Here is a 51037-nt window from a genome sequence, read left to right as displayed (position 1 = left end):
GGCCGATCACCGAGATCTACACACGGGATGTCGTCGGCGGGGGCAGAGGTGTATAAGAGACAGAACCACCCCGAGCGGTCACGTCCCGTCGGCCGAACCCCGGCCAACTGACGCTTCGCGACCACTCGACGCCCCACACGCGGCACGTCCTGACCACTCACGCCGGCGCCGACAGAACCACCTGCCGCTCGCAGCCCCACCGCGCGACGGTTCCCGCGACCTCGGCGAGACGCACGCGGCGCGTCGTGCGACCCCGCGCCCACCAACAGCGCGGGAAGAGCCCTAGGACGCCTCGGCGTCGGCGCGCAACCGCATCCGCTGCCCGTCGATGTCGACGAGCTGCCGCTGGATCTCGGCGCGACGTTCGGCCTGCTCGTGCGGATCGGCGCGCTGCAGCTGTCCGAGCAACGAGGCCTTGCGGGCGAGCAGGTCGCGCTCGACCAGAGCCACGACGATGCTCCGGCAGTAGGCAGCCAGGTCCTCGGCGTTGCGCGCGGGGATCGGCGCGAGGGCGAGTTCGTGCGTCAGGGTGCGGAGGGGTGCCGGCACGTCGGCGAGCAGCCGGTCGAGCCAGTCCCCTGCGCCGATGACGTCGACGTTGGCGACCACGGCGTCCCGCACGGCGGCGAGCATCGGCGTCGAGAACGTGGCCGACGCGGCGAGCCCGAGCATCGGTGCCCCGACGGACGTGGGCTGCTGCACCATCGCCATCACGGCGTCGCGCTCCATGCGGCTGATCGGGTCGTTCGGCAGCGAACGGATCCCGGCGACGGGCTCGTCAGGGGTGTCCGCCCCGTCGGTGCCGGTTCCGGCACGGCCGTCGCGCCCCGAGCCCGCGGACCGGTCGTCCTGGGCAGCGGACCCCGCACGACGCCGGGCGGTCTCGACCGACCGACGGACCTCGGGGATCTCCATCCCCAGCCAGCCGGCGAGTTCGCGCACGTAGCCCTGCGTCAGTGAGCGGTCGCGGATACCGGCGAGCACGGGCGCAGCAGCGCGCAGGGCACCGACGCGCCCCTCGACGGTCTCGAGGTCGTGGCCGTCCAGGGTGCGGCGGATCATGAACTCGAACATCGGGCGCTTGTTCGTGACCAATCGGCGGATCGCGTCGTCACCGCGGGCGAGCCGGAGGTCGCACGGGTCGAGCCCACCGGGCGCCACGGCGACGTAGGTCTGCGCGGCGAAGCGCTGTTCTTCCGCGAAGGCACGCGAGGCTGCGCGCTGCCCGGCCTCGTCGGGGTCGAACGTGAACACGACCTCGCCGTTGGCGTTCGGGTCGGCGCCGGCCAGGTCACCGAGCATCGGGCGCAGCACCTTGATGTGGTCGACACCGAACGACGTGCCACAGGTGGCGACGGCGGTCGTGACGCCCGCGACGTGACACGCCATCACGTCGGTGTAGCCCTCGACGATGACGACCTGCTTCTGCTTCGAGATGTCGCGGCGTGCCAGGTCGAGCCCGTAGAGCACCTGGCTCTTGTGGTAGATCGGGGTCTCGGGCGTGTTGAGGTACTTGGGACCCTTGTCGTCCTCGAGCAGGCGGCGCGCCCCGAAGCCGATGGTCGCCCCGGTGACGTCGCGGATGGGCCACATCAGGCGCCCGCGGAACCGGTCGTACGGCGAGCGGTCCCCCTGGCTGACGAGGCCGGCGGACACGAGTTCCTCCATCGTGAAGCCGCGACCGCGCAGGTGGTCCTTGAGCATGTCGTAGGACTTCGGGGCGAACCCGACGCCGAAGTGCTGGGCGGCCGAGGGGTCGAACCCGCGCTCCCCCAGGAACCGGCGGGCGGGGTCGGCGGCAGCGGTGGTGAGCTGCCCCGTGAAGTACTCGAGCGCGGCTTCGTTCGCGGCGATCAGCCGGGCACGGGTGTTGTAGTCGGTGCGCGGCCCGTCGCCCTCTTCGTAGTGCAGGGTGAAGCCGATCTTCGCGGCCATGCGCTCGACGGCCTCGGCGAAGGTGGTGTGGTCCTGCGCCATGATGAAGCTGAAGACGTCGCCGTCCTCACCGCAGCCGAAGCAGTGGTAGCGGCCGACCTGGGGCCGGACGTGGAACGACGGGGAGCGTTCGTCGTGGAAGGGGCAGAGGCCCTTCATCGACCCGACGCCCGCGTGCTTCAGCGTGACGTAGTCGCCCACGACGTCGGCGATGTTGACACGCGAGCGGACCTCGTCGATGTCGTTCCGCGCGATCCTGCCAGCCACCCCTCGATCCTAGTTCGTGGGACCGACGTCGGCGGACCGGTCAGACGGCGATGTGGACCGGTTCACGGTCACCCACCACCAGACGTCGGTGCCACGCGAGTGCACCCTGGTCGGTCAGGCTCGCGACCTGGTCGACGACGGCGCGCAGTCGGCCGGCGTCGTCGCCCGCGGCGTGCCAGTCGGCGGCGAAGCCGGGCTCCAGGTCGGACGCCCCCGTCGCCGCCAGCGCGTCGAGCAGTTCGGTGAGCACGCGGCGCTGGTCCTCGTACACGGGCTGACGGTCGCCCTGGGTCATCACGAAGGCCGCGACGATGCCCTTGAGCACCGCGATCTCACCGATGATCTCGGGCGGGGTGACGACCGACGCGGCGAACCGCACGAGCGACCCCGAGGCGTAGGACTCACGGGTGGCCGTCGTGGCGGTGCGCGCGAAGCGTCCGATCAGCTGCGACGTCAGGTTCTTCAGGCGTGCGGCGTCACGGCGGGAGCCGTCGTACGCGGTCATCCAGAGCGGCAACTCGCGCAGGCGGTCGAACGCCTCGAGCAGCTCGTCGCGGCTCAGGTCGTCGCCGACCCAGGCGTGCATGGCGCTCACGATGTCGTTCTCGCCGACACGGTCACCCAGGGCCGCGACGTCGATGAACCCGGCGACGACGGCGTCCTCGAAGTCGTGCACCGAGTACGCGATGTCGTCGGCGAGGTCCATGACCTGCGCCTCGATGCAGCGCTGGCGACGCGGGGCGCCGGCGCGGAGCCACTCGAAGGCGTCGTGGTCGTCGTCGTAGAAGCCGAACTTGGTGCGCCCGGAGGACGACTCCGAGACCCCCTGCGCCGCCGGCCACGGGTACTTGCAGCTGGCGTCCAACGACGCGCGGGTCAGGTTGAGCCCGTACGGACGGTCGACATCGGAACCCGGCCGGACGCCGTAGACCTTCGGCTCGAGCCGCGTCAGCAGCCGGAGGGTCTGCGCGTTGCCTTCGAAGCCGCCGATCCCGGTGGCCCAGGCGTTCACGGCGGTCTCGCCGTTGTGCCCGAACGGCGGGTGCCCGATGTCGTGCGCCAGGCACGCGGTGTCGACCACGTCGGGGTCGAGCCCGAGCGAGTCGGCGAGCTCGCGGCCGACCTGCGCGACCTCGAGCGAGTGGGTCAGCCGGTTGCGGGCGAAGTCGAGCCCCGCCGTCGGGCTGAGCACCTGGGTCTTGGCGGCCAGACGCCGGAGGGCGCTGGAGTGGAGCAGTCGGGCGCGGTCACGGGCGAAGTCCGAGCGGCGGTTGCCGTGTTCTTCGGGGAGCCAGCGCTCCGCGTCGGCCGGGCCGTACGAGGCGGTGGCGCTCATCCGCCGCTGTGGTGCAGCTCGGCGGCGGCCAGGACCTTGCGGAACTCGGAGTCGACGTCGCGGCTCTCGAGCCAGCGGTCGGGCAGGGCGGTGCGCTTCGGGTGCCCGGCACGACCGCGCGGCCCCTCGGCGTCGGCACCCGGGTACGGCGCGTCGTGGTCGAGCTGGCCGAGGAAGTCGTCGATCTCCTGCAGGCTCGACGCCATCGCCAGGCCGGCCCGGACGTCGCTGCCGATCGGGTACCCCTTGAAGTACCAGGCCACGTGCTTGCGGATGTCGCGGCAGGCGTGCTCTTCGTCGCCGAAGAACTCGACGAGCAGCTCGGCGTGCCGGCGGAACCCGTCGGCGACCTCGCCCAGGGACGGCATGTACCGCAGCCCCTCGCCGCGGAACGCCGCAGCCAGGTCGCCGAACAGCCACGGGCGGCCGAGGCAGCCACGCCCGACGACCACGCCGTCGGCGCCGGTCTCGTCGATCATCCGGAGCGCGTCGGCGGCCGACCAGATGTCGCCGTTGCCGAGGATCGGGATGTCGGTGACGGTCTCCTTCAGCGTGGCGATCGCGGACCAGTCGGCGTGCCCGGAGTAGTGCTCGTTCGCGGTGCGGGCGTGCAGCGACACCGCGGCGACACCGGCGTCGCGCGCGATGCGTGCGGCGTCGAGGTAGGTCAGGTGGTCCTCGTCGATGCCCTTGCGCATCTTCACCGTGACGGGGACGTCGCCCGCGGCGCGCACGGTCTTGGTGACGAGCTCGCGGAACAGGTCGAGTTTCCAGGGCAGGGCCGCGCCGCCGCCCTTGCGGGTGACCTTGGGCACCGGGCACCCGAAGTTCAGGTCGATGTGGTCGGCACGGTCTTCGCCCACCAGGATCGACGCCGCTTCGGCCACGGTGTTCGGCTCGACGCCGTACAACTGGATCGACCGCGGGGTCTCGGACTCGTGGTGCTGGATGAGCTGCATCGACACGGGGGTCCGTTCGACCAGCGCACGCGAGGTGATCATCTCGCACACGTAGAGCCCGGCGCCGTACTCGCGGCACAGCCGGCGGTACGCCATGTTCGTGATCCCGGCCATCGGCGCGAGCACGACCGGCACATCGACCTCGATCGGGCCGATGCGCAGGGGGCCGCCGACTCGCGAGGCGGGTGCTTGTGTGATCGTCATACCTGTCCCATCTTCCCACGTCGGTGCGCGCCGGTAGCGTTCTCCACATGACGACCGACGCCAGCACCCGGTTCGACGCCGACGCCCAGGCCCGTGGCCTGCCGGTCGAAGTGGTCGAGCGCCCGGCCGCGAACTCCCTGCACGAGGCCGCCGGACTGCTCGGCATCGAGCCCGGCGACATCGTCAAGACCCTGGTGGTGAAGCGCCACGACGGCGGGTTCCTGCTCGCCCTGGTGCCCGGCGGCCGCAGCATCGCCTGGAAGAAGCTCCGCACGGTCGTCGGCGTCAACAAGCTCTCGATGCCCGACGCCACCACTGCGCTCGAAGCGTCCGGGTACGAGCGCGGCACCATCACGCCGATCGGTGCCACGGGCGACCTGCCGGTGTACGCCGACGAACGCATCGTCGGCCGCCGGGTCGCCCTGGGCGCCGGCCGGCACGGTGCGAGCGCCTTCGTCGACGCCGACGCGCTCATCGCCGCCTACGGCGCGACCGTCGCCGACATCACCGACGAGGAACCGCAGCGCGACTGAGGCAGCCGTCAGTCCGGCACCTCGGACCAGTCACCCTCGGCCCCGGCGAACGAGCCGGCGTCGATCAGGCAGGCATCGCCCTCGCAGACCGGCGCACCGCCGGGCGTGACGAGCGTCAGCAACGCGGGACGGGCCTCCAGACCGGGAACGCCGGAACCACCGAACGCGCCCGGCAGCCCCGTGAGCGCGTCCGGGACGGACGGCACCGACGTCACGGCCTGGAGGCGCACCGCGCCCTGGTCGCTGATGGTCATGTCCGTCATCGGGTCACCGCCACGTCCGCGCTCGCGTCGTCCGCAGCGCGCTCGGCCGCCGAGGCGACCTCCTCCGGCGTGGTCTCGCGGAGCGCGACCACCTGGCGGAGCACCTGCTCGAACGCCGTGGGGTCCTGGGCGCCGGAGACGCCGTACTTGCCGTCGATCACGAAGAAGGGCACGCCGTTGATCCCGTACGCCTGCGCCTGGGCCTGGTCGGCGCGGACCGCGGCGAGCTGGGCGTCGTCGCGCAGGGTGCTGAGGACCTCGTCGCGGTCGAGTCCGATCTCCGCCGCCAGGTCGGCGAGCGAGGACTCCTGTCCGACGTGTTCGCCGCGCTCGAAGTAGGCGGTGAACAGACGCTCGACCATCTCGAGCTGCTTGCCGTGCTGCTTGGCGAGGTGGATGACCTGGTGGGCCTTCACCGTGTTGGTGTGGTGCATGGCCTCGAAGTCGTAGTCGAGACCGACGCCAGCGGCGATGGCGGTGACCTGGTCGAGCATCTGCTGCGCCTGGTCGACGGGCATGCCCTTGTGGCCCGAGAGGAACTCGGCCTCGGTGCCCTCGAAGTCGACGGGGGTGTCCGGGCTGAGCTCGAAGGAGTGGTACTCGACCTCGACGGGGCGGCCCTCGCTCGAGGCGCCGAACGCGGCGACGCCGGCCTCGAACTTGCGCTTGCCGATGTAGCACCAGGGGCAGGCGATGTCCGACCAGACATCGACCTTCACGGAGTCGTTCATGCTGACCCCAACGCGATCGTGCGGCGCGCATTCCCGCCGCTGGCAGCAAAACACCGGTGTTCGCAGGTCGAACACCCTGCTGCGGGTGTGCAACACACGAACACCGGTGTCTTGCGGGGCCGCGGAACCCCTACGCGCCGAGCAACCGCTGCGCCAGGTACCCCTGCAGCTGGTCGAGCGAGACGCGCTCCTGGCCCATGGTGTCGCGCTCGCGCACCGTGACGGCCTTGTCCTCGAGCGTGTCGAAGTCGACCGTGATGCAGAACGGCGTGCCGATCTCGTCGTGGCGACGGTAGCGACGGCCGATGGCGCCGGCGTCGTCGAAGTCCACGTTCCAGTTCTTGCGCAGGTCGTCGGCCAGGCCGCGGGCGACGGGCGAGAGCTGCTCGTTGCGCGACAGCGGCAGGACGGCGGCCTTCACCGGGGCCAGGCGCGGGTCGAGGCGCAGGACCGTGCGCTTGTCGACGCCGCCCTTCGCGTTCGGGGCCTCGTCCTCGTGGTACGAGTCGAGCAGGAACGCCATGAGTGCACGGGTCAGCCCGAACGACGGCTCGATGACGTACGGCACGTACTTCTCGTTGGCGGCCTGGTCGAAGAATCGGAGGTCCTGGCCGGACGCCTCGATGTGGTTGTTCAGGTCGAAGTCGGTGCGGTTCGCGACGCCCATCAGCTCGCCCCACTCCGAGCCGGTGAAGCCGAAGCGGTACTCGATGTCGGCGGTGGCGTCGGAGTAGTGCGCCCGCTCGCCGTCCGGCACGTCGAAGCGGCGCAGGTTCTCCGGGTCGATGCCGAGGTCGGTGTAGAACGCGACCGAGTCGGCGATCCACTGCTCGTAGTGCTCCTCGGCCGAGGCCGGCGGCACGAAGTACTCGATCTCCATCTGCTCGAACTCGCGCGTGCGGAAGATGAAGTTGCCGGGCGTGATCTCGTTGCGGAACGCCTTGCCGACCTGACCGATGCCGAACGGGGGCTTCATGCGGCTGGTCGTGACGACCTGCGCGAAGTCGACGAAGATGCCCTGCGCCGTCTCGGGGCGCAGGAAGTTCAGGCCCTCTTCCGACTCGACCGGGCCGAGGTAGGTCTTGAGCATCCCGGAGAACTCGCGGGGCTCGGTCCACTCGCCGCGGGTGCCGCAGTTCGGGCAGGCGATCTCGGCCATGCCGCCCTCGGGGGCACGGCCCTTCTTCGCCTCGAACGCCTCGAGCAGGTGATCCTCGCGGAACCGGTGGTGGCAGTGCAGGCACTCCACCAGCGGGTCGGTGAAGGTCGCGACGTGTCCGGAGGCCTCCCACACCTTGCGGGGCAGGATCACCGCGGAGTCGAGGCCGACCATGTCCCCGCGGCCGCGGACGAACCGCTGCCACCACTGGCGCTTGATGTTCTCCTTGAGCTCCACACCGAGGGGCCCGTAGTCCCATGCGGAGCGGGAGCCTCCGTAGATCTCACCCGACTGGAAGACGAAGCCGCGGCGCTTGGCCAGGGCGATGACGCTGTCGAGACGGGAGGGCTGTGCCAAAGGGTGCTCCAGAGGTCGCCGAGCTGGGTGCTCGGTGCGGAAACGGTCCGGGCAAGACTACCGGCGATCCTGGCCCGGGAGGCCCGCCACGGGTCCGCCCTCCACGTTCACCTCGCCGACGTGCCCGGCCCCACCCCGCCGAGCGCGGCCACGACGTCGGTCACGTCGGACTCGTCGTTCCACAGGTGGAACGCGATGCGCAGTCGCCCGGCACGCCCCGAGGCGGTGACGCCCGCGGCGGTGAGGGCCCGGAGGGCCGCCCCGTCGGCGTCCGCGAACGTCACGATCGCCTGCCCGTCGCCCTGCCGGGGCGACCCGAGGGCGTCGCACAGCCGATCCGCGAGACCGGTGGCGTGCCTCCAGACCGCCCGCTGGTCGAGCGCGACCGCGTGTTCGAGCGCGGCCACGGCACCGGGCCACGCCTGCCAGGCCGGCGAGACGTCGAAGCGACGCGCGTCGTCGGCCAGGTGCATGGCGGGGCCGTAGCAGGAGGACCAGACGTCGTGGCCCGCGTACCAGCCTGCCTGCACCGGGCGGAGCCGGCCGAGGGCGGTGTCGGAGAGCGTCATGAAGGCGACGCCGCGCGGAGCGCAGAGCCACTTGTAGGTGTGCGTGAGCGTCACGTCGAACGCCGCGGCGTCGACGGGCAGCACGCCGGCGGCCTGCGTGAGGTCGCAGAGGGTCAGGGCGCCGACGCGACGGGCGGCGGCCACGACCGGGTCGGGGTCGGTGACCACGCCGGTCGCGGACTGCACCGCGGACCACGCGACCAGGGCGGTGTCGGGCCCGACGGACGCCGCGAGCCGCTCGAGCGGGACGCTCCGGACCCGGACGCCGCGGTGCGCCTGGGCGAGGAACGGGAAGACGACCGAGCTGAAGTCACCGTCGGGGACGACCACCTCGGCGCCGTCCGGCAGCGCGTCGGCGACGACCGCGGCCATCACCGAGGTCTGCGATCCCGTCGCCACGCGCTCCACCGGGACGCCGACCAGCGCGGCGAAGAGCGCACGTCCCTGCTCGACCAGCGCGCCGTACCGGGCGGGCGACGTCTCGGCCCGGGACCACGCGTCGAGGTCGGCGCGCTGGGCGGCGAGGGTGCCGCGGGTCGGCAGGCCCGCGGTGCACGCCGCCAGGTAGCCGCGGCCGGCGGGGAAGGAGTCCATGCGGACAGCGTCCTCGTTCCCGTCCCATCACACCAGAGCCGGTTCGTTGTGCCACCGATAACATCGGGTGATGGACGAGATCGATCCCCAGTTGCTCCGGGTCCTCCGCGCCGTGGCCGACGGCGGGTCGATCACCCGCGCTGCCGCCGCACTCGGGTCGAGCCAGCCGGCCGTCAGCCAGCTGCTGGCCCGGGCCGAACAGCGCCTCGGCCACGCGCTGGTCCTGCGGGGCGGACGGGGCGCGACCCTCACGCACGCGGGGCAAGTGCTCGCCGACCACGCCCTGCACGTCCAGGCCGCGCTGACCGCGGCGCGCGAGGACCTCGACGCCGTCGGTGGACTCAGCCGTGGCCGGGTGCGACTCGCCGGTTTCCCGAGCGCGTCCTCCGCCCTCGTGCCCGCGGTGCTCGCCCGGCTCGCCGCGACGGCGCCCGGCGTGACGACCTCGTACGTCGAGGTCGAGCCACCCGAGGCACTCGACCTGCTGCGCGGCGGCGAGGTCGACGTCGCCCTGACCTTCACCTACGTCGGTGACGAGGTCGGGACCACCCCGGACCCGGGCCTCGTGACCCGGGCACTCGGTCGCGACCCGCTCGCGCTGGTGACGCCGGTCGAGCCAGGAGGCGCTGCGCGACTCCGCCCCGCCGGCTCCACCGTCGTGGACCTCGCGTCCCACCACGACGCCCGGTGGATCGGGGGCTGCCCGCGTTGCCGTGGGCACCTGCTCGCGTCGTGCGCGAGCGCGGGGTTCACCCCGGACATCGTGCTGGAGACGGACAACGCGGCCGCCGTGGTGGGGCTCGTCGCCGCCGGGCTCGGGGTGGCGCTGCTCCCCCGGCTGGCACTCGCGACGACGGTCATCCCCGCCGGTGTCGCGATCGACCCCGTGGACGACGAGCTCGCCCGGCGTGTCGAGGTCGTCGTCGCGCGTGGTGCCGACCGTGTGCCGAGCGTCCGTGCGGCGCTCGACGCGGTGCGCTCCGCCGCCCACCTGCTCGAGGGGCCGCTGCCGGGTTGAGGGGCCGGGCTCGGGGGCTTGGGCTTGGGCTAGGCCGTCGGGGTGTCGACCGCGCCGCCGTAGCGTCGGTCGCGGCTGGCGTACTCCTCGATCGCACCCCACAGGTCGGTGCGACGGAAGTCCGGCCAGAGCCGGTCGAGGAACACCATCTCGGCGTAGGCGGACTGCCACAGCAGGAAGTTGCTGGTGCGCTGCTCCCCCGAGCTCCGGAGGAACAGGTCGACGTCGGGCATCTCGGGCACGTACAGCCGCTTGGCGAGTGCCTTCTCGGTGACCTGGCTCGCCTTCAGTCGTCCGGCGGCGACGTCCTCGGCCATGCCCCGCACGGCGTCGACGATCTCGTTCCGGCCGCCGTAGTTCACGCACATCGTCAGCGTGAGGACGTCGTTGCCCGCCGTCATCCGCTCGGCGGTCTCGAGCTCGTCGATGACGCTCCGCCACAGCCGCGGGCGCCGGCCGGCCCACCGCACCTTGACGCCCCACTGGTGCAGCTGGTCACGGCGACGGCGGATGACGTCGCGGTTGAAGCCCATCAGGAACCGGACCTCTTCCGGGGAGCGCTTCCAGTTCTCCGTCGAGAACGCGTACGCCGACACGTGCCGGACGCCGATCTGGATCGCCCCGGCGACGACGTCGAGCAGCGAGGCCTCACCCGCCTTGTGTCCCTCGATCCGCGTCAGGCCGCGGCCGTTCGCCCACCGGCCGTTGCCGTCCATGACGATGGCCACGTGCTCCGGCACGAACCGGGCCGGGATCGCCGGGGGCGTCTCGCCGGTCCAGTCGATCGGGCGGAACGGTTCGACGTCGTCGGGGCGGCGGGGGCTCATGCGGTGGGGGCTCCTTCGACAGCGGGATCAGGATCGGGGCTCGGGTACGGCGGGTGCCGGGGTCGAGGCCACCGCGCGCGCCGTCGCCTCGGGTCCGCCGTGGGTCTGCGGCACCGGCATCGGGTGTTCGGAGCGGTCGACGTGCGGCAGGGACCGGAGCGATCGTTCCAGGTGCCACTGGGCGTAGGCCGCGACCACGCCGGAGGCCCGAGAACGCGTCCGCTCGTCGGTGGCGTCGACCGTCGCCCAGTCACCGGCGAGCAGGGAGCCGAGCACCCCGAGCGTCGCCGGGTCGAGCCGCGGGGTCCCCGGTGGTGCCGCACGGTCGGCGACGACACCACCGAGCTGCACCACGAACGCCGAGTGCGGGCCGGGCTCCCCCGTCACCGCACAGTCGCTGAACGAGGGGGCCCACCCCGCGATGCTCATCGCGCGGAGCAGGTACGAGTCGAGGGTCGCGCTGGACTGGTGCTCACCGCGCGACAACGACCGGAGCGCCCCGACGAGCAACAGGTACTGCTGCAGCCCGGCGTCGGCCTCGCTCAGTCGGTCGGCGGTCTCGACCATGGCGCTGGCCGCGGTGTACGCGCCGTAGTCGGCGACGATCTGGGCCCCGTACGCGCCGAGGGACTCCGCCTGGGTGACGATGTCGAGCGAACGGCCCTCGTAGAACTGGGCGTCGACGACCATGAACGGCTCGAGGCGGCTGCCGAACTTCGACGCCGTCCGCCGCACGCCCTTGGCCACGGCGCGGATCTTGCCGTGCTGCCGCGAGAGCATCGTGACGATGCGGTCGGCTTCACCGAGCTTGTGGGTGCGCAACACGACGCACTCGTCCCGGTACAGCGGCATGCCCCCAGTATCCCCCGCCCCGCCGACAGCCGCGTGTGCTGCGGGCCGAGGCCCGGGGGTACCGAGTGGAATCGGGCGTACCTGGTCGGAAGAATCGACCAGGTACGCCCGATTCGACCTGCCATCGCGCGTGAAGGGGGAAAGACCGGGCACAGACGGGAGGCGCAGTGCGGGACGGACCCGCACCGCGCCTCCAGGCCTGGTTGCGTCTCAGGCCGAGACGAGCTCCGGCGCGCCGGCCGCGGCACCCGCACGCACCGCGCGGTTCACCGCGGACACGATCGCCTTGAGCGACGCCGTCGAGATGTCGGCGTCGATGCCGACGCCCCACAGGCGCACGCCGTCGACGTCGAGCTCGACGTAGGACGCGGCCTTCGCGTCACCGGAGGCGCTCATCGTGTGCTCCGAGTAGTCGTACAGCGTGACCTGGACGCCCTGCTCGGCGAGCACCTTCAGGAACGCGTCGATGGGACCGGTGCCGACGGCCTCGGCCGTGACCGCGCCCTCGTCGACCCGGAGTGCCACGGACAGCGAGGTCGTGCCCTCGAAGTCGCTCGACGTCGCCGTCTTGGTGAGCTCGTACCGGCCCCACTTCTCGTCGTCGATCGACGCGGGCAGGTACTCGTCCTGGAACACGTCCCAGATGCGCTGCGACGAGAACTCGCCACCCTCGGTGTCGGTGTGCCGCTGCACGACGCCGGAGAACTCGATCTGCAGCTTGCGGGGCAGGTCGAGGGCGTGGTCGGTCTTGAGCAGGTACGCCACACCGCCCTTGCCGGACTGCGAGTTGACGCGGATGACGGCCTCGTACGACCGGCCGATGTCCTTCGGGTCGACGGGCAGGTACGGCACCGCCCACTCGATCTCGTCGATGTCCTTGCCCGCGGCGGCGGCCTTGGCCTTCATCGCCTCGAAGCCCTTGTTGATGGCATCCTGGTGCGAGCCGCTGAACGCCGTGTACACGAGGTCGCCCGCCCACGGCTGGCGCTCGGGCACCGGCAGCTGGTTGCAGTACTCGACGGTGCGCTTCACCTGGTCGATGTCGGCGAACGAGATCTCCGGGTCGATGCCCTGCGTGAACAGGTTCATCCCGAGGGCGACCAGGTCCACGTTGCCGGTGCGCTCACCGTTGCCGAACAGGCAGCCCTCGATGCGGTCGGCGCCGGCCATGTAGCCGAGCTCGGCGGCCGCGACCGCGGTGCCGCGGTCGTTGTGCGGGTGCAGCGACAGGATGACGTCCTCGCGGTGGGCGAGGCGGCGGGACATCCACTCGATCGAGTCGGCGTAGACGTTCGGCGTGGCCATCTCGACGGTGGCGGGCAGGTTGATGATGACCTTGCGCTCGGGCGTCGGTTCGAAGACCTCGAGGACGGCGTTGCAGATCTCCAGTGCGACCTCGAGTTCGGTGCCCGTGTAGGACTCCGGCGAGTACTCGTAGTAGATCGTCGTGTCGTGCTGCAGCGTCGCCTCGGCGGCCTTGCAGAGCTTCGCGCCGGTGACCGCGATGTCCACCACGCCCTGCACGTCGGTGCGGAAGACGACCTCGCGCTGCACGATGCTCGTCGAGTTGTACAGGTGGACGATGGCCTGCTTCGCGCCATCGATCGCCTCGTAGGTGCGCTGGATGAGGTGCTCGCGCGCCTGGGTCAGCACCTGGATCGTGACGTCGTCCGGGATCGCGCCCTCGTCGATCAGCGACCGGACGAAGTCGAAGTCGGTCTGCGAGGCGCTCGGGAACCCGACCTCGATCTCCTTGTAGCCCATCCGGACGAGGAGGTCGAACATCGCCCGCTTGCGCTCGGCGTCCATCGGGTCGATGAGGGCCTGGTTGCCGTCACGCAGGTCGACGGCACACCAGCGCGGCGCCTTGTCGATGCGCTTCGTGGGCCAGGTGCGGTCCGGCAGGTCGACGCTGATCTGCTCGTGGAACGGGACGTACTTGTGGATCGGCATCCCGGAGGGCTGCTGGGTGTTCTGCATCGTTCTTCGCTTTCGTCGCGTGTTCGTGAGCTGTTGTGGTGCGGCCACGACGGACTCCGCGACGAGGTGGGCCGGAGTGTCAGGCCTCGTCGCGGCAGCGAAGGAGGAGGAGTGCCGAGTACATCGGGACCCACGGTAGCACCGGTGTACCAGCCTGGCGCAAGCGTGTGACGCGGGACCGCCCGGTGCCGTCGAACGGGGCGCCGAGTGGGTGCCGGGTGGGTGCCGGGGAGGTGCCGGGTGAGGTGCCGAGTGGTCGAGACCTGCCGTGGGCCGGTCGCCGAGCGGTCACGGTCTGTCGCCCGGGCGGCGTCCAGACGACGGTTCGTGACACCTCGGCGGACGTGAGCGGCGTGGCGGAGCCGGGCAGGGCACGTCGGCGCGACCACACGATGGACGGGAGGCCCGGTGCAAGCTGGCACCGGGCCTCCCGTGTCGTCGCGTGGTGCGACCAGGGCGACGGGTCAGTCGACTGCGAGCGCCTCGGTCGGCGGGACGCGCATCGCGCGCCGCACCGGGGCGATGGTGGCGACGACCGCCAGGACCAGCGCGCCGATCACCACGATGCCGATGGTCAGCGGCGGCAGCACCGGTGCCACGGGCGTCCCGAGCGAGCCGAGCAGCGTCTGCCCGCCGACCCAGCCGTACAGCGTGCCGAGTGCAAGCCCCGAGACGACGGCCGCGACGACCATCTGCACGGCCTCGGTCACGATCATCCGTCGGACCTGCGCACCGGTCAGGCCGAGCACCCGCAGCAGCCCGAGTTCGCGCCGACGCAGGAGCACCCCGAGCGCCAGGGCGTTCACGACCCCGACGGCGGCGATCACGGCGGAGAAGCCGACGATCACGCTGACGACGGCGTTGATCTGCACGAAGAGGTCCCGCTGCGCCTCGATCATCTCGGGGGTGGCGCTCCCCGCGCTCATGGCGCGCATCTCGGTCTCGAGCACGTGCTGCATGATGCCGAGCGCCACCGCGAAGGTGACGAGCAGGGTGACACCGATGACGAGCCCGATGGTCGCCCGCGAGGACCGCCCCGGCGCCCGCATCGCGTTCCGTCCGGCGAGGAGGACGACGGGGTCGTGCGAGCCGATGCGACCGATGAGCTGCAGCACGGGTGGCATCACGACCGTCGCCCCCACGGCGACCCCCGCGAAGGACACGAACCCGCCGAGCGCCGCCGGCAGGACCGCGACCGGGGACAGCGAGCTCACCGCGAGCCCGAGCAGCATCAGCACCGCGCCGCCGGCCATGAGCACGATCGCCCAGACCTTGCGGGCCGTACCGGACCGGACGTCGTCGTGGCTCGGCTCGACGGACGACGACAGGGCTTCGAGCGGTGTGACGGTGAGCACGCGGCGCGACCCGGCAGCGAAGGCACCCCAGGTGGCGAGGACGACGGCCACGACCGGCAGGACCAGCTCCCACGGGACGTACGTGTACTCGGCGTCGGGCAGGACCCCGTTGCCCCGCAGGACGACCACGAACAGGGCCGAGAGCGCGGTGCCCACGACGGCGCCGACGACCCCGCCGAGCACACCGACGACCAGGCCGGTGCGGGTGATCCGCGCACGGAGGGTCGCCCCGGTCGCACCGACGAGCCGCTGCAGCGCGATGATCCGGGTCTGCCCGGCGATCAGGGTGGCGCAGGTGTTCGCGGTGACGATCGCGCCGACGTAGAGCGCGATGCCGAGGAACAGCCACCCGACCACCGACAGGATCGCCTTGATCGGTCCGAGGTCGGCGACCCCGGCGGCTCGGAGCGCCTCGGTCACGATCCCCGGTGCGATGACGAGGGCGGAACCGAACGTGGTGCCGAGTGCGGCCACCAGGACGGTGGGGGCGAAGGATCGGATGCCGTTCACGCTGCTGCCTCCATCCCGAGCATCGTCGTGGAGATCGCGCCGGCGTCCATCGCGGGGCGGTCGGCGACGATCCGGCCGTCGGCCAGGAACAGGATGCGATCGGCGTTCGCGGCCGCCACCGGGTCGTGCGTGACCATGACGACGCTCTGGCCCCATTCCTGGACGGCGCCGCGGAGGATCGCGAGCACGTCGCGCCCCGTGCGGGAGTCGAGCGCGCCGGTCGGTTCGTCGGCGACGACCACCGCCGGCCGCGAAGCGAGCGCCCGTGCGATGGCGACGCGCTGCTGTTGCCCGCCGGAGAGCTGGTGCGGCCGGTGCGTCAGCCGGTTGCCGAGCCCGAGCATCTCGACCAGCCGGTCGATCCAGGCGGTCTCCTCGTGCGAGGGCCTGTGCCCGCCGAGCAGGAACGGCAGTCGGATGTTCTCGCTGACGTCGAGCGTCGGGACGAGGTTGAACGACTGGAACACGAAGCCCAGCCGACGACGACGCAGCTCGGTGAGGTCCTTGTCGCCCAGGGCCGTGATGTCGACGCCGTCGATCTGGATCCGGCCGGCGGACACGGCATCGAGGCCGGCCGCGACGTGCATGAGCGTCGACTTGCCGGACCCGGACGGGCCCATCACCGCGGTGAACTCCCCTGCGCCGATGTCGACGCTGACGTCGTCGAGCGCGGTCACACGTCGGGCGTCGTCGCCGTAGTGCTTGGACACGTGGTCGAGGCGGATGATCGGGGCGTGGCTCGTGGTCATGCATCCACCATGGCGGTCAGGGGTCCCGTCCCGCGTCGCCCGCTCGGCTCCTGTGGATCGTCCGCTCGGCTCGGTTGCCTGTGGAGGGGTCATCCCCGCGGATGACCCGGCATCAGTCGGCCTTGGTGACGAGCCCGTGTTCGTGGGCGAAGACGACGAGGCGCACCCGGTCCCGGAGCTCGAGCTTCGTCAGGACCCGCGAGATGTGCGTCTTCACGGTCGCCTCGCTGACGTACTCGTGCTGGGCGATCTCGCTGTTGCTGAACCCCCGGGCGGCCAGGTCGAAGATCTCGCGCTCACGCGGCGTGAGGTCGGCGAACGCCGCGGGGACGGCGGCGGCGCGTCCGACCGAGTCGTCGTACCGCCGCAGGAGCTCCCGCGTGGCCGACGCGGCGAACACCGCGGTGCCGGCGTGCACGGTCCGGACCGCCGCGAGCAGGAACTCGGGGTCGGCGTCCTTGAGCACGAAGCCGCTCGCACCGGCGCGGATGGCCTTGGCGGCGGCCTCGTCGAAGTCGAACGTGGTCAGCACGAGGACCTTCGCACCGTCGGTGCCGGACTGCTCGACGATGTGACCGGTCGCCGTGATGCCGTCCATCACGGGCATCCGGACGTCCATCAGCACCACGTCGGGACGGGTCCGTCGGACGAGTTCGACCCCCTCGGCACCGTCGCCCGCCTCGCCGACGAACCGCAGGTCGGGCTGTGAGTCGATGAGCATCCGGATGCCGGTGCGGAACAGCGCCTGGTCGTCGACGAGGGCGACACGGATCGAGTGCTCGTCGGTCGGGATCGTGGTCATCGGGCGGTGCGCTCCTGCTCGGTCGGGGTGATCCGGCCGCGGGGCATCTGCCCGCTGGCCGGGACGGTCGGCATCCGGACGGCGACCGCGAAGTCGTCCCCTCGGGCCCCGGCGGTCATGGTGCCGCCGGTCATGACGGCGCGCTCGCGCATGCCGACCAGGCCGTGGCCCGTGCCGGGGCCGCGGACCCCGTCGTCCGCGCGTCGGTTCACGACGGCGATCTCGACCGTGTCCGGCCGGTAGGTCAGGGCGGCACGCACCGGGCTGCCGGGCTCACCGTGCTTGTACGCGTTCGTCAGGCTCTCCTGCACGATCCGGTAGACGGCGAGCTGTGTGGTGGTGGGCAGCCCGGCGGGGTCGCCCTCGCGTTCCACCCGTACGTCGAGCCCGAGCTGCCGCATCTCGTCGACGAGCCGGTCGATGTCGTCGATCTCGGGCGTCGGCGCGGTCCCCTGCTCGTGCCGGAGCGCGCCGAGGAGCTCGCGCACGTCGCCGAGGGCTCGGCGGGCCGTGGCCGAGATGGTGCTGAGGGCCTGGTCGGCCACCGCGGGGTCGGCCTTCAGGGCGTACCGGGCACCGTCAGACTGCGCGATGACGACCGCGAGCGAGTGCGCGACGATGTCGTGCATGTCGCGGGCGATCCGCACGCGCTCCTGCTCGACCGCGACGGCCCGATCGGCCCGCGCGGCGTCACGCTCGGCAAGCAGCTGGGCCTCGCGACTCATGCTCGCCGAGCGACGGGTCCGGACGACGAGTCCGGCGAGCCACGGGAGCAGCAGCAGGAGCAGGACGACGGCGAAGAACGACAGGGTGACCTGCAGCGACTCCGGCACCGACGTCGAGATGGTCTCGTAGGTGAGGCGGTTCTGGTAGTCGTCGAAGCCCATGTACGCCGCCGCCGCCACGGACCCGAGGATCGCCGACACAAGCCCGGCCAGCCGCACACGGCGGCTGCCGTAGGCACTCGTCGTGTACATGACGCCGGCGATGAAGGCGTTCGACACGTCCGGCACCTGCAGGGTGGCCATCTCGAAGACCGCGAACACCCACGCCACGGCCAGGGCGAGCCCGGGTGACAGACGCCGGATGGCCAGGGCGCCGGTCATCCCGACGACGGTGACCACGGACAGCGGCCCGTCGAGCCCGCGCCCGCTGGCGACCAGCACGAGGCCGCCGAGCAGCACGGCGATCAGCAGGTCGGTGATGACCTGCGCGCGCAGCATGGGACGGAACACCCGTCCACGGTACGGCGGGTCGCTCGTCCCCGCGTCCCTCGCCCGGATGACCCGGGGTGCGAGCGGCCGACGGTCAGAAGCCGAGGCGTCCGAGCTGCTTCGGGTCACGCTGCCACTCCTTGGCCACCTTCACGCGGATGTTCAGGTAGACGTGCCGGCCGCCGAGCAGCGACTCGATCTCGACGCGGGCCCGGGAACCGACGTCCTTCAGGCGCTCGCCCTTGTGTCCGATGACGATCGCCTTCTGGCTGTCCCGCTCGACGAACAGGTTCGCGAAGATGCGCAGGGGGCCGTCGGCGTCGTCGTCCGCGTCGGGCTCGACGATGTCCTCGATGACCACGGCCAGCGAGTGCGGCAGCTCGTCACGGACACCCTCGAGCGCGGCCTCGCGGATGAGCTCGCCGATGCGCTCCTCGTCGGTCTCCTCGGTCACCGCGCTCGAGTCGTACAGCTGCGGCGACTCGGGGAGCAGGGCGGTGATCACGCCGAGCAGGTCTTCGAGCTGCATGCCCCTGGTGCCCGAGGTCGGCACCACGGCGTCCCAGTCGCGGAGCTTCGAGACGGCCAGCAGCTGCTCACCGACGCGGTCCTTGGAGGTGCTGTCGATCTTCGTGACGATCGCGATCTTCTTGGCGCGCGGGTACTGGTCGAGCGTGTCGTTGATGAACCGGTCGCCGGGACCGACGGGCTCGTTCGCCGGCACGCAGAACCCGATCACGTCGACGTCGCCGAGCGTGGACTGCACGAGGTCGTTGAGCCGCTCGCCGAGCAGGGTGCGCGGACGGTGCACGCCCGGGGTGTCGACGATGATCACCTGGCCGTCGGGCCGGTGCACGATCCCGCGGATGGCGCGCCTGGTGGTCTGCGGCTTCGACGAGGTGATGGCGACCTTCTCGCCCACCAGGGCGTTGGTCAGCGTCGACTTGCCGACGTTCGGACGGCCGACGAACGAGACGAAGCCCGCGCGGTAGGGCTTCTCCGAGCCGGCCTGGGTGGTGTCGGGGTCGGTCATGCGTGCGTGGTTCCCGTCGTGGTGGGTTCGGCGTCGTCGAAGGCGTCCTCGACGTCGGCCAGGGCGTGGGTGCGCTCGGCGAGCACGGTGATGAGGTGGCGGCGCTTGCCCTCCACCCGGTCGGCGGTCAGGACGACCCCGGACACGGTGACGGTGTCGCCGGAGACGGCGAGGTGTCCGAGCTCCTTGGTGAGCAGGCCACCGGCGGTGTCGACGTCGTCGTCGTCGAGCTCGATGCCGAACAGGTCGCCGAGCTCGTCGATCGGCAGTCGAGCGGAGATCCGCCAGGTGCCCGGTTCGACCTCGGTCCGGTCGACGACGGCGCGGTCGTACTCGTCGGAGATGTCGCCGACGAGCTCTTCGATCAGGTCCTCCATGGTCACCAGCCCGGCGACACCGCCGTACTCGTCGACCACCAGCACCAGGTGGTTCTTGGCGACCTGCATGTGCCGCAGGGTGTCGTCGGCGTGCTTCGACTCCGGCACGAACTCGGCGGGCCGCAGCAGCCGGCTGACCCGCTCGCTGCGGGACGCCGGCCGTTCGTACAGCGACCGCGCGACGTCGCGCAGGTAGAGCACCCCCCGCACGTCGTCGCTGTCCTTGCCCGTCACCGGCATCCGGGACACCCCGGCGGCCAGGAACTGCTCCATGGCCGCGGCCAGCGTCTCCGCACCGTCGACGGTGAGCATGTCCGTGCGTGGCACCATGACCTCGCGCACCAGGGTGTCGCTGAACTCGAACACCGAGTGGATGAGCTCACGGTCCTCGTCCTCGAGCACGTTGCTCTCGGTGGCCTCGTCGACGAGCGAGAGCAGCTGCTCCTCGCTCGACACGGTGGAGGCACTCCGGCCGCGGCCGGGGGTGACGCGGTCACCGATCCGGACGAGCAGCCCGGCCAGCGGACCGAGCACGATGCGGACACCACGGACGATGCCGCCGGTCGCACCGATCAGCCGCTCGGCGTGGGCGCGTCCGACGCTGCGCGGGCTCGACCCGACCAGCACGAACGACACCGCGGTCATGATCGCGGCGGAGACGACGAGGGCGATCCACCAGCTGTCGAAGGCGCGCACGAGGGCGATCGTCACGAGCACCGCAGCCGCGGTCTCGGCGAGGACCCGGAAGAAGTTCAGCGCGTTGACGTGCGCCCCGACGTCGTCAGCGATCGCCTCGATGGCGCGGCGGCGCTTGTTGCCCCTGGCGATCTCCTCGAGGTCGGCACGGGAGACCACCGAGAGCGCGGCATCGCTCGCGGCGAGGAGCCCGCCGAGCACGACGAGCCCCAGCGCCACCGCGAGGAGTCCGGCGACGACGACCACCGGCTACCGCCCTCGGTGCTGGGCGGCGAAGGCGGTCAGGATCTCGCCCTGGATGCCGAACATCTCGGCCTTCTCGTCGGGCTCGGCGTGGTCGAAGCCGAGCAGGTGCAGGATGCCGTGGCAGGTGAGCAGCAGCATCTCGTCGGTGCTCGAGTGCCCGGCGGTCTTCGCCTGCTCCTCGGCCACCTGCGGGCAGAGCACGATGTCGCCCAGCAGCCCGGCCGGCGTGGGGTCATCCTCGGTGCCGGGGCGCAGTTCGTCCATCGGGAAGCTCAGGACGTCCGTCGGTCCGGGCTCGTCCATCCACCGGACGTGCAGCTGCTCCATCGCGCCCTCGTCGACCAGCACGATCGCGAGCTCGGCATCGGCGTGGACGTGCATCGCGTCCAGGGCGAACGCGGCGAGCCGCTGGATCGCAGCCTCGTCCACCTCGACGCCGGACTCGTTGTTGAGCTCGATGCTCACCGGGTGCCTCCTCGGGCGTCGTTCTGGGGGTACGGGGGTCGTGCGCGGTCCCGCGGCGGGCGCCCACGGCGTTCGGCGCGGTTCGCTCCGTCGGGGTTGCCGACCGGGGCGGTGCCGCGGCCACCTGGGCGCTGCCCGGCCTGCTCGGCGAGGCGCTCCTCGTCGTAGACCGTGTACGCGTCGACGATCCGGCCGACGAGGGTGTGGCGGACCACGTCCTCGCTGCCGAGACGGGCGAAGTGGATGTCCTCGACCTGGTCGAGGATGCGCGTCACGAGCCGGAGACCGGAGACGTTGCCCGGCAGGTCGACCTGGGTGATGTCACCCGTGATGACCATCTTCGAACCGAACCCGAGCCGGGTCAGGAACATCTTCATCTGCTCGGGCGTGGTGTTCTGCGCCTCGTCGAGCACCACGAAGGAGTCGTTGAGGGTCCGGCCACGCATGTATGCCAGCGGGGCGACCTCGACGGTGCCGGCCGCCAGGAGCTTCGGGACCAGCTCCGGGTCCATCATCTCGTTGAGGGCGTCGTACAGCGGGCGCAGGTACGGGTCGATCTTGTCGGTGAGCGTGCCCGGCAAGAAGCCGAGCCGCTCGCCGGCCTCGACCGCGGGACGGGTGAGGATGATCCGGTTGACCTCGCGCCGCTGCAGCGCCTGCACGGCCTTGGCCATCGCCAGGTACGTCTTGCCGGTACCGGCCGGACCGATGCCGAACGTGATGGTGTGCTCGTCGATGGCGTCGACGTAGGCGCGCTGCCCGTCCGTCTTCGGGCGGACGGACTTGCCGCGGCTCGACACGATCGGGGTGCCGAAGGTGTCGGACGGCTTGCGGTCGTCGTCGAGGATGCGTGCGGACATCGGGATGTCGGACGGGCCGATCTCCTGCCCGCGCCTGACCATGCCGACGAGCTCGTCGACGAGCGCCTTCGCGCGTGCGACGTCGCGCTCGGGCCCGGTCAGCGTGACCTCGTTGCCACGGACGACGACCCGGACGCCCGGGTACTGGCGCTCGACGGTCTTGAGCAGACGGTCCTGGGGACCGAGCAGCTGCACCATGGCGATGCCGTCGACCTGGAGCGAGACCGAGACGGGCTCGTCGTCGGCGGCGGTGGGCTGTACTGGTTCGTTAACCGGCAAGGGTGCCTTCCTGCAGTTCACCTGCGAGTACGTGCGCGTGCACGTGGAACACGGTCTGACCGGCGGCTTCGCCGGTGTTGAAGACGAGTCGGAACTGGCCGTCGGCGCGCTCGTCGGCGATGCGCTGCGCGGTGGCGACGACGTGGGCCAGCAGGTCGGGGTCGCCCGCTGCGAGTTCGCCGACGTTCGCGTACTGCTCGGTCTTGGGGACGACGAGCACGTGGACGGGAGCCTTCGGGGCGATGTCCTCGATCGCGATCACACGGTCGTCCTCGGCGACGATGGTCGCCGGGATCTCGCGCGCGATGATCTTGGAGAAGACGCTGGGCGTGCTGCTGCTCATGGGTCCATCGTAGGACGCGCCCGACGGCGTGGTCCGGCTCACCAGCGACCCAGTCGCGCCTGCAGGACAGCGAGTGCCGCCGGTCCGGCGGTGGACGTGCGGAGCACGCTGTCGCCGAGTCGGACCCGCACGGCGCCCGCGGCCTCGAGCCGGTCGAGCTCCGCGCCGTCGATGCCTCCTTCGGGGCCGACGACGAGGGCGATGTCCTCGGCGTCCGTCGGGGGCTCCCAGGTGGCGAGCCGCACGGTCGCGGTCGGGTCGAGCAGGACGAGGGTGGACCCGTCCCCGAGCGCGGACATGATCTGTCCGGTCGTCACCAGCGGCGCGACGACGGGCACGCGCGGACGGATCGCCTGCTTCGCGGCCTCGTGCGCGATCGCGGCCCATCGGGCACGGCCCTTCTCGACCTTCGCGCCGTCCCACCGGGAGACGCTGCGCGCGGCCGACCACGGCACCACCCGGTCGACGCCGATCTCGGTCGCCGCCTGCACGGCCATCTCGTCGCGACCGCCCTTGGCCAGGGCCTGCACGAGTGTCAGCGACGGGCGCGGTGCGTCCTGGTGCTCGACGGTCTCGACCGCGAGCTCCAGCGTGTCCTTGCCGAGTGCCGTCACCGGACCGGAGACCACGGTGCCCCGGCCGTCGGCGATCCGCAGGACCTCGCCGACCCGGACGCGCGCGACGGAGACCGCGTGCCGGCCCTCTGCGCCGTCGAGCGACACCGGGTCACCGACGGCGACGCCGTCCAGCGAGTCGACGAGGTACAGCGACGCCATCAGTGGTTGAAGAACCGGTCGCGGAGCTTGCCGAACATGCCCTGCTGGAACCGGGCGAGCTGCGGCGCGGTGGTCTTGTGCGACTTCGCGAGCTGCTCGACCAGCTGCCGTTCCTTGTGGGACAGCTTGGTCGGCGTGACGACCTGCACGCCGACGCGCAGGTCACCGCGGCCGTTCCCGCGCAGCTTCGTGATGCCGCGGTCCTTGATGACGAGGACGTCGGCGCTCTGCACACCGGGACGGATCTCGAGCTCGACCGGACCGTCGAGACCGTCGATCGTGGTGGTCGTGCCGAGGACGGCGTCGGTCATGCCGACCTCGAGCGTCGCGAGCAGGTCGTCGCCGTCGCGGCTGAAGACGTCGTCGTGGCGCACGCGGATCTCGAGGTACAGGTCGCCGGACGGGCCGCCGGCCGGACCGACCTCGCCCTGGCCGGGCATCTGCAGGCGGAGTCCGGAGTCGACGCCGGCGGGGACGTCCACCGGCACGGTGCGCCGCGCGCGGACGCGGCCCTGACCCTGGCAGGTCGGGCAGGGGCTCGGGATGACGGTGCCGTAGCCGCGGCACGTGCCGCACGGGGCGCTCGTCACCACGTTGCCCAGGAGCGAACGGACCTGGCGCTGGATGTGCCCGGAACCGCCGCAGATGTCGCACGTGCGCGGGCTGGTGCCCGGTGCGCAGCAGGAGCCGTGGCAGGTCTCGCACAGCACCGCCGTGTCGACCTCGACGTCCTTGTGGGTGCCGAAGACGACCTCGTCGAGGTCGACCTCGATGCGGAGCAGGGCGTCCTGGCCGCGCTCGGCACGGCTGCGCGGGCCCGACCCACGGCCGCCGCCACCGCCGCCACCGAAGAAGGCGTCGAAGATGTCGCTGAAGCCACCGGCGCCACCACCGAAGGGGCTGTCGGCCTGGGGCCCGGCGTCGTACCGGCGCCGCTGCTCGGGATCGCTCAGCACGTCGTACGCGTGCGTCACGTCCTTGAAGCGCTCGGCGGCGTCGGGTGCCGGGTTCACGTCCGGGTGGAGCTCACGCGCCAGGCGGCGGTAGGCCTTCTTGATGTCGGCATCGGAGGCGTCTCGCTGGACGCCGAGGACGTCGTAGTGGTCTGCCACGTATCCCTCAGTCGGTTGGGTTCGGTCGGTTGGTCAGTGTTCGCCCAGGAGCTTGGACAGGTAGCGGGCGACGGCGCGGACGGCCGCCATGTTCGTGCCGTAGTCCATGCGGGTCGGTCCGAGGACGCCCAGGCGGGCCACCTCGCCACCGGCCAGGTAGCCGCCGGCGACGATGCTCGTGGCGTCGAGCCCGTACTCGGCGTTCTCGACGCCGATGCTGGCCGCCACCGCGATGTCGTCCACCTGCATCTCCCCGAACAACCGGAGCAGGGTGACTTGTTCCTCGATCGCTTCGAGCACCGGGAAGAGCCCGCCGGAGAAGTCCTGCTCGCTCTTCGCCAGGTTGGCCGCACCGGCCATCAGCAGGCGGTCCTGCCGGTTCGCCGCGACCTGCTCGATGAGCGTGGCGACGACGACCCCGCCGAGCGTCTGGGCGTCGGGGCGGAGCTGCTGCGGCACGGCTCGGAGCGCGGTCGGGACGTCCTGCAGCAGGAGCCCCACAGTCGCGCCGTTCACCACGGTGCGGAGTTCACCCAGCGAGTCTTCGTCGAGCGGGACGTCGGTCTCGACCACGCGCTGTTCGACGCGGGCGGTGTCGGTGATGAGCACCACCATCAACCGGGCGTCACCGAGCCGGACGAGCTCGACGTGCTGCACCCGGGCGCGCACCATCGAGGGGTACTGCACCAGGGCGACCTGGTTGGTGAGCTGGCTGAGCAGCCGAACGGTGCGCCCGAGGACCTCGTCGAGGTCGTTCGGGGCGCCGAGGAAGGTCTCGATGGCGTGGCGCTGCGCGCTGGAGAGCGGACGAGCACCCGCCAGGTGGTCCACGAAGACGCGGTACCCCTTGTCGGTCGGCACGCGCCCGGACGAGGTGTGCGGCGCAGCGATCAGCTGCTCATCCTCGAGCAGGGCCATGTCGTTGCGGATCGTCGCGGCGCTGACCCCGAAGGCGTGCCGCTCGACGATGGTCTTCGAACCGACGGGTTCACGCGACGCCACGTAGTCGCGCACGATGGCCTTGAGGACCTCGAGGCTGCGTTCACTGACCACGAGCGCCTCCTTTCCCGATCGACCTGGCACTCGGACGTGTCGACTGCTGATCCTACGCCCGACCGCTGACGGCCCGGGACTTCCGGGCGGTCGGCCGATACGCTTCCGCCATGACCTACGGACAGCAGCCCGACGGCCCCGGACCCGAGCAGCCCGGCGGCCAGTACGGCCACGGCCCCGGTGGCCCCCAGCAGCCCGGCGGACCGCAGTACCCCGGCGGACCGCAGTACCCCGCCGGCTACACCCCGCCCCGGCCGATGAGCCCGGAGGACCAGCGCCTGTGGGCCACGCTGACGCACATCGGCGGCATCTTCTTCAACTTCATCGCACCGTTGGTCGCTTACCTGGTCCTCCGCGACCGCGGCGGCTTCGTCCGCGAGCACACCCGCGTCGCGCTGAACTTCCACATCACGATGGGCATCGCCTACGTGGTCGGTTCGCTCACGTCGGTGTTCGGCGTCGGGGTCCTGATCGTGCTGGCAGCGGGCATCGTGTCGCTGATCTTCAGCATCATGGCCGCGATCGCCGCGAACCAGGGCCAGTTCTACCGCTACCCGCTCTCGATCGAGTTCATCAAGCAGTAAGCGGCAAGCACTGCGCAGCGGGCGGTGAGCCGGCCCCTCAGTCGAGCAGCTCCCGCACCACCGCGTCGGCGAGCAGGCGACCCTGCAGGGTCAGGTCGATCCGTCCCCGCACCGCGGCCGACCCGTCCACGAGTCCGCGTGCGATGAGGCCGGCGACCCGGCCACGGGCCTCCTGGCGGATCTCGCTCGTCGCGAGCTCCCCGCGGACCCGCGCCGCCAGCAGCAGGCGCTCGACGTACCGCGTCTCGTCGTCGATGGTCTCGCGGCCGGCGGCCGGCGACTCCCCCGACAGCACCCGGTTCGCGTACGCGGCCGGGTGCTTGACGTTCCACCAGCGCGTGCCGGCGACGGCGGAGTGTGCGCCGGGGCCGACGCCCCACCAGTCGTGGCCCTTCCAGTAGGACAGGTTGTGGCGACTCGCGTGCGCGTCGCCGCGCGCCCAGTTCGACACCTCGTACCAGGAGTAGCCGGCGTCGCCGAGCACCTGGTCGGCGAGCTCGTACATGTCGGCGGCCAGGTCGTCATCGGGGGCGGGGAGCTCGCCGCGGGCGACCATGCGGCCCATCGCAGTGCCGTCCTCGACGATGAGCGAGTACGCCGACACGTGGTCGGGCTCGCAGGCGATCGCGGCGTCGAGCGAGGTCCGCCAGTCGGCGAGGGACTCCCCCGGCGTCGAGTAGATGAGGTCGAGCGAGACGTCGAGGCCCTGCTGCTTCGCGAGGTCGACGACGACGGGGACCCGGAGCGGGTCGTGCGTGCGGTCGAGCGTGGCGAGCACGTGCGGCACGGCGGACTGCATGCCGTAGCTGATCCGGTTGAAGCCGCCCGCCCGCAGCGTCTCGAGCGACGCCGCGTCGACGGAGTCCGGGTTCGCCTCGGTGGTGACCTCGGCCCCGGGCAGGATGCCCCAGGTGTCGTCGATCGCACGGAGGATCATCGCCAGGTCGGACGCCGGGAGCATGGTCGGTGTGCCGCCGCCGAAGAAGACGGTCGACACCGGCCGCCGCGGCACACCGGAACGGTCGAGCACGGTCGCGGCCCACTCGATCTCGCGCACGGCGTGCCCGGCGTAGTCGTCGCGACGGACGCCGCGGAGCTCCGACGCCGTGTAGGTGTTGAAGTCGCAGTAGCCACAGCGCACGCGGCAGAACGGCACGTGCACGTACACGCCGAAGGGCACGTCACCGGCGGTGGGACCAGCCCCCGGCCCGGCAGCGGAGCCCGCTGCCGCCCACGGGGTGATCAGGCCGTCCGCTGGTGCTGGATCGGCGATCGGGAGAGCACTCGGCATGGGCTCCATTCTCCGTCATGATGGAGCCATGGAGCACCATCCCGTCCCCACCACGGTCCTGTGGGACATCGACGGCACCCTCGTGATGAACGCGTCGTCCCCGGGCAACCTCTACCACCTCGCCCTCGAGCGGGCGGTGGGCCGCGACCTCACCCTGCGGGTCGGGCACCAGCACGGCCGGACCGACGCCGGGCTCATCGCCGAACACGTGCACGCCCACGCGTTCGAGGACACCCTGATCCCCACGGTCAGCCGGCACCTGCACGACCTGACCGCCGAACGGCACGCCTCCGGCGACCACCGCAGCCCCGTCCCCGGGGCGAAGGCGCTCCTGACCCGCTTCGCCGAACTCGGGTGGCGCAACGGCCTGCTCACCGGCAACTCCGAGTACCGCGCCCGGGTGAAGCTCACCGGCGCCGGGTTCGACGCCGACGTCTTCGACTGGGAGCACTCGTACTTCGGCGACACCGAGGTCGAGCGGGCCGGGGTCACCCTGCGCGCCGCCGCCGAGCTGGTCGGCACCCGGGCGGTCATCGTCGGCGACACCCCGCGCGACGGTGAGGCCGCGGACGCCGCGGGCATCCCCTTCCTGGCCGTGGCGACGGGTGTCTACGACGTGGACGCGTTGCGGCACACGAACGCCGTGACGGTCGCACGCGACTGCCAGCAGGACGCCGCCCTCATCGAGGATGCGATCGCCGCACTCCCGCCGCTCCGCTGAGGAGCAGGAGCGAGCGGGGTCGCGAGACCGCGGGCGCGACCGCGAGACCGCGGGACCGCGAGACCGCGACCAGACGCCTAGTCGCCCCGCAGCGCCGCCAGGTACTTCTCCGCCATGACCTTCTGCTGCCGCCGCACGAACGGCGCGACGAAGCGCCACTTCCGGCTCGCCGGCTGCGAGAACTGCCGGACCTGCAGCCACACCGAGCCGTCCGGGGTGCGCTCGACGACGAACGACTCCTCACCGGAGAGCGGGTGCCCCTCGAGCGTGCCGTAGGCGAACCCCTTGCGGTCGTGCTCGTCGATGATCGACACGACGCGCACCGGTGCCAGCACGGTCTGCCCGAACGCGTGGATCGTCAGCGTCGCGCTGGTGCCCGCCGTCAGCAGCGGGGTGCCGTCGGGTGCGAACTTCTCGACCCGGGGCGTGCCGATGGACGCCGGGGCGATCGGCACACCGTCGTCGTCGAAGGTGACCGGGTTGTACCGGACCTCGTCGTCGTCGGGCTGCTCCTCGACGCGCACACGGACACCGCTGCGCTCCTGGATCTGCCACGTGAGCGCCTGCACGACGGCGGTCTCGAACCGCTGGTCGCCGTGTCCGATCCGCGCGCGCGACTCGGCCGGCGTGAAGCCGTCCGGCGGGTAGGTCATGAGGTCCGACGCCTGGGTCGCCCCCACCGCGCCGTACGTCAGGGCGGTCCGGTAGCTCCCGCGGATGCTCATGCCGCCATGTTACTTGGGCGGGCCGCCCCGGATCGAACCGATCCACGCTCACCTCCGTCGGATGGGCCCGCCGCCGTGCACCCCGAACTGGAGGCCCGACAACCGCCCGCCCCGGGGCTATCGTCAGCAGGTGCCCCGCCCCACCCCCGTCCGTCCGCGGTCCGTCGACCGCCGGACCGCCGTCCTCGCCGCGCTCGCGCTCGTCGCGTTCGGCGTGGCGGCGACCGCCCGGGTGCTGGTGGACGTGACCACGTCGGCCGCGGCGTCACCCGCCCGGTACGCCACCGTCGCGCTCGCTCCCGAGGCGTGGAACGGCTTCGACACCGCGAACGTCATCGCCGCCGTCGGGGCGAGCTGCGCCGGCGCCGGGGTGCTGCTGTTCGGTGCAGCACTGGTGTCGGCGGTGCGGCGTCAGCGCGGCCGTCGGCTGCCGCTGGTCCTCGCGGTCGTGACGCTCGCGATGGTCGTCGGCGCCGTGGTCGCCGGGGTGGCCTCCGGCGAGCAGACCGACTTCGACGCGGCTGCCCACTGGGCCATCCTGCGGACCGCACTGGCGGGACTGGCCGCTGCGAGCCTCCCGGCCCTCTGCCTGGCCACCCTGCGGGCGCGCGCCCGCCGGACCGGCTGACCCGCGCCGAGCTTTCGCGCTCACCGACAGATCTCGGCGGTCGCAGTGCGTGAGCTGTCGCTCAGCGCGAAACGCGCTACGCGCTACTTCTTCTTCTCTTCGACGTCGCCGGAGAGCGCCGCGATGAAGGCTTCCTGCGGGACCTCGACCCGACCGATGGTCTTCATGCGCTTCTTGCCCTCCTTCTGCTTCTCGAGGAGCTTGCGCTTGCGGGTGATGTCACCGCCGTAGCACTTCGCCAGGACGTCCTTGCGCATCGCGCGGATGCTCTCGCGGGCGATGATGCGGGCGCCGATGGCAGCCTGGATCGGCACCTCGAACTGCTGGCGCGGGATGAGCTTGCGCAGCCGCTCGGTCATGAGCGTGCCGTAGGCGTACGCCTTGTCGCGGTGCACGATCGCGCTGAAGGCGTCGACCTGGTCACCCTGCAGCAGGATGTCGACCTTGACGAGGTCGGCGGCCTGGTCGCCGGTGGGCTCGTAGTCGAGCGACGCGTAGCCCTGGGTCTTGCTCTTCAGCTGGTCGAAGAAGTCGAAGACGATCTCGCCGAGGGGCATCTCGTAGCGGATCTCGACGCGGTCCTCGCCGAGGTACTCCATGCCGAGCAGGGAGCCGCGGCGCTGCTGGCAGAGCTCCATGATCGCGCCGACGTAGTCCTTCGGGGCCAGGATCGCGGCGCGGACCATCGGCTCGCGGACCTCGACGATGCGCCCGGTCGGGAACTCCGAGGGGTTCGTGACCTCGGTCACGGCGTTGTCCTCGGTCGTGACCTCGTAGATCACGCTCGGGGCCGTGGTGATGAGGTCGAGCCCGAACTCGCGGGACAGCCGCTCGGTGATGATCTCGAGGTGCAGCAGCCCGAGGAACCCGCAGCGGAACCCGAAGCCGAGCGCCACCGAGGTCTCCGGCTCGTAGACCAGTGCGGCGTCGGAGAGCTTGAGCTTGTCGAGCGCTTCGCGGAGCACCGGGTAGTCGCTGCCGTCGATCGGGTACAGGCCCGAGAACACCATCGGCTTCGGGTCCGTGTAGCCGGGCAGCGCCTGGGTCGCGGGCTTCTGCGCGCTCGTGACGGTGTCGCCGACCTTGGACTGGCGGACGTCCTTCACACCGGTGATCAGGTAGCCGACCTCGCCGACGGACAGCCCCTTCGTGGGCTTCGGCTCCGGGCTCGAGACCCCGATCTCCAGGATCTCGTGCGTCGACCTGGTCGACATCATCTGGACCTTCTCGCGGGGCGAGATGGTGCCGTCGATCATGCGGACGTAGGTGACGACGCCGCGGTAGCTGTCGTAGACCGAGTCGAAGATCATCGCGCGGGGCGCTGCCTCGGCGTCGCCGACGGGGGCCGGCACGCGACGGACGACCAGGTCGAGGAGCTCCGGCACCCCGACGCCGGTCTTGCCGGACACCCGGAGGACGTCCTCGGGCTTGCCACCGATGAGCTGCGCGAGCTCGGCCGCGTACTTGTCCGGTTCGGCCGCCGGGAGATCGATCTTGTTGAGGACCGGGATGATCTCGAGGTCGTTCTCGAGCGCCAGGTACAGGTTCGCGAGCGTCTGCGCCTCGATGCCCTGGGCGGCGTCGACGAGCAGGATCGCGCCCTCGCACGCGGCCAGGGAGCGCGAGACCTCGTACGAGAAGTCGACGTGCCCGGGGGTGTCGATCATGTTCAGCGCGAAGGTCTCACCGTCGAGTTCCCACGGCATGCGCACGGCCTGCGACTTGATCGTGATGCCGCGCTCGCGCTCGATGTCCATCCGGTCGAGGTACTGCGCACGCATCGCGCGGTCCTCGACGATGCCGGTGATCGACAGCATGCGGTCGGCCAGCGTCGACTTGCCGTGGTCGATGTGCGCGATGATGCAGAAGTTGCGGATCGCGTCGGCCGGGGTCGCTGCGGGCTCCAGCGGAGCGGATGCTTGTGGGCTCACGGTTCCTCAGGTGGGTCGGACGGTCGCAACAGTCTCCCACGCTTCACCCGCCCTGGAGGCACGGCGCGCGTCCGCCGCGTGCGTGACGGACGCGGGGCGCGCCTCCGAAGCGGTGATGCGGTCGACGAGGCGGGCGTCGGCCGCCGGTCAGACGGTCGCGTGCGCCGGAGCCGGCAGGGCACCGAGGCCGCGCCGCAGGTCGTCTGCGGTGGCTGCGAGGCACACGCGGATCCACCCTTCGCCGGTGCGTCCGAAGGCGCTGCCCGGCGCGACGGCGACCCGCTCACGCTGCAGGAACCCGAGCGCCCACTCGGCGATGTCCCCGTCGGACGCGTGCGACATGTCGATCCACAGGTAGAACGCCCCGCGCGGGTCGAGGTACCGGATGCCGGCGGCGTCGAGCGTCTCCTTCGCGACCTCGAGGTTCGCGCGGTAGTGCTCCCGAGCGTCACGCACCGCGGAGTGGTCCCCCACGATCGCCGCGAGGGCCGCGTACTGGTCGGGTTCGGCGACGCAGCTGATCATGGCCTCCTGCGTGGTCCGCATCGTCGCGCCGAGTCCCTTCGGCGTGACGAGGTAGCCCACGCGGACACCGGTCATCGCGTACGTCTTGCTCAGCGAGAACGCCGAGAACACACGGTCGTCCTCGTCGAGCGCCGCCAGGCTGACGTGCCGGGTGCCGTAGGTGAAGTACTCGTAGACCTCGTCGCTGATCACCCAGAGGTCGTGCCGCTTCGCGAAGGCCAGGAGCGCACGCAGGGTCTCCTCGCCGAAGACCGAGCCGAGCGGGTTCGACGGCGAGTTGACGATGAGCACCCGCGTGCGTTCGGTGACGCTCGCCTCGAGGGCCTGCAGATCGGGTTCGAACCCGTGCTGCGGCTCGAGCCGGTACGGCACCGGGGTCGCCCCGATGATGTGGGCGTTCATCGTGAAGGTCGTGTAGCCGGGGTCCGGCACGAGCACCTCGTCGCCCGGGCTCAGCGTCAGCGTCATCGCCTGGAACAGCGCCTGCGTCGCCCCGATCGTCATCCAGATCTGCTCGAGGTCGGCCTCGATCCGGTTCTCACGGCGGAGCTTGTCGCGGACGGCTTCGCGGAGCGGCGCGATCCCGCCGTTCGGTGTGTACCCGGTGCGGTCCTCGGTCCAGGCGCGACGAGCCGCCTCGCCGATGTGCGGCGCCACCGGGACGTCCGGCTCGCCGATCACGAGCATCGTGACGTCCGTGCCGCTCGACTGCAGCAGGGCCGCCTGCTCGAAGACCCTCCGGATGCCGGAGGCGGGCACGGTGTCGATGCGCGGTGCGAGGGAGGGCATGTCCGTCACGGTATCCGGTGCGTGTTGCCGTGGGGTTTCGGCGCGGTCGGCCGCGGGCTTGTGCCGATCCGGCGGTGTTTCGTGCTTTGGTGGCAGCCCGCTTGCCTGGTAGTGTTGGTGGCTGGCTTCCGCGTTCCCCGCCCACGGGTGGAACGCGATGCGACCAAGGGCCCCTCTACCCTGCGGTCGCGCCCACCCGTACGAGACGAGCAGGAGCAATTCATGGCGAACATCAAGTCGCAGATCAAGCGCATCAAGACCAACCTCAAGGCCACCGAGCGCAACAAGGCCTACAAGTCGGAGCTCAAGACGCACATCCGTCGTGCCAACGACGCCGTCGCCGCCGGTGACAAGGACAAGGCCGTTGCCGCCCTGGCCCTCGCGTCGAAGAAGCTCGACAAGGCCGTGAGCAAGGGTGTCATCCACAAGAACCAGGCCGCGAACCGCAAGTCGGCCATCGCGAAGAAGGTCTCGTCGCTCTGACGTCCTGACCCTTCTGGTCCGAAGGCCCCGCACCGTTGGTGCGGGGCCTTCGTGCGTGCGGGGTGCGTGCGGCGTGCGCGGTGCGTGCGGCGTGCGCGGTGCGTGCGGCGTGGGGTGCGTTTGGTTCGCTTCGTGAGCAGAAAGGGTCGGGTCGTGATGGAACACCCGACCCTTCCTGCTCACGAAGCGCCGGCCGACCGGCGCGAGGGACGGCCGGGAGGCCCGACTCGCCTCAGCGGGGTTCGCCGCGTCGGGCGATGGTGCGGACCATGACCTCGAGCGCGTAGTGCGCGTCGCGCGAGCCACCCTTCACCGCGGTGTCCGCCTCGGCGATGCTGATGATCGCGTTCGCCAGCCCGGACTCGCTCCAGCCGGCGACGTCACGCTGCGCGCGCTGCACCTGCCACGGCGCCATGCCGAGCGCCGAGGCCGCCTGCCCGCTCGGACCCCGGAAGGCGCTGACCTTCGCCATCGTGCGGATCTTGCTCGCGAACGCGGCGACGATCGGCACGGGTGCCTCGCCGGTGGCCAGGGCGTGCCGCAGCTCGACGATCGCCGGTGCCGACCGACCCGCGAGGGCGATGTCGGCGACCTTGAACGCGTTCGTCTCGACGCGACCGCCGTAGTACTTGTCGACGACCTTGTCGGTGATCTCCTCGGCCTCGTCCGCCAGGAGCTGTCGGCACGCGGCGGCGAGTTCGGCGAGGTCGTCGGCGAACGCGGTCACCAGGGTCCGGACGGCGGAGGGTGCGATCCGGCGTCGTGCTGCGCGGAACTCGGCGTTCACGAAGTCGATGCGGTCGGTCTCGCGCTTGAGCTCGTCGCACAGCACCTCGACCCCGCCGCCGACACCGCTGCGGATCGTGTCGAGGAGCTTCTTGCCGCGCACGCCACCCCCGTGCCGGAGCACCAGGGTGACGTCGTCGGCGGGGGCCTGCAGGTACGAGATCGTCTCGGTGATGAAGGCGTCGGTGCACTTCTCGACGTTCGTGACCTGCACGAGTCGCGGCTCGCCGAACAGCGAAGGGCTGGCGAGGGTCGCGAGGAGCCCGGGGGCGTACTGGTCGGCTTCGAGGTCGTGCACCTCGAGCGCGGGGTCCTCGCCCTGCAGCAGGTCCTTCAGCACACCGCGGGCGCGGTCGGCGAGGAACGCTTCGGGCCCGGTGATGAGCACGACGGGTGCCGGACGGATCCCCGACCAGGGCACCTGGTCGATCTTCGCTGCGGCGCGCGCGGGCTTCTTGGCGGCCATGTGGTCCTTCCGGTGGTGCCGGCCCGGACGGTGCCGGGTCGAGTGGTGCACCGACGATCCTACGGGCGGCCGCCGACGACGAGCGCTCCGTCCACACCCGAACCTCGTCGCTGCCGGAGCGGGCGAGCACCACGGTGCCGCGCTCGTCGGTGCGGAGCGGCAGCGTGCCAGCAGCCTCGAGCATGCCGAGCGCGGACGGCGTCGGATGCCCGTAGGTGTTGTCCGCACCGACCCCGATGAGTCCGACCCGCGCGGCGAGCCCTCGGTAGAGCTGCGGGTCCTGGTCCGCGGAGCCGTGGTGCGCCACCTTCACCACGTCGATCGGCCCTGCCGGCAGACCACCGGCGTTGCGCAGCCGACGTTGCGACGACTCCCCCAGGTCGCCGAGGAAGACCCCGGTCAGGCACGCCGGACAGGAGTCTCCGTCCGCCAGCCCCGTGACCAGCACGATGCTCGCGTCGTTGCCGGCGGCACGGTCGTCGCCCGGCGGCCAGACCACGCGCCAGGCGAGCGGTCCGAGGGTGCCGGACACGCGGTCGTCCGCCGTCCGGACGTCGACACCGGCACGCCGGAGGTCGTCGACCACCCGCTCGTCCGACGCACGGCCCACGGGTCCGACCAGGGCGGTCTCCGCGGCGCCGGCCACGGCGTGCACCGCGCCGACGTGGTCGCGGTCGAAGTGCGTCAGGACGAGCAGGTCGATGCGGGTGACCCCGAGCAGCTCCAGGCACGCCCGGAGCCGTTCTTCGTCGTCGCCGGTGTCCACCAGCGCGACGGCGTCATCGCCACGGAGCAGCACGGCGTCCCCCTGCCCGACGTCACACGCGGCGACCGACCAGTCGCCCGGCACCGAGCCCCGGACGACGAGCACCGGGACGGTGACGGCTGCGACACCGACCACCACCACCACCCCTGCTGCGAGCAGCAACCGGGAGCCGAGCCGCCCCCGGACCAGCACGGCGACCGCGATGCAGCCGCACACCAGCACCGCGGCGGCCACACCGAGCGCCCCGGCCGGCCAGGGTGCCGAGGCGTAGGGCAGGGCCGCCGCACCGTGCGCGATGCCCCCGACTGCGGCGGCCGGGACCCACGCGACGGCCGCGAGTCCCTGCGCACCGACCGGCCACACCGGAGCGAGGCCACACGCGGCGAGCCCGATCACCGTGACGACCGGCGCGAACGGCTCCGCCAGCAGGTTCGCGGGCACCGCGTAGGTCGGGAGCGCCGCCGACAGCGGGATCGTCACCGGCCAGCAGGCCACCTGCGCGGCGACCGGGATCGCGAGTGCGGCGGCGACCGGCGGCCACACACGACGTGCCAGGAGCTCGGTGAGCGGCGGGCCGAGCACCACGATCCCGCTCGTGGCGAGCACGGACAGGGCGAACGCGAACGACCGCGCGAACCACGGGTCGACCACGAGCATGCCGACCGCGGCGAGGGCGATGAGCGGGACGCCCCGCACCGGTCGACCGGCCAGGTGCACGACGAGCACCACGATCGCCATCACCGTGGCCCGGACGATCGACGGGTCGGGGCGCACGAGCACGACGAACACCAGGAGTACGCCGACGGCCGCCGCGGCCCGGGGCCCTCTCGGCAGACCACAGGCTCGACCGAGGACCACGACGAGCCCGACCACCACCGCGCAGTTCGCCCCGGACACCGCCGTCAGGTGCGTCAGCGCCGAGGTCTCCATCGCCGCCTCGGTCGTCGGGTCGAGGCCGGAGCGGTCCCCGATCGCGAGCCCGCGCAGCAGCGCCGCTCCGGGCTGCGGCAGGTCGGCCGTGGCCCGTACGAAGGCCTGCCGCGCGGTGTCGGTGGCACTGAGGAGCCCGTCGGGCGGCACCGATGACGGCGTCCCGCGCAGGAACGCGACGAAGGCGGTCGCGGAACCGGGTTCGTCCGGCTGCAGGGTGGCGGTCACGGTGACCCGGGCACCGGCCGCCAGCACGGCGCCAGGTGCGTCGCCGTGCTGGTCGGGGACCAGCCGGACCGGCACCCGGAGCCCGCCGAGGTCGTCCGCACGCACCAGTGTCGCGGTGACGGAGCGGTCCCCCGGCACGAGGTCGCGGGTCAGCACGGCCTCGACGCCCACGTGCCCCGCCCCCGGGCCGGCGACGAGCGCACGGAGCGGTTCCGGGGCCCGCCGGGAATCCCCCACGGAGACCGACACCGCGAGCAGCGTCGTCAGGGCCCCCGCGACGAGCAGCAGCCCGGCGACGGCCGGCACCACCCGGGCGCCCCGACGCCACCGGAGCACGCTGCCGCTGGCGCCGGTCAGGAGCGCCGCGGCCCCACCGACCACGGGTGCCACGTCGGGCACGCCGACGAGCAGGGCGGTCGTGATCCAGGCGACGGCCACCGGCACCGCGACCCGCAGGTCGATCGCACTCGGAGCGAGCTGCACGGTCGCCCTCAGACCCGCACACGATCGCGGAGCTCGGCGAACCGCACGTCGCCGATGCCGCTGACGTCGAGCAGGTCCTCCACCGCGGTGAACCGGCCGTGCTCGTCCCGCCAGGCGATGATCCGCCCGGCCAGCCCGGGTCCGATCCCGGGCAGGGTCTCGAGCGCGGTCTGGTCGGCGGTGTTCAGGTCGACGACGGCGGACTCCTCGTCCCCGGTGCCCGCCGAGCCACCGCCGCTCCCGGCCCCGGCCCCGGCGGCGGCAGTCGGCCCGGCGGCAGCACCGTCTGCCATCGGCCCGAGCGCCTCGGGCACCTCCTGTTGCCCGACCCGCGGCACGTACAACCGCTCGCCGTCCGTCAGCACCCGGGCCAGGTTCAGGCGGTCGAGATCGGCGTCGTCGGTGGCCCCACCGGCACGTTCGAGCGCGTCACCGACCCGGCTCGATGCCGGCAACTCGACCACACCGCTCCGCCGCACCGCCCCGAGCACGTGCACCACGACGCGCCCGGCACCAGGAGCGGACGGAGCAGCACCGGCAGACGCACCTGCGGACGGAGACGGTACGCCCGACGCCGCACCCGCACCGGCCGTCGGCGCCCCACGCACGACGACCCCAGCCGTTCCCCCGGCACCCTCGCCACCACCCGACAGCAGCGCCCCGACGAGGACCACCACGACGGCGACCACCACCACGACCGCCGCCAGCACCACGGCTGCCCGCGGTGACAACGCGAGACGGGACCACCAGGGTCCGGGAGACGACGGGGACGACATGCCCCGAACGCTACGGAGCCCGGCCGATCGGCCGGGCTCCGGAGGTCGCACCCGTGGAGGGGTGCCACGAACGCCCCTGCTGTGAGGGACGACGCCAGCGACGGTCGCTACCCCTTGATGGCGATGTTCACGAGCTTCGGCGCCCGGACGATCACCTTCACGATCTCGCGGTCACCGATGTACCGCTGCACGTTCGCGGACGACCGTGCGAGCTGTTCGAGTTCGTCCGCCTCGATCGACTTCGACACCTCGAACGAGTCACGCACCTTGCCGTTGACCTGCACGACGGCGGTCAGGGTCTCCTGCACGAGCAGCGTCGGGTCGGCCTTCCGCCAGCCGTACGTGGCGACGGTGGCCTCGTAGCCCAGCTTCTCCCACATCTCCTCGCCGGTGTACGGCGCGAAGACGCTCAGCCCGAGCGTGATGGTCTCGACGGCCTCGCGCACGGCGGGGTCACCGGCGCCGGGACCGCTGTCGATCGCCTTGCGGGTGACGTTGACCAGGTCCATCAGTCGCGCGATCACGACGTTGAACTTGAACGACTCCATCATCCCGGGGGCGTCGGCGAGGAACCGGTGCGTGACCTGGCGGAGTGCCCGGTCACCGTCGGCCCAGACGACGTCGCGTGCGGACGTGACGTCGAGCGCCAGGCGGTACGCCCGCGCCAGGAACCGAGCCGAGGCGGACGGCGAGACGTCCTCCCAGTTGATGTCGTCCTCGGGCGGGCCGGCGAAGCCCATGACCAGGCGGATGGCGTCGACGCCGTTCGCGTCGAGCTCGTCACCGAGCGAGACGCCGCCCTTCGACTTCGACATCTTCGAGCCACCGGACAGCACCATGCCCTGGTTGAGCAGTGCCGAGAACGGCTCGGTGAAGTCGAGGTACCCGAGGTCGAACAGCACCTTCGTGACGAAGCGGGCGTAGAGCAGGTGCAGGATCGCGTGCTCGATGCCGCCGATGTACTGGTCGACGGGAGCCCAGCGGCGCGCGGCTGCCGGGTCGAACGCCTGGGTGTCGTCGTTCGCCGACAGGAACCGCAGGAAGTACCACGACGAGTCGACGAAGGTGTCCATCGTGTCGGTGTCGCGGAGCGCCGGGGTGCCATCGACGGGGTTCGGGACGTTCACCCAGTCGGTCGCGCCACCGAGCGGGGACGTGCCCTTCGGCTTGAGGTCGAGGCCCTCGGTGTCCGGCAGCACGATCGGCAGCTGGTCCTCGGGCACCGGGTGCTCGGTGCCGTCGGCGCCGTGGATGATCGGGATCGGGGTGCCCCAGAAGCGCTGGCGCGAGATGAGCCAGTCGCGCAGGCGGTAGGTCTTGGCGGCACGGCCGGTGCCGCGCTCCTCGAGCAGCGCGATGGCAGCGGTGATGGCGTGCTGCTTCGACATGCCGTCGAGCGGCCCGGAGTTGATCATCCGGCCCTGACCGGTCAGCGCTTCGCCGGTGGCGACCGGGTCGAGGGTCGGCACGTCGAAGTCGTCGATCGTCGCGCCCTCGGGGATGACCGGGATCGCGCCGGTGACGGCGGCGTTCGTGTCGACGACCACCTTGACGGGCAGGTCGAACGCCCGCGCGAAGTCGAGGTCGCGCTGGTCGTGCGCAGGCACGGCCATCACGGCGCCGTGGCCGTAGTCGGCGAGCACGTAGTCGGCGGCCCAGATCGGCAGGCGCTCCCCAGTGAGCGGGTGGATCGCGGACCGGCCGAGCGGCACGCCGGTCTTCGGGCGGTCGGCGTTCTGCCGGTCGATCTCGGACGTCTTCTGCGTTGCCGTCAGGTAGGCGTCGAAGTCGTCACGGACGGAGGACGGCACCGACGGGTCGGCGACCAGCGAGGCAGCCAGGTCGGAGTCCGGCGCGACGACCAGGAACGTCGCCCCGTGGATCGTGTCCGGACGGGTGGTGAAGACCGTGACGGGCTCGTCGCGGCCCTCGATCACGAAGTCGACGTCGGCACCGACCGAGCGGCCGATCCAGTTGCGCTGCTGCGCGATGACCTTCGCCGGCCACCGCCCCTCGAGCTGGTTCAGGTCGTCGAGCAGCCGGTCGGCGTACTCGGTGATCTTGAAGTACCACTGCGTGAGCTTCTTCTTCACGACGACGGCGCCGGAGCGGTCCGAGGTGCCGTCGGGCAGGACCTGCTCGTTCGCGAGCACGGTCTGGTCCACCGGGTCCCAGTTGACCCAGCTGTCCTTGCGGTACGCCAGGCCCTTCTCGTACATCTTCAGGAACAGCCACTGGTTCCACTTGTAGTACTCGGGGTCCGAGGTGTGGATCTCGGTGGTCCAGTCGAACGACGGCGCGTAGCGCTTGAAGGACGCCTTCTGCTGCTCGATGTTCGCGTAGGTCCAGTCCTTCGGGTCCACCCCGCGCTTGATCGCCGCGTTCTCGGCGGGCAGCCCGAACGAGTCCCAGCCGATCGGGTGCAGTACGTTGAAGCCCTGCTGGCGCCAGTAGCGCGCGACGAAGTCCCCGAGGGCCCAGTTCTCGGCGTGCCCCATGTGCAGGTCGCCGGACGGGTACGGGAACATCTCGAGGATGTACTTGCGCGGACGGGTGTCGTCGAGGTCGGTGGTGAAGAGCCCGAGCTCTTCCCAGCGGGGCTGCCACTTCTCCTGGATACGACGGAAGTCGTAGGCGTTCGGGTCCTCGGCGTGCTGCTCGGTGGTCACGGTCGTCAACGATACAAGCCGGGAGGCCCGTCCCGCGTCCGCCTGTCGGCTCACCCGGCGAGCAGGCGTCCGTCCCGCATCCGCAGGGTGCGGTCGACCAGGTCCGGCGCCACCGGGACGTGCGAGACGATGACGACCGTCCGGCCCGCTGCGCGGGCCGTGGTGACGAGGTCACGCAGCACGGTGTCACCGAGGTCCGGGTCGACGTCGGCGGTCGGTTCGTCGAGCACCAGCACCGGGAACGCGTGCAGCAGTGCGCGGGCGAGCGCGAGCCGGTGCGCCTGGCCGCCGGACACGAGCACGCCGCGTTCCCCGACCGAGGCGTCCAGCCCGCCCCGCCGGACGACCCACTCCCCCAGGCCGACCCGGTCGAGCACGGCGAGCAGTTCGTCGTCGGTCGCGGTCCCACGGGCGAAGAGCAGGTTCTGCCGCACCGACTGGTCGAACACGAACGGGTCCTGTTCGATCAGGCCGACCCGGGCCCGCACCGCGTCGGGGTGCATCGCCTTCGCCTCGACGCCGTCGAGCGTGTAGGAGCCCTCGTGCTCCACGAACCGGACGAGCGCGTCGACCAGGGTCGACTTGCCGGCGCCGCTCGGGCCCTGGAGCACGACGACCTCGCCGGGGGTGAGCGTGAACGAGACCCCGTCGACCGCGGGCTCGGCAGCCCCCGGCCAGCGGACCGTGAGGTCGTGGACGGTGACTGTGACCGCCCCCTCGACCACGAGCGACGCCGGGTCGGCGTCCTCGTCGGGCTCGGGGACGATGCCGACGGGCACCTCGGCGGGCACGACCTGCTCGACCCGTTCGGCCGCAGCACGCACCCGGCGGAGCGTCAGGACGGCGAGCGGGACGGTCCCGACGACCTCGAAGAGCGCGAGCGGCACGAAGACCGCCAGTGCCCAGAGCGGACCGTCGAGCGCACCGGACACCACGGCGGGGGCACCGACGGCGAGGATCCCGATCACCGCACCGCCACCGACCAGGCCGACGAGTGCACCGACGAGCGACTCGACCGTGCCACGGCGCCGGACGGCCCGGGTGACCCCCGCGTCGAGCCGGGCGATGTGCGCGAGCCGCTCGTCGAGGGTGCCGTACGCGGCGAAGACGTCGAGCGTCCGGACGGTGTCGAGCACCAGGTCCGCGACGCGACCGCGGTCGGCGGCGGTCTCGCGATCCGAGCGCTCGGCGATCGAGCGGGTGACGATCGTGCCGACCAGGGCCGCGACCGCCAGCGCGAGGACGAGCACGAGCGCCGCCGGCACCGACACGAGCGCCACGGCGACGACCGACAGCACCGCGACGACCCCGGCGGAGACGAGCGGGCCGACGACGCGGATCGGCAGGTCCTGCAGCCGGTCGGTGTCGGTCACCAGGCGCGTCATGAGGTCGCCGCGTCCGGTCCGGCCGAGTCCGGCGGGCGCGATCGACGCCAGCCGTCGGTACATCTCCGTCCGCACCACGGCCAGTTGCCGGAAGGACGCGTCGTGCCCGGCGAGCCGGTCGACGTAGCGCAGCACCGCACGCCCCAGCGCGAAGGCGCGCACGCCGACCATCACGAGCGTCAGGTACAGGATCGGCGGGTGCTCGGCGGCACGGGTGATCAGGTAGCCGCTCGCGGCGAGGAGCGCGACAGCGCAGAGCGCGCTGAGCGCTCCGGCGGCGACCGCCTTCGCCCAACCCGACCCGTGCGGCAGCGCGAGCCGCAGGACGGAGCCGCCACGGGCCTCCCGGCTCATGCGCGCACCCCCCTGCGGACCGTCACGGACCCGCCGGCGCGGACGTCCACGCGGACGTCCGCCGCGGCGACGACCGCGGGTCGGTGGCTGGCGATCACGACGACGGCGCCGTCGGCCGCCAGGCCTCGGGCTGCCGCGATGACGCGTTCCTCGGCCTCGGCGTCCAGCGCCGACGTCGGCTCGTCGAACAGCACGAGGGGCGTGGCGGCGCGGCGTGCGCGGTACAGCGCGCGGGCGACGGCGACGCGCTGTGCCTGGCCGCCGGACAGTCCGCTGCCACCGGCGCCGACCGGGAGGCCCGCGTCGAGTCCCAGCCCCGCGTCGCCCAGGGCGGTGCGCACGTCGGCGTCGTCGGGGGTCGCGCTGAGCGCGACGTTCTCGGCGATCGTCCCGCGGACGAGACGCGGGCGCTGGTCGGCCCACGTGGTGCGCTCGGCGACCGACGCGCCGGCCGGGCCGGGCACGGTGACGATGCCGTCGTGCGGCAGGACCCCGCGGAGTGCGGCGATGATGCTCGACTTGCCGGAACCGCTCGGGCCGGCCAGCATGACGACGGTGCCGGGCTCGGCGTGCAGGTCGAACGGTCCGATCACGACGTCGGGTCGGCGGACGGTGAGCCCGCGGACGTCGAGCCCCCGGACGTCCACGGCGGTGGCGGGTGCTGCGGTGTCCGTGTCGGTCCCGCTGCTGCCGGTCGCGGACGACGACGCGGTCTCGTCGTCGGCCAGCACGTCGAGCACCGCGGCCGAGGCCTCGACGCCGTCCTGGGCGGCGTGGAAGTCGGCGCCGACCTGGCGGATGGGGGCGAAGGCCTCCGGGGCCAGGACGAGCACGAACATCGCGGCCCCGAGGCCGAGCGAGCCGTCGACCAGGCGGATGCCGATCGAGACGGCGACCAGCGCGACGGACAGGCTCGCGGCGAGCTCGAGCGCGAAGCCGCTCACGAACGACAGCCGGAGCACGCCGATCGTGCCGCGGCGGTACTCGTCGGTGACCGCCCCGATGCGACCGACCTGGCGGCGCGCACGGCCGAAGACCTTGAGCGTGGCGAGCCCCTCGACGGCTTCGGTGAAGGCGCCACCGAGCTTCGCGAGGGCGTCCGACTGCTTCCGCTGCAACGACTGCGTCGCCAGGCCGATCAGGATCATGAAGACCGGGATCACCGGCAGGGCGAAGAGGATGATCAGCCCGCTCGTCAGGTCGCCCAGGCCGATCGCGACCAGGAGCATCGGCGTCGCGATCGCGGTGAGCGCGAGCTGCGGCAGGTACCGGCCGAAGTAGGCGTCGAGTGCGTCGAGCCCGGGACCGAGCGTGGTGGCGAAGCCGGCGCTCGACCGGCCGGCGAGCCACGACGGACCGCGCTCGGCGGCGCGGGCGAGCACCGTCGTGCGCATCTCGCTCTTCACCTTCGCCGCAGCGCGTGCCGCCAGGTCGTCGGTCGCCCACGCGGCCACCGCACGCAGGACGAACGCCCCGCCGAGCAGCGCGAGCGCCTGCCCGAACGCCGCGGGGACCGTGCCGTCGCCGACGGCGTCGACCCCGAGGGTGACGGCCGCGGCGATCCCCCACGCGATCGCGATGGTCGCGAGCGTGCGGAGGACACCGGTGCCGGCGGCGGCGACGATGAAGCCGCGCGCCGTCCGGGACAACCGCAGGAGTCGGGGGTCGAGGGGCTTCATCGTCGTCCGCCTAGTGCGCGGCCGCGGTGACCTGGGCGCGGGAGACGCGCTTGCGGAACACCCAGTAGGTCCAGGCCTGGTACGCGAAGACCAGGGGCACGAAGATCAGCGCGACCCAGCTCATCACGGTCAGCGTGTACGACCCGGACGAGGCGTTGTACACGTTCAGGCTGTTCGCGACGTCGTTCGAGGCCGGCATGACGTCGGGGAAGACCGCCGTGAACATCGCGAGCACGATCGCGGCGATGGTGACCGCCATCAGCGTGAAGGCGCGTCCCTCCTTGCCCCAGGCGTTGCAGAGCACCGCGAGCACCAGGGCCAGGGCGGCGACCACGGAGAGCACCAGCGAGGCCGGGGTGGCCCGGACGAAGGCCATCGACACCAGGAACGCGGCTCCGACGACGATCGTGACGATGCCGGCCCGGGTCGCCAGGCGCTTGGCACGGACGCGGATGTCGCCCTCGGTCTTCAGCGCGACGAAGACGACCCCGTGGGTGAAGAACACCAGCAGCGTCGCGGCACCGGTCAGCAGCGCGAACGGGTTGAGCAGATCGAAGATCGTGCCGGTGTAGTTGTGCCCCGCGTCCATCGGGATGCCACGGACCACGTTGCCGAACGCGACGCCCCACAGGAACGACGGCACGGCACTGCCGACGATGATCATCAGGTCGAAGCGGCGCTTCCACTCGAGGTGCTTGTTCTGGTGCCGGTACTCGAACGACACCCCTCGCAGGATGAGGGCAGCGAGGATGAGCAGCAGCGCCAGGTAGAAGCCGGAGAACATCGTGGCGTACCACTCCGGGAACGCCGCGAACAGGCACGCCCCGGCGACGATGACCCAGGTCTCGTTGAGGTCCCAGACCGGGCCGATGGTGTTGATCAGGACCCGACGGTCGGTGTCGTCCTTGCCGAGGAACGGCAGGGACATGCCGACACCGAAGTCGAATCCGTCGAGGACGAAGTAGCCGACGAAGAAGACGCCGACGATCGCGAACCAGAGAACGGGGAGATCCATCAGGCAGCGTCCATTTCTAGTAGACCGTCACTTCGTGCTTGACCTCGCCGGTCTCCTCGTCGACCTCGTCCGGGTCGGCGGGCCCCTCTTGCGCGACCTTCTTGATGAGCTTGAACTCGACGACGGCCAGCGAGCCGTAGATCAGGGTGAAGACCAGCAGCGAGATGAGGACCTCGAGCCCGGTCACGTTCGGCGACACACCGTCCTTCGTCTGGAGCAGCCCGAACACGAGCCACGGCTGGCGACCCATCTCGGTGAAGACCCAACCGACGATCATCGCGGCCATCGGCAGCGGCACCGTCCAGGTGGCGATGCGCCACACCCAGCGCTGCGTCGGGAACCGGCCCTTGCGGGTCAGCCACAGGCCGACCAGCGAGACCATGACCGCGCCGACGCCGAGGGCGATCATCCAGCGGAACGACCAGTAGGTGACCCAGATGATCGGCTTGTAGTCGCCGGGGCCGTACACCTGCGTGTACTGCGCCTGCAGGTCGTTGATGCCCTCGACCGTGCCGTTGAACGTGTGCGTCGACAGGAACGACAGCAGGTACGGCACCCGGATCGAGAACAGCTCGTGCACGCCGTCCGGGGTGCCGAGCGTGAAGATCGAGAACGACGCGTCCTTGCCGGTCGCGGTGTTGTACAGCGCCTCGGCCGCCGCCATCTTCATCGGCTGCGTGTCGACCATCGTCAGTCCGAGCTGGTCGCCGGTCAGGACGGTCAGCGCGCCGGCCGCGAGCATGGTCCACATGCCGAACTTGAGCGCCGGCATCATCGTCTCGAGGTTCTGGTTGCGCGCCAGGTGGTAGGCCGCGACCGAGATGATGACCGCCGCGGCGACCATGAAGCAGGCGAAGAGCGTGTGCGGGAACGCGGCCAGGGCGACCTTGTTGCCCAGCACCGCCCAGATGTCGGTGAGTTCCGCACGGCCCTTGGCCTCGTTCATCGCGAAGCCGACCGGGTGCTGCATGAACGCGTTCGCGGCGATGATGAAGTACGCCGACATGATCGTGCCGGCGCTGACGCACCAGATGCTCGCCAGGTGCAGTCCCTTGGGCAGGCGGTCCCAGCCGAAGATCCAGATGCCGATGAACGCCGCCTCGAAGAAGAACGCCAGGATCCCCTCGAGCGCGAGCGGTGCGCCGAAGACGTCACCGACGAAGCGCGAGTAGTTCGACCAGTTCATGCCGAACTGGAACTCCTGCACGATGCCCGTCACGACACCCATCGCGAAGTTGATCAGGAAGATCCGCCCGAAGAACCGCGTCAGCTGCAGGTAGTGCGCGCGGCCGGTCCGGTACCAGGCGGTCTGGAACACGGCCACCACGGCTGCCATGCCGATCGTCAGCGGGACGAAGAGGAAGTGGTAGATGGTCGTCAGACCGAACTGCCACCGCGACAGGAGGAGCGGATCGAGGAGGTCGTTCATGCGGCGATTCCGAGACGGGTGGCCGCGCGCTGTTCGTGCACGTCAGTTGCTTCCTGTGGAACGGATACATCAGGTGTCACAGCCCTTGGGACACCCCAACGCTATCGCGCCGCACCCCTGTTCGACAACTTGTAGAGCCTCACTGTGCACAAACGTGCACAGCCTCTGCACGGCACAACCGTGCGGCACGGATGTTCGCGCTGCCCCGTCCGCGAACGACGACAGGCGCCGGGTAGATACCCGACGCCTGTCGCTTTTCTGTCGTGGAGCTGTGGCTACAGCAGACCCTCGGCCTTGAGCCAGTCCTCGGCGATGGTGGACGCCTTCTCCTTGTCGGCCGTGCTCTTGGTGTTGAGCTCGATCAGGGCCTCGGTCGTGAGCTTCTCGTTGACCGAGTCGATCGCGTCCGCAGCCTTCTCGTTGACCTTCTTCGAGACGACCGGCACGACGTTCTGCGGCAGGATCAGGTTCTCCGGGTCCTTCAGCGTGACGAAGCCGTTCGCCTTGATGCTCGGGTCGGCCGTGTAGATGTCGGCCAGCTGGACGGTGTCGTCCTTGAGCGCCTTGACGGTCAGGGCGCCGCCGCCGTCCTCGATCGCCTTGAAGTCGACGTCGACGCCGTAGACCGACTTGAGCCCCTTCGGGCCGTACGGCCGCGTCTGGTTCTCGGAGTTGGCGCCCACGGTGAGCTTCTCGTCGACGTTCTTCAGGTCGGCCAGGCTCGTGACGTCGTTGTCCTCGGAGAACTTCTTCGTGACGGTGTAGCTGTCCTGGTCGGTGGCGTCGGCCTCGTCGAGGACCCGGAGGCCCTTCGGGAGGGCCTTGTCGAGCCCGTCGTCGATCTGGTCGGCGGTCTTCGCGTCCGAGCCCTTGTCGAAGTACTGCAGCAGGTTGCCGCTGTACTCGGGCATGACGTCGATGGCGCCCTTCTCGAGCTGCGGGATGTAGACCTCACGCTGCCCGATGTTGAAGTTGCGCTTGACGTCGAAGCCGTCCTTCTCGAGGACCTGGGCGTAGAGCTCGGCGATGATCTCGTTCGAGTAGTACTGCTGCGAGCCGACGACGATGGTCTTCGAGTCGGACGAGTCGCTGGAGCCGCTGTCGAGCGGGTCGCTCGACGCGCAGCCGGCGAGGGCGGCGACGACGCCCACCGCCATCGCGGCGGCGACACCGGCGCGGATCTTGGGTGCTGTGATCACGAGGGATTTCCTTCCGGGAGTGGATTGCGGGCTCGCTCACGCGACCCCTGACGCTGTCGGGCCGACGGGTCCGCGGTGCCCTTCGGCACCGCCGCCCGCTGCAGCACGGCGAACACGATCTCGAACGCGATCGCGAGGGCGATCACGAGGATGGAGGCGCCGAGCATCTCGGCGTAGTCCTGGGTCTTCAGGCCGAGGAAGAAGTACCCGCCGAGGCCACCGGCCCCGACGTACGCGGCGAGCGTGGCCGTCGCGACGACCTGCAGCACCGCGGCACGGATGCCACCGATCAGGAGCGGGAGCCCGAGCGGGATCTCGACCTTCCACAGGATCTGCCAGCCGGTCATGCCCTGGGCCTTCGCGGCGTCGACGACCCCCGGGTCGACGGACTCGATGCCGGAGTACGCACCGGCGAGCACCGACGGGATCGCCAGGATGACGAGGGCGAGCAAGGGAGCCTGCAGCCCGATGCCGAGCAGCAGCCCGAACAGCGAGAGCACGCCGAGTGTCGGAAGCGCCCGCACCCCGCCGGACACCGCGATCGAGAAGCCGCGAGCACGGCGCGTGTGGCCGATCGCGTACCCGACCGGCACGGCGATGACGGCGGCGATGAGCACCGCGAGCAGGGTGATCCAGACGTGCTCCCAGAGGCGCGTGGGGATGCCGTTGTACCCGCCGTAGTTCGCGGGGTCGAACACCCACGCGAAGGCCTGTCCGATGATCACGAGGAGACCTCCGCTGCTTGCAGGACCCGGCGGGCCTGTCGGCGTGACACCGAGTTCGTCCGGGTCCACGGCATGACCAGGCGCCCGAGCAGCACGAGGAGGCCGTCGAGGGCGAAGGCGAGCACGAGCACCATCACGATGCCGGAGAGGATCTCCTCGTAGATCCCGCGCCCCAGGCCGTCGGTGAACAGGAGGCCGAGACTCGGGATGCCGAGGACCGCGCCGACCGTGGTCAGCGAGATCGTGGAGACCGAGACCACCCGGAGCCCGGCCAGCAGGACCGGACCGGCGAGCGGGAGCTCCACACGGAAGAACCGCTGCGCCGGTGAGTAGCCCATCGCGGTCGAGGCGGACTTGGTCTCGGAGTCGACCGAGGTCAGCCCGTCGACCGTGGACCGGACCATCAGTGCGAGGCCGTACAGCGTCAGGCCGATGACGACGTTGATCGGGCTCTGCAGGCCGGTGCCGATGATGCTCGGCAGCGCGACGAACAGGGCGAGCGACGGGATGGCGTAGAGCAGACCGGCGAGGGTCACGATGCTGCTGCCCACTCCCGATGCGAAGCGCGACCCACCGGGGCGCTGCAGCCGGACCACCAGCCACCCGATCGGGATCGACAGCAGGAACGCGACGATGATCGGCGGGATCGCGATCGCGAGGTGGGAGAGTGTGTTGTCCCAGATCGTGTCGAGGTTCGCCAGCACCCACTTCACCGGGTGCCCCCACCCTGCGCCGGAGCACCCGGTGCGTCGTGCGACGCTCCGGCCTCTGCTGCTCGGGCGTCGGACTGCGGCACGGCCTCGGCGGCGTCGACGACCCCGACGGGGCCCGTCAGCACGCCGGCCGCGCGGCCTTCACCGTCGACGACGATCGGACCGGTCGGGGTCTGCTCGACGCGGAGCGCGCGGCGCCCGCGGCCGGCGCCGATGAACGTGGCGACGAAGTCGTCGGCGGGTGCGGCGAGGATCTCGGCCGGCGTCCCCTGCTGGGCGATCTCCCCGCCCTTCTTGAGGATGACGACCTGGTCGCCGAGCTTGAACGCCTCGTCGATGTCGTGCGTCACGAACACGACGGTCTTGCCGAGTTCGCGCTGCAGGCGGATGAGCTCGTCCTGCAGGTCGTTGCGCACCAGGGGGTCGACGGCACCGAACGGCTCGTCCATGAGCAGGATGTTCGGGTCGACGGCCAGCCCGCGGGCCACACCGACGCGCTGCTGCTGGCCACCGGACAGCTGTGACGGGTAGCGGTCGGCGAAGGCACGGTCGAGTCCGACGGTGTCCATGAGCTCGAGGGCGCGCTTGCGTGCGTCGGCCTTGGAGACGCCGGTCAGCAGCGGGACGGTCGCGATGTTGTCGACGACCTTGCGGTGCGGCAGCAGTCCAGAGTTCTGCATGACGTACCCGATGTGGCGACGGAGCTCGACGGGGTTGATCCCGGCGACGTCCGAGCCGTCGATCTCGACGGTGCCGGAGGTGGGGTCGACCATGCGGTTGATCATGCGGAGCAGCGTGGTCTTGCCACAGCCGCTGGATCCGACGAAGACGGTGGTGGTCCGGGACGGGATGACCAGATCGAAGTGCTCGACCGCAGTCGTGCCGTCCGGGTAGGTCTTGCGCACCGAGCGGAACTCGATCATGGGGTGCCCTTCTGTTCGGAGGTAGCCCGACTCCGGATGAGAGTACCCGGGGGTGCCGACATCGGTTCGCTGTGACGATCCGTGACGGACCCGCGGCGGTGCACCGGTCGGTGGGGATGCCGACGGGCACGACGGGATTGGCGGGGACGACGACGCCCGCGCCTCGGTGTTCGGAGGCGCGGGCGGATCGGATCGGTCACCGGCGTGTCGCGTCGGCTGAGTGGGTGGTCAGGACGCCGCGATCACCGATTCCAGGTGCGCACGGTTCATCCGGCGGTACTCCTCGATCAGCTCCGTGTCGGGGTGTTCGCGGTCGCGGTGCGCCCGCGCCAGCACCGCGTGACCGGACTCGGCGAGGACGACCCAGGCGCGGGTGATGTGCTCGTCGTCCGGCAGGCCGAAGCGGTCGCGCATGATCTGGCCCACGGTCGCGCCGAGCGCGCCCATGCGGTCCTCGGCGTCACCGGTACCGGTGTCCGCCGGGTCGCCGAAGCGGATGGCCCGGAAGCCGGGCTCGGTGCGGTACATCTCGGCGGTCATGTCGATGAGCGCGTCGTTGGCGTCCTGCCAGGTCTCGGCGCCGCTGGCGTCGAGGGCCTCGACGAAGCGGGAGGCGAGCCGCTGGGTGCAGCGGATCGCGAGTGCCTCGACCACGGCGATGCGGTCCGGGAAGTACCGGTAGACGGTGCCGATCGACGCCCCCGCACGCTCGGCGACCATGGCGGTCGTGAGCCGTTCGAACCCGATCTCGTCGATCACCGCGGCTGCGGCGTCGAGGAGGCCGGCGAGGCGCGCCGAACTGCGGGCTTGGACCGGCTCGTTCCTGAGCAGTGATGATCCCCCCGGCAGAGCGTTCGTTACCTCGGTGACGAGCACGTGTTCTCCTCTTGCGCTCCAGCGCGGTTGGTTGGTGTGACGGGGACAACTTTCGCAGAACGCGCCTGGAACATGGCTGCGACTCACCAGTTCCGCCCAGCGCGCGGTTTCGTCAGCCGTACATGGGATGATGGCGCCATGCCCGACCCGACGTCCCACGAGCCGTCGTTGGCCGAGCCGCTCCTGCACCGCGCGGCCCGCATCGAGGACGCCGTCCAGGAGTTCCGCGAGCACCGTGCACGCCGTCGCGGACTGGTGCCGACGGTGGTCCCGTACACCGGCTACGGCGCGCCCGGTTGGGTGCGCATCCTGTGCCGTGTGCTGCTGACCCGCCGCGGTCTCGCCTCCGACGTCTCCTACGCGGGCGTCCGAGGCTGGAAGAGCTTCACGAGCGTGGCCGTCGACCACGCCGAGGTCACCGTCACCGCCGGCGGTGTCTCCCACGTCGTGAAGACCGACCGTGGCGGCGTCGTCGACACCATCGTCCCGATCGACCTCGAGCCC

45 protein-coding genes and 1 pseudogene (1 of these 46 running past the window's edge) are annotated in these 51037 nt (G+C 71.4%); 7 read left to right on the top strand and 39 right to left on the bottom strand.

All coding sequences use genetic code 11. The annotated features are described in order from the left end of the window. Positions 1–282: 282 nt before the first annotated feature. Genes dnaG through dusB form a run of 3 tightly spaced genes read right to left on the bottom strand, consistent with a single transcriptional unit; the run spans position 283 to position 4701 of the window. A complete protein-coding gene (gene dnaG / locus DEJ00_RS14125; RefSeq protein WP_027465327.1) occupies positions 283–2202 on the bottom strand; it encodes a DNA primase in 1920 nt (639 codons plus the stop codon). A 40-nt stretch (positions 2203–2242) separates the two neighbouring features. Next, positions 2243–3538, bottom strand: a complete 1296-nt coding sequence (locus DEJ00_RS14120; RefSeq protein ID WP_111057776.1) for a deoxyguanosinetriphosphate triphosphohydrolase — start codon at positions 3536–3538, stop codon at positions 2243–2245. Next, positions 3535–4701: a tRNA dihydrouridine synthase DusB gene (dusB, locus tag DEJ00_RS14115; RefSeq protein WP_110860455.1), complete on the bottom strand. Its 1167-nt coding sequence runs from the start codon at positions 4699–4701 to the stop codon at positions 3535–3537. Before dusB ends, DEJ00_RS14120 begins: the two co-directional genes overlap by 4 nt. Positions 4702–4748: 47 nt before the next feature. Here dusB and DEJ00_RS14110 point away from each other — a divergent pair, with 47 nt between their 5' ends. Continuing rightward, on the top strand, positions 4749–5234 hold the full coding sequence (locus DEJ00_RS14110) for an aminoacyl-tRNA deacylase (protein ID WP_027465325.1): 486 nt from the start codon (positions 4749–4751) through the stop codon (positions 5232–5234). 8 nt (positions 5235–5242) lie between these two features. On the opposite strand, the gene DEJ00_RS14105 is transcribed toward DEJ00_RS14110, so the two are convergent. From DEJ00_RS14105 to DEJ00_RS14090, 4 genes are all read right to left on the bottom strand, one after another. Next, positions 5243–5488 carry a hypothetical protein gene (locus tag DEJ00_RS14105; protein ID WP_146247980.1) on the bottom strand — a complete coding sequence of 82 codons (246 nt, stop codon included), beginning with the start codon at positions 5486–5488 and terminating at the stop codon, positions 5243–5245. Between the two features lie 5 nt (positions 5489–5493). Then, positions 5494–6228: a DsbA family protein gene (locus DEJ00_RS14100; protein ID WP_027465323.1), complete on the bottom strand. Its 735-nt coding sequence runs from the start codon at positions 6226–6228 to the stop codon at positions 5494–5496. A 130-nt stretch (positions 6229–6358) separates the two neighbouring features. Then, the gene (locus DEJ00_RS14095) at positions 6359–7744 is read right to left on the bottom strand and encodes a glycine--tRNA ligase (RefSeq protein ID WP_027465322.1); all 1386 of its coding nucleotides are present in this window, start codon (positions 7742–7744) and stop codon (positions 6359–6361) included. Positions 7745–7851: 107 nt separating this feature from the next. Next, complete coding sequence (locus DEJ00_RS14090; protein ID WP_111057775.1) at positions 7852–8907, bottom strand: aminotransferase class V-fold PLP-dependent enzyme; 1056 nt, start codon at positions 8905–8907, stop codon at positions 7852–7854. Between the two features lie 70 nt (positions 8908–8977). Between DEJ00_RS14090 and DEJ00_RS14085 the strand changes: the two genes are divergently transcribed. Next, a complete protein-coding gene (locus tag DEJ00_RS14085; RefSeq protein WP_111057774.1) occupies positions 8978–9925 on the top strand; it encodes a LysR family transcriptional regulator in 948 nt (315 codons plus the stop codon). Positions 9926–9954: 29 nt separating this feature from the next. Here the strand turns inward: DEJ00_RS14085 and DEJ00_RS14080 are convergent, their stop codons facing one another. From DEJ00_RS14080 to hrcA, 15 genes are all read right to left on the bottom strand, one after another. Continuing rightward, positions 9955–10752 carry an isoprenyl transferase gene (locus DEJ00_RS14080; protein WP_111057773.1) on the bottom strand — a complete coding sequence of 266 codons (798 nt, stop codon included), beginning with the start codon at positions 10750–10752 and terminating at the stop codon, positions 9955–9957. Positions 10753–10779: 27 nt separating this feature from the next. Beyond that, positions 10780–11604: a DNA repair protein RecO gene (gene recO / locus DEJ00_RS14075; protein WP_111057772.1), complete on the bottom strand. Its 825-nt coding sequence runs from the start codon at positions 11602–11604 to the stop codon at positions 10780–10782. 210 nt (positions 11605–11814) lie between these two features. Then, on the bottom strand, positions 11815–13584 hold the full coding sequence (gene leuA / locus DEJ00_RS14070; RefSeq protein ID WP_110860436.1) for a 2-isopropylmalate synthase: 1770 nt from the start codon (positions 13582–13584) through the stop codon (positions 11815–11817). Between the two features lie 464 nt (positions 13585–14048). Beyond that, complete coding sequence (locus DEJ00_RS14065) at positions 14049–15449, bottom strand: ABC transporter permease (RefSeq protein WP_111057771.1); 1401 nt, start codon at positions 15447–15449, stop codon at positions 14049–14051. Then, entirely contained in the window at positions 15446–16198 is a 753-nt protein-coding gene (locus tag DEJ00_RS14060; protein WP_071248103.1) for an ABC transporter ATP-binding protein, read from the bottom strand. Before DEJ00_RS14060 ends, DEJ00_RS14065 begins: the two co-directional genes overlap by 4 nt. Positions 16199–16310: 112 nt before the next feature. After that, positions 16311–17000 (bottom strand): response regulator transcription factor, encoded by a 690-nt coding sequence (locus tag DEJ00_RS14055; protein WP_035808237.1) that lies wholly within the window; start codon positions 16998–17000, stop codon positions 16311–16313. After that, positions 16997–18235, bottom strand: coding sequence for a sensor histidine kinase (locus tag DEJ00_RS14050; RefSeq protein WP_220038879.1), 1239 nt, complete (start codon positions 18233–18235; stop codon positions 16997–16999). Before DEJ00_RS14050 ends, DEJ00_RS14055 begins: the two co-directional genes overlap by 4 nt. Before the next feature lie 73 nt (positions 18236–18308). Continuing rightward, positions 18309–19247 (bottom strand): GTPase Era, encoded by a 939-nt coding sequence (era, locus tag DEJ00_RS14045; RefSeq protein WP_027465313.1) that lies wholly within the window; start codon positions 19245–19247, stop codon positions 18309–18311. Further along, positions 19244–20566, bottom strand: a complete 1323-nt coding sequence (locus DEJ00_RS14040) for a hemolysin family protein (RefSeq protein ID WP_111057770.1) — start codon at positions 20564–20566, stop codon at positions 19244–19246. Before DEJ00_RS14040 ends, era begins: the two co-directional genes overlap by 4 nt. A gap of 3 nt (positions 20567–20569) precedes the next feature. Continuing rightward, the gene (gene ybeY, locus DEJ00_RS14035; RefSeq protein WP_017886675.1) at positions 20570–21031 is read right to left on the bottom strand and encodes an rRNA maturation RNase YbeY; all 462 of its coding nucleotides are present in this window, start codon (positions 21029–21031) and stop codon (positions 20570–20572) included. Continuing rightward, a complete protein-coding gene (locus DEJ00_RS14030) occupies positions 21028–22170 on the bottom strand; it encodes a PhoH family protein (protein WP_111057769.1) in 1143 nt (380 codons plus the stop codon). Before DEJ00_RS14030 ends, ybeY begins: the two co-directional genes overlap by 4 nt. Further along, positions 22160–22513 carry a histidine triad nucleotide-binding protein gene (locus tag DEJ00_RS14025; RefSeq protein WP_027465310.1) on the bottom strand — a complete coding sequence of 118 codons (354 nt, stop codon included), beginning with the start codon at positions 22511–22513 and terminating at the stop codon, positions 22160–22162. The genes DEJ00_RS14030 and DEJ00_RS14025 overlap by 11 nt, the downstream gene beginning before the upstream one ends. Before the next feature lie 38 nt (positions 22514–22551). Continuing rightward, a complete protein-coding gene (locus DEJ00_RS14020; RefSeq protein ID WP_111057768.1) occupies positions 22552–23289 on the bottom strand; it encodes a 16S rRNA (uracil(1498)-N(3))-methyltransferase in 738 nt (245 codons plus the stop codon). Next, positions 23289–24401: a molecular chaperone DnaJ gene (dnaJ, locus tag DEJ00_RS14015; protein WP_017886671.1), complete on the bottom strand. Its 1113-nt coding sequence runs from the start codon at positions 24399–24401 to the stop codon at positions 23289–23291. The genes DEJ00_RS14020 and dnaJ overlap by 1 nt, the downstream gene beginning before the upstream one ends. Positions 24402–24434: 33 nt before the next feature. Next, the gene (gene hrcA, locus DEJ00_RS14010) at positions 24435–25454 is read right to left on the bottom strand and encodes a heat-inducible transcriptional repressor HrcA (RefSeq protein WP_027465308.1); all 1020 of its coding nucleotides are present in this window, start codon (positions 25452–25454) and stop codon (positions 24435–24437) included. A gap of 110 nt (positions 25455–25564) precedes the next feature. Here hrcA and DEJ00_RS14005 point away from each other — a divergent pair, with 110 nt between their 5' ends. Next, positions 25565–26038 carry a DUF4870 domain-containing protein gene (locus tag DEJ00_RS14005; RefSeq protein WP_083404419.1) on the top strand — a complete coding sequence of 158 codons (474 nt, stop codon included), beginning with the start codon at positions 25565–25567 and terminating at the stop codon, positions 26036–26038. Between the two features lie 37 nt (positions 26039–26075). Here DEJ00_RS14005 and hemW read toward each other — a convergent pair whose 3' ends face one another. After that, entirely contained in the window at positions 26076–27329 is a 1254-nt protein-coding gene (gene hemW / locus DEJ00_RS14000) for a radical SAM family heme chaperone HemW (RefSeq protein WP_027465306.1), read from the bottom strand. 28 nt (positions 27330–27357) lie between these two features. Between hemW and DEJ00_RS13995 the strand changes: the two genes are divergently transcribed. Further along, on the top strand, positions 27358–28050 hold the full coding sequence (locus DEJ00_RS13995; protein WP_051596685.1) for an HAD family hydrolase: 693 nt from the start codon (positions 27358–27360) through the stop codon (positions 28048–28050). A gap of 77 nt (positions 28051–28127) precedes the next feature. Here the strand turns inward: DEJ00_RS13995 and DEJ00_RS13990 are convergent, their stop codons facing one another. Continuing rightward, a complete protein-coding gene (locus tag DEJ00_RS13990) occupies positions 28128–28775 on the bottom strand; it encodes a DUF1990 family protein (protein WP_035808235.1) in 648 nt (215 codons plus the stop codon). Positions 28776–28905: 130 nt separating this feature from the next. Here DEJ00_RS13990 and DEJ00_RS13985 point away from each other — a divergent pair, with 130 nt between their 5' ends. Further along, positions 28906–29403 carry a hypothetical protein gene (locus tag DEJ00_RS13985; RefSeq protein WP_111057767.1) on the top strand — a complete coding sequence of 166 codons (498 nt, stop codon included), beginning with the start codon at positions 28906–28908 and terminating at the stop codon, positions 29401–29403. A gap of 83 nt (positions 29404–29486) precedes the next feature. Here the strand turns inward: DEJ00_RS13985 and lepA are convergent, their stop codons facing one another. Further along, the gene (gene lepA / locus DEJ00_RS13980; protein ID WP_111057766.1) at positions 29487–31334 is read right to left on the bottom strand and encodes a translation elongation factor 4; all 1848 of its coding nucleotides are present in this window, start codon (positions 31332–31334) and stop codon (positions 29487–29489) included. Positions 31335–31481: 147 nt separating this feature from the next. Beyond that, positions 31482–32648, bottom strand: a complete 1167-nt coding sequence (locus DEJ00_RS13975) for a pyridoxal phosphate-dependent aminotransferase (RefSeq protein WP_027465302.1) — start codon at positions 32646–32648, stop codon at positions 31482–31484. A 222-nt stretch (positions 32649–32870) separates the two neighbouring features. Here DEJ00_RS13975 and rpsT point away from each other — a divergent pair, with 222 nt between their 5' ends. Continuing rightward, a complete protein-coding gene (rpsT, locus tag DEJ00_RS13970; RefSeq protein WP_017886662.1) occupies positions 32871–33131 on the top strand; it encodes a 30S ribosomal protein S20 in 261 nt (86 codons plus the stop codon). Between the two features lie 232 nt (positions 33132–33363). Here the strand turns inward: rpsT and holA are convergent, their stop codons facing one another. The 13 genes and pseudogenes from holA to DEJ00_RS18585 form a co-directional block, all read right to left on the bottom strand. Then, positions 33364–34383 carry a DNA polymerase III subunit delta gene (holA, locus tag DEJ00_RS13965; protein WP_027465301.1) on the bottom strand — a complete coding sequence of 340 codons (1020 nt, stop codon included), beginning with the start codon at positions 34381–34383 and terminating at the stop codon, positions 33364–33366. 670 nt (positions 34384–35053) lie between these two features. Further along, positions 35054–36079, bottom strand: a pseudogene (locus DEJ00_RS18950) (ComEC/Rec2 family competence protein); the annotation flags it as partial. 719 nt (positions 36080–36798) lie between these two features. Continuing rightward, the gene (locus DEJ00_RS13955; protein ID WP_111057765.1) at positions 36799–37566 is read right to left on the bottom strand and encodes a ComEA family DNA-binding protein; all 768 of its coding nucleotides are present in this window, start codon (positions 37564–37566) and stop codon (positions 36799–36801) included. A gap of 107 nt (positions 37567–37673) precedes the next feature. Beyond that, on the bottom strand, positions 37674–40235 hold the full coding sequence (gene leuS / locus DEJ00_RS13950) for a leucine--tRNA ligase (RefSeq protein WP_111057764.1): 2562 nt from the start codon (positions 40233–40235) through the stop codon (positions 37674–37676). 50 nt (positions 40236–40285) lie between these two features. Next, on the bottom strand, positions 40286–41974 hold the full coding sequence (gene cydC / locus DEJ00_RS13945) for a thiol reductant ABC exporter subunit CydC (protein WP_111057763.1): 1689 nt from the start codon (positions 41972–41974) through the stop codon (positions 40286–40288). Beyond that, positions 41971–43653, bottom strand: coding sequence for a thiol reductant ABC exporter subunit CydD (gene cydD / locus DEJ00_RS13940; RefSeq protein WP_111057762.1), 1683 nt, complete (start codon positions 43651–43653; stop codon positions 41971–41973). Before cydD ends, cydC begins: the two co-directional genes overlap by 4 nt. A gap of 10 nt (positions 43654–43663) precedes the next feature. Beyond that, entirely contained in the window at positions 43664–44668 is a 1005-nt protein-coding gene (cydB, locus tag DEJ00_RS13935) for a cytochrome d ubiquinol oxidase subunit II (RefSeq protein WP_111057761.1), read from the bottom strand. A 16-nt stretch (positions 44669–44684) separates the two neighbouring features. Further along, positions 44685–46097, bottom strand: a complete 1413-nt coding sequence (locus DEJ00_RS13930) for a cytochrome ubiquinol oxidase subunit I (protein WP_027465275.1) — start codon at positions 46095–46097, stop codon at positions 44685–44687. A 275-nt stretch (positions 46098–46372) separates the two neighbouring features. Beyond that, the gene (locus tag DEJ00_RS13925) at positions 46373–47296 is read right to left on the bottom strand and encodes an ABC transporter substrate-binding protein (RefSeq protein WP_027465274.1); all 924 of its coding nucleotides are present in this window, start codon (positions 47294–47296) and stop codon (positions 46373–46375) included. Beyond that, positions 47293–48021 carry an ABC transporter permease gene (locus DEJ00_RS13920; protein WP_111057760.1) on the bottom strand — a complete coding sequence of 243 codons (729 nt, stop codon included), beginning with the start codon at positions 48019–48021 and terminating at the stop codon, positions 47293–47295. The genes DEJ00_RS13925 and DEJ00_RS13920 overlap by 4 nt, the downstream gene beginning before the upstream one ends. Beyond that, on the bottom strand, positions 48018–48734 hold the full coding sequence (locus DEJ00_RS13915) for an ABC transporter permease (protein ID WP_027465272.1): 717 nt from the start codon (positions 48732–48734) through the stop codon (positions 48018–48020). Before DEJ00_RS13915 ends, DEJ00_RS13920 begins: the two co-directional genes overlap by 4 nt. Continuing rightward, entirely contained in the window at positions 48731–49657 is a 927-nt protein-coding gene (locus DEJ00_RS13910; RefSeq protein WP_071248155.1) for an ABC transporter ATP-binding protein, read from the bottom strand. The genes DEJ00_RS13915 and DEJ00_RS13910 overlap by 4 nt, the downstream gene beginning before the upstream one ends. 228 nt (positions 49658–49885) lie before the next feature. Then, the gene (locus DEJ00_RS18585; protein ID WP_071248156.1) at positions 49886–50533 is read right to left on the bottom strand and encodes a TetR/AcrR family transcriptional regulator; all 648 of its coding nucleotides are present in this window, start codon (positions 50531–50533) and stop codon (positions 49886–49888) included. A 138-nt stretch (positions 50534–50671) separates the two neighbouring features. Between DEJ00_RS18585 and DEJ00_RS13900 the strand changes: the two genes are divergently transcribed. Then, positions 50672–51037, top strand: the 5' end (the start) of a protein-coding gene (locus DEJ00_RS13900; protein WP_071248161.1) for an App1 family protein. 699 nt of this gene lie beyond the right edge of the window; only the first 366 of its 1065 coding nucleotides appear in the window; it begins with the start codon at positions 50672–50674; its stop codon lies beyond the right edge, outside the window.

Source organism: Curtobacterium sp. MCLR17_039 (assembly GCF_003234745.1).
Lineage (GTDB): Bacteria > Actinomycetota > Actinomycetes > Actinomycetales > Microbacteriaceae > Curtobacterium > Curtobacterium flaccumfaciens.
The sequence above is the reverse complement of the archived record's forward strand: the minus strand, read 5'-3'. Positions and strand labels throughout refer to the sequence as shown.

What these genes read in the sequence shown, in the direction of transcription:
- DEJ00_RS14120 (WP_111057776.1), bottom strand. Translation starts at nt 3,538, where the DNA reads ATGAGCGCCACCGCCTCGTACGGCCCGGCCGACGCGGAGCGCTGGCTC.
- dusB (WP_110860455.1), bottom strand. Translation starts at nt 4,701, where the DNA reads ATGACGATCACACAAGCACCCGCCTCGCGAGTCGGCGGCCCCCTGCGC.
- DEJ00_RS14110 (WP_027465325.1), top strand. Translation starts at nt 4,749, where the DNA reads ATGACGACCGACGCCAGCACCCGGTTCGACGCCGACGCCCAGGCCCGT.
- DEJ00_RS14105 (WP_146247980.1), bottom strand. Translation starts at nt 5,488, where the DNA reads ATGACCATCAGCGACCAGGGCGCGGTGCGCCTCCAGGCCGTGACGTCG.
- DEJ00_RS14100 (WP_027465323.1), bottom strand. Translation starts at nt 6,228, where the DNA reads ATGAACGACTCCGTGAAGGTCGATGTCTGGTCGGACATCGCCTGCCCC.
- DEJ00_RS14090 (WP_111057775.1), bottom strand. Translation starts at nt 8,907, where the DNA reads ATGGACTCCTTCCCCGCCGGCCGCGGCTACCTGGCGGCGTGCACCGCG.
- DEJ00_RS14085 (WP_111057774.1), top strand. Translation starts at nt 8,978, where the DNA reads ATGGACGAGATCGATCCCCAGTTGCTCCGGGTCCTCCGCGCCGTGGCC.
- DEJ00_RS14080 (WP_111057773.1), bottom strand. Translation starts at nt 10,752, where the DNA reads ATGAGCCCCCGCCGCCCCGACGACGTCGAACCGTTCCGCCCGATCGAC.
- recO (WP_111057772.1), bottom strand. Translation starts at nt 11,604, where the DNA reads ATGCCGCTGTACCGGGACGAGTGCGTCGTGTTGCGCACCCACAAGCTC.
- leuA (WP_110860436.1), bottom strand. Translation starts at nt 13,584, where the DNA reads ATGCAGAACACCCAGCAGCCCTCCGGGATGCCGATCCACAAGTACGTC.
- DEJ00_RS14060 (WP_071248103.1), bottom strand. Translation starts at nt 16,198, where the DNA reads ATGACCACGAGCCACGCCCCGATCATCCGCCTCGACCACGTGTCCAAG.
- DEJ00_RS14055 (WP_035808237.1), bottom strand. Translation starts at nt 17,000, where the DNA reads ATGACCACGATCCCGACCGACGAGCACTCGATCCGTGTCGCCCTCGTC.
- era (WP_027465313.1), bottom strand. Translation starts at nt 19,247, where the DNA reads ATGACCGACCCCGACACCACCCAGGCCGGCTCGGAGAAGCCCTACCGC.
- DEJ00_RS14025 (WP_027465310.1), bottom strand. Translation starts at nt 22,513, where the DNA reads ATGAGCAGCAGCACGCCCAGCGTCTTCTCCAAGATCATCGCGCGCGAG.
- DEJ00_RS14020 (WP_111057768.1), bottom strand. Translation starts at nt 23,289, where the DNA reads ATGGCGTCGCTGTACCTCGTCGACTCGCTGGACGGCGTCGCCGTCGGT.
- DEJ00_RS14005 (WP_083404419.1), top strand. Translation starts at nt 25,565, where the DNA reads ATGACCTACGGACAGCAGCCCGACGGCCCCGGACCCGAGCAGCCCGGC.
- hemW (WP_027465306.1), bottom strand. Translation starts at nt 27,329, where the DNA reads ATGCCGAGTGCTCTCCCGATCGCCGATCCAGCACCAGCGGACGGCCTG.
- DEJ00_RS13995 (WP_051596685.1), top strand. Translation starts at nt 27,358, where the DNA reads ATGGAGCACCATCCCGTCCCCACCACGGTCCTGTGGGACATCGACGGC.
- DEJ00_RS13990 (WP_035808235.1), bottom strand. Translation starts at nt 28,775, where the DNA reads ATGAGCATCCGCGGGAGCTACCGGACCGCCCTGACGTACGGCGCGGTG.
- DEJ00_RS13975 (WP_027465302.1), bottom strand. Translation starts at nt 32,648, where the DNA reads ATGCCCTCCCTCGCACCGCGCATCGACACCGTGCCCGCCTCCGGCATC.
- rpsT (WP_017886662.1), top strand. Translation starts at nt 32,871, where the DNA reads ATGGCGAACATCAAGTCGCAGATCAAGCGCATCAAGACCAACCTCAAG.
- holA (WP_027465301.1), bottom strand. Translation starts at nt 34,383, where the DNA reads ATGGCCGCCAAGAAGCCCGCGCGCGCCGCAGCGAAGATCGACCAGGTG.
- DEJ00_RS13955 (WP_111057765.1), bottom strand. Translation starts at nt 37,566, where the DNA reads ATGTCGTCCCCGTCGTCTCCCGGACCCTGGTGGTCCCGTCTCGCGTTG.
- cydC (WP_111057763.1), bottom strand. Translation starts at nt 41,974, where the DNA reads ATGAGCCGGGAGGCCCGTGGCGGCTCCGTCCTGCGGCTCGCGCTGCCG.
- cydD (WP_111057762.1), bottom strand. Translation starts at nt 43,653, where the DNA reads ATGAAGCCCCTCGACCCCCGACTCCTGCGGTTGTCCCGGACGGCGCGC.
- cydB (WP_111057761.1), bottom strand. Translation starts at nt 44,668, where the DNA reads ATGGATCTCCCCGTTCTCTGGTTCGCGATCGTCGGCGTCTTCTTCGTC.
- DEJ00_RS13930 (WP_027465275.1), bottom strand. Translation starts at nt 46,097, where the DNA reads ATGAACGACCTCCTCGATCCGCTCCTCCTGTCGCGGTGGCAGTTCGGT.
- DEJ00_RS13910 (WP_071248155.1), bottom strand. Translation starts at nt 49,657, where the DNA reads ATGATCGAGTTCCGCTCGGTGCGCAAGACCTACCCGGACGGCACGACT.